Below are 50,767 nucleotides of genomic sequence, written 5' to 3'. Positions count from 1 at the left end.
TTCGGATCAGCCATGTGCCCATCGTGCGCCTCCGGCTCCGCGAGGGCCCCCCCTTCCCGCGGTCCTTGAACCTCGCACCTGATCAGCCGCACAGGACTCTCTGCGCGGTGTGCCGCGCACGGCTCACCGCGCGGGCCCACCCCGCTGCGCGAGTCCGTCCTTGATCCCCTGCGCCCGGCGGGCTCGTCCTGGTCCTCGGATGGCAACTCCACGTGGTCGACGGTCGCACGCATGGTGGAGGCGTCAATGCCGGACCCGCCGCCGGCGAACAGCGCACCGATCCTCCCGCCGGCACCTCCACCCTGCCGGTCGCCTCCTGGGCGCCCAGGCGCGCCATAGCCTCCCTCGGTGAGTGCAGAGCCCCGTGAGAAGATAGACCCGACGCCCACGACATGTGAGGGGGAGCGATGCTCGCCATCGACCGGACCGCAGTCGCGGAGCTCGCGCGCCGTCATCATGTACATCGACTCACCCTGTTCGGTTCGGGCACCACCGACGATTTCGATCCGCAGCGCAGCGACGCCGACTTCCTCGTCGAATTCATTCCGGGAGCTTCGTCGACCCTCGACGACTACTTCGCGCTGAAAGCGTCCTTGGAGTCTCTGCTCGGTCGCTCCGTCGACCTGGTCGCTCCGCAGAGCCTCGAGAACCCCTACTTCGCCGACGAGGTCGCCCGCACTTCGGTGGAAATCTATGCGGCGTGAGGCGGCAGGGCTGCTGTGGGACGCCCAGCGTGCGGCGAGGCGCGTGCTCGCGTTCATCGACGACGCCAGCTTCGAGGACTACGAGAGGGATGCCCTCCTCAGGTCGGCGGTCGAGCGCCAGTTCGAGATTCTCGGGGAGGCCCTCGATCGGCTCAGCCGATCGGATCCGGCGGCTGCGGAGACGATCCCCGACCTCCCTCAGATCGTCGCCTTCCGGAACATCCTGATCCACGGATACGCGACGGTCGACAGCGCCATCGTCTGGGAAACCGCGACGACCCGGCTCGACGCGCTGCTCAGCGTGCTCGATCGACTCCTCAGCGATGACGAGTCGGAGATCGGGCATTCATGACGACGCGAGCCCGTTCTGCGTCTGACACGTTGCGTCGGGCGTGCCCAGCGCCCGACGTTGAATAGTGACCTGGTCGTAGATACTGCTGCCCGCACCCGCTCACCGCGCGGGCCCACCCCGCTGCGCGAGCTTGTCCTTGATCCCCTGGAAGGCGCCCTTGATCCCGGTGGGCTCGTCCTCGTCCTCGGCGGGCAGCTCCACGTGGTCGACGATCGCGCGCATGGTCGCGACGTCGATGCTGGGCGCGCCGCCGGCGAGCAGCACACCGATCCTGCGGCCGACCAGCACCTCGAGCCCGTCGGCCGCCTCCTGGCCGCGCTCTTCGCGGGCCGCGTCGAGGCGCTGGCGCAGCATCCGCTCGGCGGCGGCGGATGCGGGGACCGGCTCGGGATGGCCGGCGACGGAGATCTGTTCCACGGGTGCGTCCTCTCGGGAGTCGGGCAGGCCGATCAGTCGGCGCCCGTCCCATTCTGCTCCGGACGCGTCGGCGTCGAAGCCTCGTCCGCGCCCGTCGGCCGCGACGCGTCGGCCCCGCCGGAATCGGCACCGCCCGCACGATGCGAGCCCGTCGCACGCTCCGCGCCGGACCCGCGCAGCGCCTCGCCGAGCGCCTCGCCCTGTGCCCGCCCCTGGGCCTCGCCGGCCACGCGGCCCTGGATGAGGTCGGGGATGCTCAGCCCGAGCGTCGCCTCGACGGTGTCGAAGACGCCGCGCAGCGCCCCGGCGGATTCGCCGGAGAACTGCTTGCCCGCGACGTCGCCCTCGGCGCCGCCGGAGCTGACCACGGTGATCTCGCCGATCTGCGCGTAGCCCCGGGCGAAGGTCTCCATGAGGGTGGGCAGCTGGTCGACGACGCGCTGGGCGAGCAGCGCCTCCTGGTTCTCGCGCAGGGCCTCGGCCTCGGCGCGCATGGCGGCGGCCCGGGCCTCGCCGGCCAGCCGCTCGGACTCGGCGTCGGCCTCGGCGCGCAGCTTCACGGCGCGGGCGTCGGCCTCGGCGACCTCGGCGCGGGCCTCGGCCTGTCGGCGCTGCTCGAACGCGGCGGCCTCGGCGTCCTTCTGCCTGCGGTACAGCTCGGCGTCGGCGACGCGCTTGACGTCCGCGTCCAGCTGCGCCTGCTTGTTCTCGGCCTGCTGCTGGAGGACCTCCTGGCGGGACTTCTCGCCCGCCAGGGCCTGCGCCTGCTCGGCCTGCGCCTGCGCACGGCCGACCTCGGCCTGGGCGTTGGCCTTGTTCGTGTCCAGCGCCTGCTGCTCGACGAGGTTCTGCTCCTCGTTGCGGATGCGCTCCTTGGCGACGGCGCGCTGGGCGTTGGTCTCGCTGATCTCGGCCGCCTGGCGCTTGGCCTCGATCTCCGGGGCGCCGAGGGACTGGATGTAGCCGACGCCGTCGGTGATGCCGCGGATCTGGAAGGAGTCGAGGATCAGGCCCTGCTCGCGCAGCTCGGGGATCACGGTCTCGGCGATCTGCTCGGAGAAGACCTTGCGGTCGCGCATCAGCGAGATCACGGACTGCTGGGCGATGACGCCGCGCAGCACGCCCTCGAGCTGGTCCTGGGTGAAGGACTCGATGGCCTCGTCCTGGGAGGCGAAGCGCTCGGCCGCCCGACGCACCAGGGTCTTGTCCGAGCCGATCTTCACCAGGGCGACCGCTTCGACCGCGACGGTCACGTTGTCCGCCGACTGCGCCTCTGCGCGCATGTTCACCTGCCGCTGGCGCAGCGAGATGACCTCGTGGCGCTGGGTGATCGGATTGACGATCGCCTTGCCGTTGACCACGACCGTGGTCGCCGAGGTCGTGCCGTCGTCGTTCTTCTGGCTCTTGCCGGAGACCACGAGGGCCTCGTCGGCCCGGGCGACCTTGATCCAGCTGCGGATCACCAGGAAGACGATCACCGCGATGACGAGGAGGGCGACGAGGACCACGGCGATGAAGCCGATGATCCCGATGCCGAGGAATGTGCTGCCCATGGTGCTTCCTTCGAGGGACAGAGGGAGAGTGGTGTGGCCAGGATCCCATGGATCAGCGCGCGGAGGCGGCGCGCGGAGAGGGCGGGGATGGGCAGAAGTCCCCATGGACCGACGGCGCCGGCGACCTTAGGTTGACATCTGCACAGGCAGATCACGGAACGGCACTGCGAGGAACGATGTCTGGATTCCTGGGAGCGGACACCCATCAGCTCCGCACATTCAGCTCGACGCTGGCCACGCAGTCCAGGCGGGTCGACGAGCTCCTGAGAGGGCTCGATGCCACGATCCTGCGCGAGGACACCTGGATCGGCCCCGATGCCGAGGCTTTCCGCCTCGCCTATAGATCGGACGTGCGCTCCAGTGCCCAGGGTGCCGCCGCGCGCCTCACTGCGCTGTCGAAGCAGCTGATCGATCAAGCGGATCAGCAGGACGCGGCCTCGTCCGTCGACACGACAGTCGTCGCCGCCCCCACCGTCACGCCGGAAGCGGACGGCGCACCCGCACCTGCCACCCTCTTGGGGCTCACCGGCACGCCGAGCGCCTTCATCGGTGGTGCTGCGGCATCGGCGGCTCTGGGGCTCCTGGATCACCGTGGCGACAATCGCAGTGCGCGCAGAGGAACCGGTGCCGCGAACTCCCCGCGCCGCTCGGGCGACGACTCCTTCGACCCCGACGCGAAGAACCCCAATGCTCAGTACTCCACACCCGGGCCCGCCCCGACAACCAGCGGCCAGACGGGCCTCGGCGCCGGCGTCCCTGGCACGACAGCCGATGCGCCGGCACCGCCGTCCTGGACTCCTCCGGCCGATGGCGCAGGAGAGTACGACTCCGAGTTCGGTGGCCCGAAGGACCATGCAGTGCATTCACTCGCCCGGGAAGGAGCCGACCTCAAGCGGAACGATTGGCCCCACGCCGCCGACCATCTGGACCACTTCCTCGACAACACGGGAGAGGACTACTCCACGGACGTCGACGGGCTTCTGAAGGACCAGCCCCACGTCGCGCAGAAGGCCGACGAGGCACGTGATCAAGCTGGACACGATGCTGTCGCCCAGGCGCAGAAGGACGGCGCCACCGGTCCGATCACCTATCCCCTCAGCACTCCGTGGGCGAGCCACACGGGCAGCCCGGACGAGGGCGATTGGTTCTATGCGTCCGGCAGCTACAACTACAACCAGACCGGCACTGTGACCGCGTACCCTCCTGACCAGAACCACTCCGCGTGGCGCTACGAGGTCGACGCCCAGGTCAACTTCCGCGACCGGTACAACTGGGACGGCGGGAAGGCGACCCAGATCGGCCCGTTCACGGTGAGCGACGAGTCGTTGGCGGCGCTCCACCGCGGTGGCCTCGCCCGGGAGTACAACCTGGTCGGGGCATCCTCCACCCAGCATTCGGAAGGGTCCGTAACGTGAGACGACGAGCTCTTCTCCCCCTCTTCCCCCTCGCCGCCGCCACGATGCTGCTGGCCGCCTGCGGGAAGCCCGACACCGAGGAGACCGAGATGGATGCTCAGACCGTCCTCGAGGCCGCGGGCCTCGGCGCCCCGAACGTGGAGGCGTCCGTCGCGGACGCACCCCTGCAGGGCGACGAGAAGTGGAGCAGGGTCGTCACCTTCTCCGGGCCCGCCGACGAGATCGACGCGTGGGTGGAGGACAACTTCCCCGACGGCATCGAGTCCCGCGCCTTCAAGGACGACATGGCCGCGGCGACGGAGCGCCTGGGAGACGGCGTGCAGAAGAAGGGCGATCGCATCGCCGAGGGCGTCGAGGGATCGGCGGCATTCGTCGTCGTGATCGGGCAGGAGGACGAGCCCGTGGTGCACGTGGCGGTGCGGCAGACGGGGCGCTGACCGCGAGGAGGCGGTGACCATCGATCAGCGCGGCCCGCGCGGCTGACAGCGGCACGACGCGGACGCCGCGTGACCCGTCACTGCGCAGGCCTATACGATCGATCGGTCCACACCGCTCCCAGCGTCGGCAGCGATGATCCGCCCCGTTCCGCTGGAGATGCCGTGACCCCGCCCTCCCCGTCGAGCCAGACCTCGTCCAGCCAGACCCCGTCGGCCGCGCCGCTCGAGCCCGCGCGCCTTCGCCTGGTCATCCTCGCGATGGCCCTCGGCGCCTTCGCGATCGGCACCACCGAGTTCGCCTCCATGGGCCTGCTGCCGCAGATCGCCCGCTCGCTCACCGTGAGCGTCCCGCAGGCCGGCATGCTCATCACCCTCTACGCGCTGGGCGTCGTGATCGGCGCGCCCGTGGTGACGATCGCCGCCGCGAGGATGCCGCGCGCCCGACTGCTCGTCCTGCTCATCGCCCTGATCGGCGCGGGGAACCTGATCTCCGCGATCGCGCCCACGTTCTCGATCCTCGCGATCGCGCGGTTCGTCGCCGGACTCCCCCACGGCGCCTTCTTCGGCGTGGCCGCGCTCGTCGCCTCCCGCCTCTCCCCTCCCGGCCGGCGCGCCCGCTCGGTCTCCAAGGTGATGCTGGGCCTGACGATTGCGACGATGCTCGGGGTGCCCGCCTCGACGGCGCTCGGCCAGAGCGTCGGCTGGCGCGCCGCCTACTGGATCGTGATGGTCCTGGCGCTCGCGAGCACTCTCGCCATCTGGCGTCTCGTGCCGGAGCCCGAGGGTTCCGGCACGACCGGTTCGATGCTCGGCGAGCTGCGGGCGCTGCGCCGCGCGCAGGTGTGGCTGGGCCTGGGCATCGGCGCGATCGGCTTCGGCGGCATGTTCGCGGTCTACAGCTACATCGGCGAGATCGTGCCCGGCGTGCTGGGCCTCTCCGAGCGCACCGTGCCACTCGCGCTGTTCGTCTTCGGCGTCGGCATGACCGTGGGGAACATCGTCGCCGGGCGCCTCACCGACCGCTCGATCTACGGCACGATCCTCCTGGGCCTGGTGGGCATGGCAGCGAGCTTCGCGGTGTTCGCGCTGGTCGCCCACTGGGCGGTCGCGGGCATGATCATGCTCTTCGTGATCGCGGTGACGTCCCAGCTCATGGGCCCGTCCCTGCAGCTGTTCCTGCTCGACGCCTCGCCCGACGCCCCCTCGCTCGCGGCCTCCCTGCACCACTCGGCGCTGAACATCGGCAACTCGCTCGGCGCGGCGCTCGGCGCCGCGGTGCTCGCCGCCGGCTGGGGGCTGCTCGCCCCCGCGTGGACGGGCATGCTGCTCGCGGTGCTGGGGCTCGGGATCGTGGGGATCTCGTTCGGGGTGCATCGGCGCGCGTCGGGGACGACGGCCGACGCCCTCTAGCGTCCGCCCGGGCGTCCACGTGAGCATCCGCCCGAACGTCCACGTGAGCGTCCACGTGCCGTGCCTGGCGTTTGACAACGGGTCAAACGTAGGCAAAGAGTGGGTCAACGACAGTGCATGATGCACGGGGTCGGTCATTCGGACTCTTCCCTCCCCGGGCATCTCGTCACCTCGAAGGAAGGTCTGATCCAGTATGACCCGCACTCGGAAGCTCGCCATCGTCGCCACCGTCGGCCTCGCCGGAGCGCTCAGCGCCCCCGCCGCCCTCGCCGCGCCGACCACCGCCGACTCCGCGCAGGGATCGGAGACCGCCCAGAGCTCGCAGAGCACCACCAGCCCCGTCGACTACGCGGACCGCACGGTCCGGGAGTTCGGCGTGGGCGACGACATCGACCTGCAGCGCGACACGACCAGCAGCGCGCGCGCCGACCTCGTCGACCACGCCACCGCCGCCAAGCACTGGAAGCGCCTGGATGCCGAGGGCGCCGCGGGGCACGTCTACGTCACCTACGTGAACACCGAGACCGACGCGCAGATGACCATCGGCGTGAAGACCTCGACGAACATGCACGGCGACCACCTGGTGGACCAGGTGCGCTGACGCGGACGGCCCCGGCGCTCACGATCCTCACCGCCAGGATCGTGAGCTAGGGCGTCATCACTGCAGTTCGAGGGCGCGGGACCACTGAGCGGTCCCGCGCTCTTCCTCATTCGCAGCCGACGCCGTCGCCGTCACGGTCGAGGTGGCGCGCATACCCCGGGTCCCCCGCATGGATCGGGTCCTTGCCCGCCGCCCGCACGGCGTCGCAGTTCTTGTAATACGCGCTCCCCGAGCCGCTGCTGGAGCCGGAGGATGACGAGTCCGAGGACCCGGAGCCCGACGACTTGGAGCTCGAGGACCCGGACGAGGACTTCGTGGAGGACGACGACGTCTTCGAGGACGAAGAATCCTTCGACGACGACCCCTTCGACGAGGATCCCGACGCCTTCGAGCTCTCCTTCGGCTTCTTCGTCGGCGCCGGGGCCTCGGTGGCGTTGTCGCCCTCCCACCGGTCGGGGGTGGCGACGGCCCCGGCGAACGCCGGCGTGTCCTCGCAGTCCTCGAGCACCGCGCGCATCGCGTCCTTCTCGGCGGGCTTGACCCACAGGTCATACTCGGACTTCACGGCGATCTGGCGGGCGACGTACTCGCAGCGGTACGCCTTCCGGGGCGGCAGCCAGGTCGCGGCGTCGCCGTCGCTCTTCTGCCGGTTCAGGCCGCTCTCGACCGCGAGGAGGTTCAGCGGGTCGTTGGCGAACGCGTGGCGGGCCTCCTCGTCCCAGCCGGAGGCGCCCGTCTGCCAGGCGTCGGAGAGCGCGACCACGTGGTCGATGTCCAGGGAGTTGTTGTTCTGCTGGTCGAAGGAGACGTCCTCGCCGCTGTAGGGCGAGGGGCTGAGCGTGCCCGTCAGCACGACGCAGCCGTCGGTGCCGTGCTTGAGCACGATGTTCGAGAGGTCCCGGCGCAGCACGTCGTTGCGGGTGTCGCAGCCGTTGTGGTCGACGTCGTCGCGCCACCCGAACAGGTCGCGGTCGTAGCCCGTCTTCGGGGCGCGGCCCTTCACCTCGAGCGTCTCGAGCATGCCGAGGGCGGTGGAGGCATCGGGGGTCGGCGACGCGCTGGCAGATGCCGACGGCGCGGTCGAGGTGGTCGCCGCCGTCGACGCATCGGGCGTCGCGCTCGCGCTCGGCGTCTCGGTCGGCGTCGCAGCCTCGGAGGCCGACGGCGCGGGCTCCTGCGATGCCTGGGCCTCGCGGTCGGCGGACTGGGCGACCACCGTGGGGTCATCGCTCGGGGTGGTCGTCGTCGGCGCGACGAACACGCCGATCACGCCGAGCGTCATGAGCAGGAGGAATGCGAGACCGCCGCAGCCGCAGCAGGAGAGCGCGGAGATGACACCCACCTTCTTCTTGCCGGTGAGCTTGCCGGTGAGCTTGTCGGTGAGCGCGCCGAGACGAGGAGCCATCAGTGTCCTTCGAGGAGAAGAGCCGAGGAGAGGAAGAGGTCGCCGCAGCACCGGCATCGGTGCTCCCGCAGCGTCATCGATGCGGTCTGGACCCCTCCGGGTCAGTGTCGGCGAATTTCCTGGTCAGCGCGTAGTGCGTGGGTCACGTGGACGGTCTCGAATGGGTCACGATCCGGCGCGCGTCGTCGAACGCACGAGGCCCCCGCTGCCTCGATGCCGGCACCGCCCGACGGGTCCGCGGAGTCGACCGACCATACGGATGGTAGGTATCCTGTGCCCATGCCGACGAGACCCGAGGTCCTGGACGCCGCGATCGCCGTGCTCGCGCAGCACGAGCCGCTCACCCTCGACGCCGTGGCCCGGGAGACCGGACTGACCAAACCCGGCGTGGTCCATCACGTGGGCACCAAGCAGAAGCTGCTCGTCGCCGTCGTCGATCGCATCGTGGATCTCTGGGAGTCGGACCTCCAGGGGTGCCTGGAGCAGGAGCATGCCGACCTCGACGATCCTGCCGATCGCCTGCGCGCCTACGTGTCCCACGCGCTGCGCGGGGAGTTCGCGCACAGCGACCTCGCGCTGATCGCCGATGCGCGGCTGCGGGACATGCTGTGCGAGCAGTGGTCGCGCAGGCTCGACCCGTGGTTCGGCTTCGAGCTCGAGGGGAGTCCGCGTCGTCGCGCGGCGCTGCGGGCCGCCCGACTCCTGGCCGACGGCGCCTGGTTCAACGCCTCGCTCGACATCCCCGCAGTGAGGGAGGACGAGCGCGGGGAGCTGCTCTCCCTGGCCATGGAGCTCGTGGACGAGGGCGCGGGAGCCGCCGAGTGACGGCCGAGGCGGTCGCGAGGTCGAACGCGACCTCGCGCGGGTGGACGTTCCTGCTCCTCGCGATCGGCGCGGAGGTCACGGCCTCACTGTCGCTCAAGGGCGCCCTCGAGCAGCCCGCCCTCTACGCCGTCGTCCTGGTCGGATACGTGGGGGCGTTCGTCGCTCTCGCCCTCGTGCTGCGCGAGGGCATGCCCCTCGGCGTCGCCTACGGGGTCTGGGGAGCATCCGGCGTCGCGCTGACCGCGATCATGTCCCTGGTCCTCTTCGGCGAAGCGCTCACGGCACCGATGATCATCGGCATCGTCCTGGTCATCGCGGGGGTGCTGTGCGTGGAGCTCGGCTCGCCGGCGCCGCCCGCGTCCGGCGCGGGGCCCGAGTCCGACGTCGGGCCCGAGTTCGCCGTGTGGCCCGAGTCCGCCGCAGGGCCGGGGTCTGCCGCCCCCCTCGATCCGCTCGATCGCACGACCCGCTCGGCGGCGTCGGAGGAGGAGCGCTGATGGCCTGGACACTGCTCGTCGGCGCGATCGTCTCCGAGGTCTTCGGGACGATGTCCCTGCGCCTGGCCATCGGACGACGCCCCTGGTACGCGGGCGTGGCGCTCGGCTACCTGAGCGCCTTCACCCTGCTCTCGCTCGCCCTCGCCCACGGCGTCCCGCTCGGCGCCGCCTACGGCATCTGGGCGGCCGCCGGCGTCGCCCTCACCGCACTGCTCGGACGAGCGGTCTTCAAGGAGCCGTTCACCTGGCTGATGGGGCTGGGCGTCGCGCTCATCATCGGCGGAGTGCTGCTGATCGAGACCGGGGCCGCGTAGACCGGGCGCGGAGGATTCGATGACGCCGAGGGTCGACGGCCTCGCGGCTCGACGGCCTCGCGGCTCGACCGCTTCACGGCGGCGCGACCCCTCGTCGTCGACCGGCATGTGCGCGACCTCCCTGCCACCCCGGCAGAGAGGCCGACCCACGTCCCATCGGCGATTGACGGGGCCGCGCGATCACCCGACGGACCCGGCCCGCCCCCACGCCCTCCCGAGCACCCCGCGCAGCATCTCGACGACGCCCTCGCCGACCTCCTGCGCGAGCTCGCGATCGAGCTCGTCGAGGATGCCGCGCGCGAGATCGCGGCGGCGCTCACCCGCCTCCGTCAGCCCGATCAGCTTGCTGCGGGGGAAGCCCGTTCCCGGCGCGCTGGTCAGGATCCCCTCGTCGACGAGCTGCATGACCGCGCGGTGCATGGTCTGGCGGGTGACGTCGGCCCGCCGCGCGAGCGCGGCGACGGTCAGCGGGGACTCCTGCCCCAAGTGCATGAGCACGATCGCGTGCGCCGGGGTGATGGGGTCGATGCCTGCGACCTCCATGCGCTGCACGAATTCGTCGGTCAGCACGCGCAGACCGCGCTGCAGGAGCGCTAGCAGCGGGAGCGCATCGCCGCCGATTGCGGATGTCTTCTGCGTCTCGTCCTGCATTGCCCTCTCGCCCTCCTGGTGGAACACTTCCCTGCGTCAGCTTAGCTAACACTGCAGGAAGCAGGAACCGATGACTGATCACGATGTCGATGTCCTCGTGGCGGGCGCCGGGCCCGTCGGCCTCATGGCGGCGGTGAACCTCGCGCGCTCGGGAGTGTCCGTGCGGCTCGTGGATGCCGCGCGCGGACCGGCGACGACCAGCCGGGCCCTCGGGGCGCACGCACGCAGCCTGGAGGTCTACGACCAGATCGGGATCCTCGGCGAGATCGCTCCCCACGGCACGCGCGTCAACGCCTTCGTCCGCCACGAGACGGAGGGCACCGACCGTCTGGACTTCGACTTCGGGGATCTCGCCACGCGCTTCCCCTTCATGCTCAACGTCGACCAGGTGATCATCGAGCGCGCGCTGCGTGCTGCGGCCGCGATGCTCGGCGTCGAGATCGAGTGGGGCACCACCCTCGAGTCCTTCGAGCAGGACGCCGACGGCGTCACCGCCGCGCTGCGCCACCGGGCCGATCCGGGCCCCGGGGCCGACGCGGGGAGCACCGTGCAGAGCGACACGTCGGCCACGTCCGAGACCGTGCGCGCGCGGTACCTGTGGGGATGCGACGGCGGCCACTCGACCGTCCGCAAGGCACTCGGACTGCCCCTGACCGGCGAGTCCGCCCACACCTGGCTGATCGCCGACGCGGTCGTGCACACCGACGTGGACCGCGACGGCGTGCACTGGATGTTCCCCGAGGGCGGCGCGCTCATGCTCTTCCCGTTCCCGGAGGCGGGCACGTGGCGCCTGCTGGACACGACCGGTGAGGGCGACCCGTCGGACCCCGAGCAGATCGCCCGGCAGTTCAGCACCAAGCTCACCCAGGCGCTGGGCCGCGAGACGGTCGTCGAGCAGCCCAGCTGGGTCTCGCGCTTCACGATCCAGCAGCGCGCGGTGCCCGCGATGCACGTGGGCCGCTGCTTCGTCTCGGGCGATGCCGCCCACGTGCACTCCCCCGCCTCCGGGCAGGGGCTGAACACCGGCGTCCAGGAGGCCTACAACCTCGCCTGGAAGCTCGCCATGGTGCTGCGCGGCCAGGCCGACGCATCGCTGCTGGACACCTACGATGCGGAGCGCGTGCCGGTGGGCCAGGCGCTGCTCGCCTCCACGAGCCGCGTGATGGCGACGGTCATGGTCGACGACCCTACGAGTGCGACGACGCAGGAGGCGCCGGCCGGTGCCGGCGCGGAGGTCGAGGCGGATGCGGACGCGGACGCGGAGCGCAGGCACGAGGAGTTCGAGCGCGGCCTGATCCGCGGCATGTCCGGCCTCGCGATCGGCTACCCCGACAGCGCGCTGACCATCGCGTCGGGCGACCCGGACCCGACCCGCGCGGCCGACGGCCCGACGGGCCCGCGCCCCGGGGAGCGCATCGGGCAGGTCTGGGCCCACGAGGCGCAGTCGCCCGGCTGGACGATGCTGCGCGCGGCGCTGCGCACCCCTGCCTGGCACCTCATCGTCCGCGAGGGCGCGCGGGGCGCGGTCGACGCTGCGGGACTGCCGGACTGGCTCGAGACGGTGGCTCTCGTCGGCCGCGGCGGATCCGGAGCGGACCGGCCGTCGGACCCCGGTGCATTCCGCGGCACCACGATTTCCTCCGCACGCGGCGCCGCGCACCGCATTCCGGACGCCGACGCGCTGGTCAGCGACACCCTGGCCCTCGCCGACGAGGAGTGGATCCTCGTGCGACCCGACGGCTACCTCAGCGCCCGCGGCGTCGGTGACGAGGCCCTGCAGTCGGCGATCGACCACGTGACCGCGGGAGGACGGCGATGACCCGGAACGACCTCCCCGCGCGCGAGGACCTCCCCTCCAACTGGGGCCGATGGGGCGAGGACGACCAGCTCGGCACCCTGAATCTCATCGACGACGCGGCTCGCGCCCGCGCCGCCGCGGAGGTGCGCGACGGCACCTCGGTCAGCCTCGCGCGCCCCACCTCGCCCACGCCGCTGACCACGGGGCTCTCCCCCGTCGGCACCCCGGAGACGATCCCTGCGCCCGTCATGCAGATGGTGAACTTCAACGGCTTCACGCCCGTCGCGACCACCGACTCCCTGCTGGTCAACACGCACAATGCGGGCCTGACGCATCTCGACGCCCTCGCCCACATCCCCGTGGACGGCCGCGTCTACCCGGGCGTGCCGCTCGCGGACGCCGTCACCCCCGTGGGCGTGCGTCACGGCTCGGCCGACCCGTTCACCCGCGGGATCATCGCGCGCGGCGTCCTGCTGGACATGGCGCCGGAGGGCTCGCCGCTGACCGCCGAGGACCGGATCGGCGGCGGTGATCTCGACGCCGCGCTGAAACGGCAGGGCAGCGAGGTCCATGCGGGCGACGCGATCGTGGTGCGCGGGGGCTGGGACCTGAACGAGTCGATGACAGCGCCCGCGCCGGGCCTGGACCTGAGCGCTGTCGAGTGGCTGGACGCGCACGGCGCCGCGCTCTACGTCGGAGACATCGGGGACGCCCGTCCGCCGAGCTTCCCGATGCCGATGCACCAGGTCGCGCTCGGGCGACTGGGCCTCCCGCTCGTGGACGTCGCCCGGCTCGAGGAGCTCTCCCGGACCTGCGCCGACCTGCAGCGCTGGAGCTTCATGCTGGTCCTCGCGCCACCGCGGATCCTCGGCACGACGGGGCTCGCCGTGAATCCGCTCGCGGTGTTCTGAGCGGCCGACGCCCGGGCGGGCGACGACTGCCCGCTCGGGCATCGGGCACCGGGCACCGGGCACCGGGCCGGACTACCGTGGAACGCACAGACGGCTCCCGCGGTTCCGCGCGACAGCCGCACCCCGCTCGATCCCCAGGAGGCCCCATGCCCTGCACCACGCTCCTCGTCGGCCGGAAGGCCAGCGCCGACGGCTCTCCGCTCGTCGCCCGCACCGAGGACTCCTCGAACGGATCCTTCGATCCCAAGCGCGTGGTCGTGGTGCGCCCGGAGGACCAGCCGCGCACCTACACCAGCGTGCTGAGTCGTCGGACCATCGACCTGCCCGATGACCCGATGCGGTACACGTCGATCCCCAACGCCCTGCCCGACGAGGGCATCTGGGGCTGCGCCGGGATCAACGCGGCGAACGTCGCGATGAGCGCGACCGAGACCCTCACCTCCAACCCCCGGGTGCTGGGCGCCGACCCGCTGGTCGAGCTCGTCCCCGCCGTGGGCGCCGAGGGCGAGCCCGGGCACCGCCCGGAGCGGCCGGGCGGCTTCGGCGAGGAGGACTTCGTGACGCTGGTGCTGCCCTATATCCGCTCGGCCCGCGAGGGCGTCGAACACCTGGGCGCTCTGCTCGCCGAGCACGGCACCTACGAGATGAACGGGATCGCGTTCTCCGACGCCCAGGACATCTGGTGGCTCGAGACCGTGGGCGGTCACCACTGGATCGCACGCCGCGTGCCCGAGGACCACTACGTGACCATGCCCAATCAGCTGGGCATCGACTCCTTCGACCTCGAAGACGCCGAGGGCGCGGGCCGCGACCACCTCGCGAGCCCCGACCTGCGCGCCTTCCTCGAGACCCATCACCTGGATCTCACCCTGCGCCGCTCGGGCGGGGCCGGCTTCTCCGGCACGGGCCCGACGGGGACCGACGGGACCGGCAGCACCTTCAACCCGCGCGAGGCGTTCGGCTCCCACACCGAGCACGACCACATCTACAACACCCCCCGCGCCTGGTACATGCAGCGCACGCTGAACCCCACGAGCGAGGACTGGGACGGGCCGGATGCCCCGCACCGCCCCGACTCGGACGACCTGCCGTGGAGCCGCCGGCCCGAGCGGAAGCTGACGGTCGAGGACGTCAAGGACGTGCTCAGCTCCCACTACCAGGGCACCGTCTACGACCCGTACTCGCCGCGCGGCACCGACGCCGAGCGCCGCGCCTTCCGCCCCATCGGCATCAACCGGCACAACGCGCTGGCGATCCTCCAGATCCGCCCCGACCTGCCCGAGGCATCGCGCGCCCTGCAGTGGATCTCCTTCGCCTCGAACCCCTTCAACACCCTGATCCCCATGTTCACGAACGTCGACGAGGCGCCCGCCTACCTGAGCGAGACCACCGGCACCGTGAGCACGGACAGCTTCTACTGGTCCTCGCGCCTGATCGCGGCACTGGCCGACGCGCACTTCGCGCAGATCATCCCCACGATCGAGCGCTACCAGCAGAAGACCCTCGCCCTCGGCCATGCGGCCGTGCATGCGGCCGACGAACAGGTCGCGGCGGGCGCGACGGGCACGCCGGGCGCGCCGGGAGCGACGGGCACGCCGGGAGCGCCGGAGGGCTCGGTGCCCTCTCTGCTCGCGGAGGCCAACGCGCAGATCGCCGAGCAGATCCGGAGCGAGACCGATCAGCTGCTGGGGTCGGTGCTGTTCACGGCGTCCAACCTGATGACGAACCGGTTCTCCCGCTCGGACGGGTGATCCTCCTCGGGCAGGGGCATGCCCGAGCGGCCACTGCCCGGGCGGCCTCTGCCCGGGCACGGGCCTTCTCTTCACGCATAGGATTTGCGTGAGACCTTGACGCGAGTGCGCGATTGCGCAAATGTTGTGCATGCGCCACCTGCCACCCCACGCACCGTCGCGTCGGAAGGTCACTCATGCACGCACGTCCATCCCCACGGCTCAGCCGCAGGCAGTTCGGCGGCCTCGGGGCCGCTGCCGCCACCACCGCCCTGGCGGGCTGCGGCGCGAGCTCCTCGAAGGACCCGCACACCCTGCAGGTCTGGGGCGGCGTCCCCGCCGAGAGCGGCCCGCAGCAGGTCGTGGACCGCTTCCAGAAGAAGCACCCGGACATCCCCGTCGTCTACACCCGCTACGTCAACGACGATCGCGGCAACCTCAAGGTGAACACCGCCCTGCAGGGCGACGTCGACATCGACGTGTTCTTCACCTACGGCATCCAGAACCTCGCCATGCGCTCCGGCCCGGAGCTCGCCGCCGACCTGGGGGCGCGGGTCCGCGAGACCCCGGAGCTCTCCGGCTTCCTGGACACCGAGGAGCCGATGGCGCTGATCGACGGCGACAGGATCTCCGCCCTCGCCACGACGCGGATCCCCAACATGATCCTGTTCAACGACGACCTGCGCACGAAGGCCGGCGTGGACCTCCCCTCGTCCTGGGATCTCGAGGAGTACCTCGACGTGCTCGATCGGCTCGCGAGCACGGGTCACCACGGGTCCTACACGCTCCCGGACCTCGCGCGCATCGAGCTCGGCCCGAACTACCGCTTCACCGACGCCGGCGACTCGAACTTCGAGAACCCGGCGTTCCTGCGCCACCTCGAGCTCTCCTCGGACCTGATCCGCAGCGGCACCCTCTACCCGTGGTCGCAGGCCCTGGCCCGCCACGTCGAGGCCTACCAGCAGAACAACTTCATCGCCGAGGACTTCATCTCCTGGATGACCGCGCCCTACTCCCTGCGCTTCCTCAGCGATCAGGAGGCCTACCCCCACGACTTCACGGTCTCGGCCGCGCCGATGCCGACCGTCGACGGGAACGACTGGAACACGGGCGAGTACGGGGCATTCATCCAGGTCAACGCCAAGAGCGAGAAGCAGGAGATGGCCTGGGAGTTCTGCAGGTTCTGGCAGCTCGAGGGCGCCCCGGACCTGCTCAAGGCCGGCTACATGTCGATCATCAGCGACGTGGACGAGGACGACATCCTCTCCGGGATCATGGGCGAGGGAGCCGAGGAGTACTTCGACCTCGAGTCCTTCAAGCACGCGCTGTTCGACGTCCGACCCCGTCTGCACATGGACACCGACCTCACCGCCTACAGCGAGATCACGCAGAAGTACGAGCAGCAGCGGGACGTGTGCTGGCTGCTCGAGCGCAGCCCGCAGAAGGCGATCGACACCATCGACGAGAACGCCCAGGCCCTCATCGACCGCTACGAGGAGGCCTGACATGCAGACGCAGAGCACCGCCCTCGCGCCGTCGGCCCCGCCCGTCGACGATTCCGCCCCGACCCGCCGCTCCCGGCGCAGACCCGGCCGTGCGCCCTCCGACCCGAAGCCCCTCGTGGGGTGGCTGTTCATCGCCCCGAACCTGCTGGGGGTGCTCGCCTTCACCTTCATCCCGCTGGTCTCGGTGATCCTCCTGTCCTTCACCGAGTGGGACCTGGTCTCGGGCTTCGGCGGCATCCGTTTCGTGGGCCTCGGGAACTTCCTCGCGGTGCTCAAGGACCCGTCCTTCTGGCACGCGATGGTCCTCACGATCATCTACGCGGGAGCCGCCGTGCCGCTCACGCTCGCCGTCGGGCTCGGCCTCGCCCTCGCCCTGAACCGGGACGTCCCCGCGCGTGGCCTGCTGCGCGCCGCGTTCTTCGTGCCCTACATCGTGAACATCGTGGCGATCGGGATGACCTGGCAGATGCTGCTGGACCCGTCGGCCGGCGTGATGAACCAGTTCCTGGGGATGTTCGGCCTCGAGCATCTCCCCCAGTGGTTCGCCTCCTCGCACTGGGCGCTGCCGGCGCTGATACTGGTCACCGTGTGGGCGCAGGCCGGCTACGCCAACCTCATCTACCTCTCGGCCCTCCAGGACGCCCCCGCCCAGCTCTACGAGGCCGCGCAGATCGACGGCGCGGGCAGGTGGCGCGCCTTCCGCACCATCACCTGGCCCTCCCTGCTGCCGACGACGATCTTCCTGCTGGTCACGCTGTTCGTCGGCATCTCGCAGACCTTCGGGATGATCGCCCTGATCACCAACGGCGGCCCGGGCGACTCGACCACCACGCTGTCGTTCTACATGTACCAGACCAGCTTCCAGTTCTACCGCTTCGGCTACGCCTCCGCGGTCGGGCTGGTGACCTTCATCGGCATCTTCGCCATCATGCTGATCATGTGGCGTGCCCAGCGCGGGAGGGCCCTGAATGACTGAGAGCGCACGCACCCCTCGGGCCGCATCCGGCGACCGGGCGGTGTCCCCGGAGGCGACGTTCACGGCGCGCAGGGCGCAGCATCGGCGGCGCCGGCGCATCCGCCGGCTCGCCTGGGGCATCCCGCTGTGGATCCTCGCCCTGCTCTTCCTGCTCCCCTTCGCGTGGATGATCTCCACCTCGCTGAAGCCCGACTCCGAGGCCTTCCTGATCCCGATGCAGTGGATCCCGGACCAGGCCCGCTGGGAGAACTACCGCGAGGTGCTCTTCGGCGAGGCGTCGATCCTGCCCGCGTTCCTGAACTCGGTCCTGGTCGCGGTCGTGCGCGTGCTCGGCGAGCTGGCCACGGCGACCCTGGCCGGGTACGCCTTCGCCAAGCTCCGCTTCCCCGGCCGCACCAAGATCTTCATCGCCTACCTCGCGACCTCCCTGATCCCCGCGCAGCTGCTGCTGGTGCCGCGCTTCGTCTACTTCCAGCAGCTCGGGCTCTACGACACCCTGTGGGCCCTGATCCTGCCGGGCATGTTCACCGTGCTGGGCACCTTCCTCATGCGCCAGTACTTCATCGCCCAGCCCGACGAGTTCGCCGAGGCAGCGCGCCTGGACGGCGCGCGCGAGTTCCAGATCTTCTTCCGCATCTACCTCCCCAACGCGATCCCCATGATCAGCGCGCTGGCGATCCTCACCTTCGTGTGGTCGTGGAACGACTACGAGACGCCGCTGGTGTTCATCTCCGACCCCGAGCACTTCACCCTGCCCCTGGGGCTGACGAACTTCGTCGACGAGACGGGCGCGATGGCCCCGGCGCTCTCGATGGCGGCCGCCGTCATCTCGATCATCCCGATCCTCCTCGTCTTCCTGATCTTCCAGCGCCGGTTCATCCGCGCGATGACCGAGAGCGCCCTGAAATGACACGAGAGCCCTCCGCCCTCCAGCGGCTCCGCGACCTCGCGCCGCGGCTGAACCCGACAGCACAGCGCGTCGCCGAGGTGATCCTCGCCGATCCGCTGCGTGCCCAGAGCGCCTCGATCACGGACCTCGCCGCGGCGTCCGAGGCATCCGCCGCGACCGTCTCCCGGCTCGCCTCGAAGCTCGGCTACCCCGGTTTCCCCGCCTTCCGCTCCGCGATCGCCCTGGAGAACGGACGCGCCACCCAGTCCGGCTGGGAGCGCGACATCGGCTCCGCGATCACCCCGTCCGACTCCCCCGAGACCGTCCTGGACACCCTCGCGGGCACCGCCGCGCGCTCCCTGCGGGAGGCTGCGGACACCATCGACGTCCGCGCCTTCGAGAGAGCGGCTCGGACCATCGCCCGCGCCGACCACGTCCATCTCCACGGCGAGTGGGGCGATGCGATCGCCCTGCGCGAGCTGCAGATGCGGCTGCTGCGCATCGGCATCGCCGCCTGGTTCCACGAGGCGGGCGGCCACACCCTGCGGGCCGTCGCCAACACGCTCACCGAGCGCGACGCCGTGATCGTGCTGGGCCGCTCCGGCACCGACGCGGCGACTCTGGACTTCCTGCGTCGGGCCCGGACCGCCGGAGCCGACACGATCGCGCTGCACGGTGATCCCGACTCGCCCCTCGCCGAGGCCGCGGACCTCCCGCTGTACTCCGGGATCCGCAACGGCACCGTCTGGACCCAGTACTACGCCGGCCGCGCGAGCGACATCCTCGCCACCAGCCTGCTGTGGCTGCTCGTCGCCCAGCATCGATCCGTCGACCCGACCAAGCGCTACGTCGACGACGGCACCTTCGCCGGCCCCGTCGCTCCCGCAGACCCCAAGGAGCCCGACGCTCCCGACGACCCCGACGCTCCCGAGAGGACCCACGCGCGATGAGCACGGACCCGACCACGACCCACCCGACGACGGGCGCCGCCGACACGGTGCCGCCCGAGGACGCAGGACTCCGCAGGGAGCCCAGGATCCCGACCGAGACCGTCACGGCGGACATCGTCGTGGTGGGCGGCGGCCTCGCGGGGATCTGCGCCGCCGTCGGCGCCGCCCGGCAGGGCAGCCGCGTCGCCCTCGTGCAGAACCGGCCCGTGCTGGGCGGGAACTCCTCGAGCGAGGTCCGCGTCTGGGTGTGCGGCGCGACCGCCCACGGCGTGCACATGTTCGCCCGCGAGACCGGCATCATGGGCGAGCTGTTCGTCGAGAACCAGTACCGCAACCCCGACGGCAACCCCTACTACTGGGATCTCCTGCTGCTCGAGACGGTGCGCGCGGAGCAGAACATCTCCCTCTTCCTGAACACCGACGTCACCGAGGTGGAGGCCGACGGCCCGGCCGACCGCCGCACGGTCCGATCGGTCACCGGGTGGATGAGCGGATCCGAGCGGCGGATCCGCTTCACCGCGCCCGCGTTCATCGACTGCAGCGGCGACGGGCTCGTCGGACACCTCGCCGGCGCCGACTCCATGCGCGGCAGCGAGGACCGCGAGACCTACGGGGAGTCCTGGGCGCCGGAGAACCCCGAGGACGACATGCTCGGCTCGACGATCCTCTTCTACACGAAGGACGTCGGCCACCCGCAGAGGTTCGTCGCCCCCTCCTTCGCGATCGACATCGAGAAGACCTCGATCCCCGAGAACCGCGTGATCCGCCAGTCCATGAACGGCTGCGACTACTGGTGGATCGAATGGGGCGGCGACCTGGACATCGTGCAGGACAACGAGCGCATCCGCGACGAGCTGCAGGCCGTCTGCTACGGCATCTGGGACCACATCAAGAACTCCGGCCGCTTCGACGCCGAGAACCTCTCGCTCGAGTGGATCGGCGCGGTGCCGGGCAAGCGCGAGTACCGACGCTTCGTGGGCGACCACGTGCTCACCCAGCACGACGTGCTGGGACAGACCGAGTTCGAGGATCGGGTGGCCTTCGGCGGCTGGTCGATCGATCTGCATCCCGTGGGCGGCGTCTACGCCTCGGAGCGCGGCTCCCGGCACTGGCACCCCGACGGGAACTACCACATCCCCCTGCGCTCCCTGTTCTCCCGCAACGTGACGAACCTGTGGATGGCCGGGCGCGACATCAGCGCGAGCCATGTGGCCTTCGGCTCCACGCGCGTGATGGCGACCTGCGCCGTGCTCGGGGAGGCGGCGGGCATCGCCTCCGCCCTCGCCGGCAGGCTCAGGGTCGCGCCGCGCGAGCTCGCCGCCGGTCACCTCACAGCGCTGCGGCGCGCGCTGGTGCGGGCGGACGCATCGGTCCTTGGCGCACCCCATGAGGACCCGGCGGACCTCGCACTCCAGGCCGAGTTCACGGCCTCTTCGACCAAGACATCCCTCGCCTCGACGGCGAGCGCGGGGCAGTTCCCCCTCGAGACCGACCTGGGGATCGTGCTGCCCGTCGGAGCGTCGTTGGAAGGGCTGGACCTGCTGCTGGACGCCGATCGGGACACCACCCTGGTCCTCGAGCTCTTCACCACCGGCAAGCCGCAGAACTACCTGCCCCACGAGCGGGTCCGCACGCTCGAGATGACCGTCCCCGCCGGCCGCAGCTGGGCGCACGCGCAGCTCGACTACGTGCCCGATGCGCCCAGCAACGTCTTCGCCGTTCTGCGGGCGAACTCTGCGCTGCGCGTCCACCGGGGACGTGGCGTCGAGCCCGGCACCGTGACCATGCGCCGACGAGACATGCCCGCTGATGAGAAGCACACCGAGCAGTGGCGTGAGTGGAAGGAGACGCTCCACGGCGAGGGCATCTGCTTTCGCGCCGCACCGGGGACCGCCGTCTATGCGCCGGACCGCGCCCGCGGTGGCCATGCCCGCCCATACGGCGGGCCGCAGATGTGGGTCTCGGCCCCTACGAGCGAGGACCCGCAGCCCTGGCTCGCCGCGACTTGGGGGCGCCGGCAGCGCATCGCTCAGATCGACCTGGTCCTGGACGACGACGTCAACGAGGACCTCATCAACCTCCATCACCACCGCACGGAGGACGAGGCCATGCCCACCCTGGTGCGCGACGCGCGCCTGGAAGCATGGACCGACGGCGCCTGGCACCAGGTCGCTCACCTCGAGGACAATCGTCAGCGTCTGCGCCGCATCCGCCTCCCGGCACCGCTGCGGACCGCTGCCCTGCGGCTCGTCGTCGAGGAGACCAACGGCTCGCCCGCCGCGCATGTGGTGGGCATGCGGGCGTGGGAGGACGTGGGCTGACGACCTCGACCTGCTGCGGCGATCGCACCGGGCACAATGGCCGACATCGACCGACGCCCGAAAGGACCCCCATTGGCCGACTCCCTTTCCCTCGCCCGCGACCTGATCCGCATCTCGAGCCCCTCGGGCGATGCAGATGGCATGCGCGCAGTCCAGCAGCACGTGGTGGATGCGATCCGGTCCGGAGCGCCCGACGCGCGCGTCTCCGCCGGCGGCGAGGAACAACCCTGGACACTGATCTCCCTCGGACCGACGGGCACCCCCGTGCCCCTGATCGCCTGTCACACCGACACCGTGCCCGTCGGGGACCCTGACCGGTGGACCCATGACCCGCTGAGCGGCGCTTCCGACGGCAACGCCCTTCACGGTCGCGGATCCGTGGACATGAAGGGCGGCCTCGCCGCGGCCGCCTGTGCACTCGTCGCAGCAGCTCGCCGGGGAGCTGGTGGTCATCTCCTGCTCACCGCCGACGAGGAGATCGGTTCGCTCGGGGCCCAGCGCGCCGATGATGCGATCTCCGATCTCGACCTCAGCGGAATCATCATCCCCGAGGCGACCTCGCTCAGCGTCCGCTGCAGCCACCGCGGCGCATGCTGGTTGCGCCTGATCTCCCACGGAACCTCCGCACACGGTTCGGCTCCCGAGCGTGGAGTGAACGCCGTGACGCGACTCGCCGCCGCGATCGGCCCGGCGCTCGAGACGGCCCCACTGCGCAACGACCAGCTGCTCGGAGCGGAGACGGCATCCGTGGGCACTTTCCACGGCGGCGAGGCCACGAACATCGTGCCCGCACAGGCGGTCGCGACGCTGGACCAGCGGACCATCGGGGACTCCGCCGCCCTGCGCCGGCACTGGCAGGGCGTCGAGGGGATCGACGAGGTCCGGACGATCCTGGACCTCTCCGCCCTGCGCACAGACCCGGACGCGACGTTCGTTCGAGAACTGCCCGCCGACCTGGACCCCGCCCCAGTCTCGTATTTCACCGACGGCTCCGTTCTGCAGGCACTCGCGCCAGGCGTCCCGGTCGTCGTCTGGGGGCCCGGCGATCCCACGCAAATGCACTCGGCCGATGAGCACCTGGAGATCGCGCAGCTCCACGACGCGACCCGCGCGTTCGAGCAGGCGCTGGTCCCCGACGCGGAGTGAGCCGGCCGTGGGGTGCGGGCTCAGCACCGCCGTCTTGAGGTCCGCCCGTCAGCGGTGCCGCGCCTCGTCCGATTCTGCGGCTCTCGGCCCAGCGACGGACTCCGCGATCCGAAGCTCCATCGGCAGCACGCGCGCCCTCGGCTCTGCGCCCCCGCTGAGCGCCTCGATCTCGTCCAACGCGGACCGCGCGAGCTCCCCGAAGGGCTGGACGACAGTGCTCAGGCGCGGAGTCACCCAGGACGCCTGCTCAATGCCGTCGAAACCGATCACCGAGAGATCGTCGGGGATGCGCACCCCGTGCATCGGTGCGGCCGCGGCCATCCCCACGGCGACGACGTCGCTGGCGGCGAACACCGCGGTCGGCGAGTCCTCGAGACGGAGGATCTGGGAGAGCGCGCTCGCGCCGAACGACTCGGAGTAGGGCCCTTCGAGCACCAGGCGCGGGTCCGGCTCGACCCCGGCATCCCGCAGCGCGCGCAGGTACCCGCGCAGGCGCTCGCGTGCAGACCCCAGCCTGCCGGGCCCGGCCACGTGCACGATCCGCCGGTGACCGCGACTGAGCAGGAAGGTCGTCGCCTGATAGCCGCCCTCGAAGCTCTCCGCACCCACGAACGACATCCCGCGCGCGACCTCCCCGTCGAGCCTCTCGTCGAGCACCACGAACGGAAGCGAGCGCGGCACCTCCTCGAGCACGGCACTGCTGCCGGTCATGGACACCAACACCAGCGCGTCGAGTCCTGCGTCGCCATCCTGTGCGCAATGCGCGACGATCCTGCGTTCGCGATCCTCGCGCCCGTCCGAGACGAAGACCGAGACCTCGAGGTCGCGATGATGGGCGGCGTCGGTGAGCGCCTGCGTCAGCTGCGCGAAGTACGGGTTGGACAGCTCCGGGATCACGAGGCCCAGGTGGAGGATCTCTCGACGCGGCGCCGAGTACCCCGTGGCCTGCATGGCAGCGCGTATCCGATCCTCGGTCGCCCCGCTCAGTCGCAGCTGGCCGCGCAGAAAGCGCGAGACCGTCGACGGCGAGACGCCCGCTTCCCGGGCGACACCTGAGATCGACATGGTTCCCCTTCCGCCGGTGCAGCCGCCGGTCCGCGCGGCCGCCTCTTGCTCTTCGCGCACCGAGAGCCTACAGTCGTCAACACAACGTTGCGCAATCGTTGCGCAACGCTTTCGCGAGTTCGAGGAGGAGCACGGATGGCCAAGGTCCTGCTGGCAGGCGAGTCGTGGGTCAGCGCCACGATCGACCACAAGGGGTATGACGCCTTCCCCCACACACAGGTGCACATCGGCTGCGCGCACCTGCTCGACGTGCTGCGTGAGAGCGGGCACGAGGTCACCCATCTGCGCTCCCACGACGTGGCCGAGCAGTTCCCCCTCACCCGAGAGGAGCTCGACCCCTACGACGTGGTCCTGCTCTCGGACGTCGGCGCCAACACGCTGCTGCTGCCCCCGAAGGTGTTCGAGCAGGGCCGCCCCGCCCCCAACCGTCTGCACCTGCTGCGCGACTGGGTCCGCGACGGCGGTGGCCTGATGATGGCCGGGGGCTACCTCTCCTTCCAGGGATTCCAGGGCATGGCCAATTACGCGGGCACGGCTATCGAGGAGATCCTCCCCGTCGACATCCACCGCTGGGACGACCGCGTGGAGTCGCCGCAGGGCGTCGAGGGCGCTCTGACCGACATCGAGCATCCCGTCGTCGCAGGCCTCGACCAGACCTGGCCGATCCTGCTGGGCTACCAGCAGCTGGTCGCGAAGGACGACGCCGCCGTCCTCGCGAAGGTCGAGGGCGAGCCGCTGCTGGCGGTGCGCACCGTGGGCGAGGGTCGCACCCTCGCCTTCGCATCGGACGTCTCCCCGCACTGGGCGCCCACCGAGTTCATGGACTGGGACGGCTACGGGAAGCTGTTCTCGCAGGCCATGACCTGGCTGGCAGGCGAGAAGGGATCGGAGGACTGACCATGGCCAACACCACGGACAGCGTCGTCCATGACCGCCCGCCCGTCGCCAGGACGGCCTCGGTCGGGATCTTCGCCCTCTTCACCGTGCTCGCCGGAATGCTCAGCCCCATGCAGTCCGCAGTCAACGGCAGGCTGGGGGCGGATCTCGGCGACGGGCACCTCGCCTCGATCGTCAGCTTCGGAGCAGGCCTGGTGCTGATGCTCCTGATCATCCTGCCGCGGCCCTCGACCCGCCGCGCGTTCCTGTCGCTGCCGAGGCAACTGCGCCGCGGCACGATTCCGTGGCCGAACTTCTTCGCCGGCCTGTGCGGCGCGATGATCGTGCTGTCGGAAGGGATCTCCGTGGGCGCGCTCGGCGTCGCCACCTTCCAGACCGCCCTGATCTCCGGCATGGTCATCTCCGGCGTGGTCTGCGACCGCCTCGGCATCGGGGTCCCCTTCAAGCAGGCGCTCAGCGTCTTCCGCATCATCGGTGCGGCGCTCGCCGTGGTCGCCACGGTGCTCGTGGTCTCCCCGAACTTCGAGACCCCGCATGCGCTCGCACTCGTCATCCTGCCGTTCGTCGGCGGCCTGCTCGCGGGATGGCAGCCGGCCGGCAACTCGAACATCGGGAAGCTCGCTGGATCGATGCTGGTCTCGATCACCTGGAACTTCCTGGTCGGCTTCGTGATCCTCGGTCTGGCCTTCGTGGGTCGTGCCACAGCCGGCCATGCCACGTTCTCCCTCCCCGACACCTGGTGGATGTACCTGGGCGGCCCGCTGGGCCTCGCCTCGATCGCCCTGATGGCCCTGCTGGTGCGTCGGCTCGGACTGCTGCTGCTAGCCCTCGCGTCGACCGCAGGGCAGCTGGTGGGCTCGATACTCATCGACTCGCTCATCCCCGGCATGGGCGTGGTGCACGTCGTGACCGTGCTCGGCGCCCTGGTGGCCCTGTGCGCCTCCGGAGTCGCGATGATCCCTTCCCGACAAGTCCGTGGCCAGACGACACCGCGCCAGATCGGCCAGCACGACGGCATCGACCCGGATCCCGAGGCTGAGGAGGTGCGATCGTGACGGAGACGGATGCGCTCGTGCAGACGGTGGCGGGCCCGGTTCCCGCCCGCGATCTGGGTGTGACGCTCCCCCACGAGCACCTCTTCAACGACCTCAGCCAGTGCCTGGTCGCGCCCACCTACGAGTTCAGCGGGATCCTCCCAGAACGTGCGGTGGAGCCCGGGCTGCAGTGGGCGCTGCGGCAGGATCCCTACTGCAGTCGCGACAACGTCGCGTCGAAGGATCCCACCGGTGTGCGCGCCGAGGTCTCCTCCTTCCAAGCTTCCGGGGGCGGCACTATCGTGGACGCCACCGGCTCTGCCGCGATCGGCCGCAGCCCCCGCGACCTGGTCCATCTGTCCCAGGACACCGGATTGCACGTCGTCATGTCGACCGGGCCCTACCTCGAGAAGTTCGAGGGCACCCGGATCACCGAGCGAGACGTCGACGTACTCGCGGGGGAGATTCTCGACGAGCTGCGCACCGGCGTCCTCGTCGGCGAACAGCGAATCCGCGCCGGGATGATCGGAGAGGTCGGCGTCTCGCCGGACTTCACCTCGGGCGAGCGCGCGAGCCTCCGCGCCGCATCGCTCGCCCAGCAGGAGAGCCCGGCCACGGCGATGAACATCCACATGCCCGGCTGGCAGCATCGCGGCGATGAGGTGCTGGACATCGCCGTCGGGGAGATGGGCGCGGATCCCGCGCGCATCTCCCTCGCCCACACCGATCCCTCCGGGGAGGACCTGGACTACCAGCGACGCCTCCTCGATCGCGGCGTGTGGCTCGAGTTCGACATGATCGGGTTGGACATCACCTTCCCCGGCGAGGGAGCCTCTCCTTCGATCTCCGAGACCGCCGACGCAGTGGCTCGGCTGATCGACCTCGGCTACGCGAACCGGGTCCTGCTCAGCCACGACCTGTTCCTCAAGCAGATGTGGAGCAGCCTGGGCGGCAACGGATTCGTCCTCGTGCCCACGGTATTCCTGGATCTGCTGGTGGACCGGGGCGTCGAGCGATCGACGGCTCGTCGCCTGATCACGGACAATCCGCAGCGGTACCTGGCAGGAGGGAGGGCGTGAGCGCGGAGTCCGCACCGACGGCGCCTGACTCGCTCAGCAGCCCAGTCCAAGGGCGAATCCTCGTGGTCGGATCGGTGAACGTGGACCTCGTCCTCGAGGTCGCACGACATCCGGCACCGGGCGAGACCCTGACGAGCACACGGTCGCGCCGGTCACCCGGCGGAAAGGGTGCCAACCAGGCATGCGCCGCGGCGCGCCTGGGCGGAGACGTCCGCTTCGTCGGCCGCACCGGGACCGGGGCCGACGCCGCGCAGGCCCTCCTGCTGCTGCGCGAGGCCGGTGCCGATCTCACCGGAGTCGCCGCGGTGGACGATGTCGAGACCGGGCTCGCCGTGGTGACGCTCGACAGCGCCGGCGAGAACAGCATCGTGCTCGCCCCGGGTGCCAACGGCAGCTGGGATGCCGAAGGCGCCGCACTCCTGGCCGACGACATCGCCTCGAGCGACCTCGTCATCGCCCAGGGCGAGACACCTGCCGTCGCGGTCGACGAGCTCGCGCGGCTCTGCGTCCAGACCGGCACCCGGTTCCTGCTGAACCTCGCGCCGGTCATCGACGTCGCCCCTGAGACCCTGCGCGCGGCCGACCCCCTGGTCGTAAATGAGCACGAGGGCCGGCTGGCGCTCGAGGCAATGACTGGTGCTCCTGTGCCGTCGGACGATGCGCTCGCCGTGACGGAGCTGCGGCGCGCAGGCGTTCGCTCGGTGATCATGACGCGAGGACCTAAGGGCGCGATCGTGAGCGTCGAGAGAACGGCTCTCGACGCCGGGCAAGCCACGCCTCCCGACGTCGCACCGAATGAGGAGGTCCCACTGCGCGAGGTCGGATCGCCGTTTGTTCCAGCCGTGGACACGACCGGTGCGGGGGATGCGTTCGTTGGGGCACTCGGCGTCGGCATCGCGCGCGGCGAGGACCTTGTCACGGCGAGCGGGTTCGCCGTGAGGGTGGGTGCCTTCGCCGTCACCTCGGCCGGGGCGCAGCCTTCCTATCCCTGGCCCGAGGACGCGCTGCCTGTCTGATCAGCGGTGAGCACGGCAGGGCTGCGGACGTCTGTCTGGCCCGGATGCGAATGCGACGAATCGTCGCCAGGACATCTATCGATGTCTCCGACATGATGATCCGGGCCGATGTCGCTGGGTGAGGTCTCACGCCCCTATACGCGTTGAGACCTCACCCAGCGACGTCGAAGCCCGGGCTCCGCGACGGACACGGCCGCGGCGCGACCGCCGCCGGTCGCCTCACACCCCGCGCGACTCCTCGTCGCCGACCACGCCCTTGCGGATCATGATGCAGCCGTACTTGCGGACCTCGGCGGTGCGGATCACGGCGAACATCGAGGCCGCGCGCTCGTAGAACGCGAAGCGGTCGATCCACTCGAAGCGGTCCTCGCCGGGGGCGGCGATCGCCTCCTTGAGCTGCTGCTGGACCTCCTCGCCGGTGCCGGGCTCGGGGTTCATCAGCGTGGCCGACGGTCCCGCGTACAGGTCCAGCGGCAGCACGGTGCGGATCGCACGCACGGCCTCGGGCGAGGTCACGGGCAGGTCGATCACCGGGGCGCCCGAGCGGTACGGGGGGTAGTGCGCGTCGGCGACCAGCAGGGTGTCGTCATGTCCCATGTGGTCGAGCAGGCGCAGCAGGTCGCCGCTGAGCAGGGGGTCGATTCCGGTGAGCATCGTCGCGTCCTTCCGTGGGTGGAGCCTCGAGCGTAGCGACCTCTCAGCCGTCGATCACGTCGGTGATCGTCTTCGCGTCCGACGTGATGTCGTCGCTGCTGACCAGGTCGCTCGCGTCGCTCTTCAGCAGGGCCGACAGCGTCTTCACCCGCTCGGTCGCCTTCCCGGAGGTAAAGACCGCCTTGCGCACCGAGGCGAGCGCCGAGTCGTAGAGGGCCGAGAGCGTGTCGTCGTCCATGAAGCGCTCGGCGAGGATGTTCCCGCCCATGCCTCCGCCGCCTGCGCCGCCGTCGCCGCCACCCTGGCCGCCTCCGTCGGGCATCTCGCCCCCGTCGGGCATCTGGCCACCGCCGGGCATCTGGCCGCCGGTCGGGGCGTCGCCCCCGCCGTCGCTCGCCGCACTATCGCTCGCCGCGTCGTCCCCGCCGCCGTCGCTCGCCTGCGCGCCGCCGCCGGGGGCGCCGCCTCCGCCGCCCATCCCCATGCCGCCGAAGGAGAGGTTCTGGTCCCAGGCGACCACGGACCACTTCTTCGCCGAGGGGTCGTAGTGGAGGTAGGAATTGTTGCCCGGGCCGGCGATGTCGTCGGTGTTCTGGACGAGCTCCTGCACGGCGAGGTAGGTCGCGAAGCCATCCACGTCGAACCTGTCGTCCAGGCCGGAGGCGAAGTCATCGTCCTCGGAGTCGTTGACGAACTTCAGGAAGCTGCCGAGAGCCGCGAAGACGTCGTCCTCCTCGAGGCCGTCGGCCACGAACTTCGCGTCGAAGGCGTCCGCGTAGTCGTCGGCCGTGTCCCCGCGGTAGGAGTAGTCGCCCTCGGAGTCGGCCTTGAGGGTCGCGCCGGTGCCGTCGAAGGCGTCGTCGTTCCACTGGTCGTCGTCCGGGACGTCGAGCACGAGGCGCAGCTGCGCGTCGGCCCCGTTCACGCTGAACCGGGTATAGGCGTACTGCTCGGCGGGGACCTCGGCGAGCGCGAGCACGTCGAGCGCGACCGCCTCGTTCATCGAGGTCTCCGTGTTGTTCCCGCGCACCACGAAGCGGCTGCGGCCGCTGAAGCTCTGATCGTCGGTGTACTTGTCCAGGCGGATCATCCAGGGCAGGCCCGTGGGGTCGTCCTCGGAGACGGCGCCGTCGCCCTCGTCATTCACGCCGCCGGGGAACCCTCCGCCCGCGCCGCCGCCCGCATCCGAGGCACCGCCCGCATCCGATGCCCCGCCGCCGTCCGAGGCAGCAGCGGAGGTGCCGGAGGCGGCAGCGTCCCCGCCGCCGTCCGAGGCGGTGCCTCCGTCCGACGCAGTGTCGCCCCCGCCGTCGGACGCCGCGGCGTCGCCGCCCCTGTCGGATGCGGCGGCGTCGCCGCCCCCGTCGGATGCGGCGGCACCGCCGGGCCCTCCGCCCTGTCCGCCGGCGAGACTGCGCAGGCTGGAGTTGCCCTTGAGCTTCATGCCGGCCTTCTTGAAGACCTTGCCGTCGATCTCGACGTCGGCCTCGATCCAGTTCTTGTCCTGGCTGGAGACGTAGGCGTCGATCATCTCGTCGTAGTCGTCCTCGTCGAAGACGACGGACAGGGTGTGGATGCTCTTCTGGTCCCAGAAGTCGCCGTCGACCACGCCGCTGACGGTCTCGCCGTCGAGCGTCGCCGCGTCCGACGAGGAGGTCGACCCCTTGCAGCCCGCGGCCAGGAGCGCGATGCCGCCGACCCCTCCGGCGGCGAGCAGGCCCCGCCGGGTGGGCGAGCCGAGGGACGTCTTGAGGGACGAGGCGGGGGTCGTGGTCGAGGTGCTGGTGCGGTGTGAAGACATGCCCGGGACGCTACGGACGCCCCTTAGCCCTCCCGCATGGCCGGGCTGTGCATCGCCTGTGCCTCCAGGGCTGGACCCCGCGGCCGACCCTCGCGCGAGCGTGCGCTCCGAGATCCGGCCGACGGGCGGGCGCTCACCACCTCACCCCAGGGCGCGGACGGCGTCGACGACGAGCCGCCAGAACCCCGGTGCATCCAGCGCGGTCGCGACCTGTGTGCGGCAGCCCTCGCGGTCGGTGCCGGGCCGCAGGTCCGCGACCGTCATGCCGCGGGTGAGGTCCCCGCGGGTCTCGACGCGCAGCGGCGCCCGGCGCGTGCGCACCACGGAGGGGTCGATGAGGTAGGCGATCGTGCAGGGGTCGTGCACGGGCGGGTCGTCGAAGCCCTGGTTCTCCTGGTAGGCGCGGCGGAAGAACGCCATCAGCCCCAGGAAGAACTCGGCGAGCTCCGTGCCGAGGTCTCTGATCTGCTGCTCGACCTGGGCGGTGGCGAGGGCCTGGTGGGTCAGGTCCAGGCCCACCATGGTGAGCTCCCAGCCGGCGTCGACGACGATCGCGGCCGCCTCCGGATCGGCCCAGATGTTGAACTCGGCCACGGGCGTCACGTTGCCCTCGTGGTACCCGCCGCCCATGATCACGACCTCGCGCACGCGCTCGATGATCGCGGGCTCGAGCCGCGCGGCGAGCGCGAGATTGGTGAGCGGTCCGGTGCCGACGAGGGTGATCTCCCCGGGCTCTGCCGCCATCACGGTCTCGACGATGAACTCGACGGCACGCTGGCCCGCCACGGGCACCGTGGGCGCGGGCAGCTCGACCCCGTCCAGGCCGCTCTCGCCGTGGATGTCGCCTGCGACCTGCACGTCGCGCAGCAGCGGACGGGCGCTCCCCCGGTGCACGGGCACGTCCTGCCGGCGGCACATCTCGAGCACGCTCTGGGCGTTGCGGGTGATCTTCTCGACCGTCTGGTTCCCGCCGACGGTCGTGATGCCCCGCAGCTCGATCGCCGGGGAGCCGAGCGCGAGCATGATCGCGACGGCGTCGTCGTGCCCGGGGTCGCAGTCCAGGATGATCCTGCGGGGGTGGTCGGTCCGGTGGTCGGTCCGGTGGGTCATGCTTCGCTCCGCTCCGTCGACGATGCCCTCGGCCGACGTCATCCCGTCGGCCGCATCGGGCCCGCCCCATTCTCCGGCCTCCGGCGCACGCCGGTCATCTCAGGCGGGGATCGCCCCGCGTGAGCCGCCCCCTCGACGCCAAATGTCAACACTGCTTACACTGGGCGCCATCGACCTCGCGCCGTGCCCGCCGACCGCGGCGGACGGCCCTGCGAGGACGGACCACGACCGGAAGGAGCCGCCCGGTGCAGACGATCCTCGGGGCGAGCGGACAGATCGGCACGGAGCTCGCCCGCGCCCTCCATGACGAGTTCACGACGGACCTGCGCCTGGTCAGCAGACATCCGACCCCGCTCCACGAGACCGACACGACCCTCGCCGCGGACCTCCTGGACGCGGAGCAGACGAGCCGCGCGGTCGCCGGCAGCGAGATCGCCTATTTCACGGCCGGTCTGCCGCCGGACGGGAAGCTGTGGGCCGAGCAGCTGCCGGTGATGATGCGCAACGTCATCGACGCCTGCGCCGCCCACGGCACGAAGCTCGTGTTCTTCGACAACACGTACATGTATCCCAAGACCTCGACCCCGCAGAGCGAGCAGACCCCGTTCCGGCCCGTCGGCCGCAAGGCAGTGGTCCGCGCGAGGATCGCCGAGATGCTGCTCGAGGCCATCGACCAGGAGAGGATCGAGGGCGTCATCTGCCGCGCCCCCGAGTTCTACGGCCCCGGCAGGACCCAGTCGTTCACGACCTCCCTGGTCTTCGACCGCATCACCGGCGGCGAGAAGCCGCGCGCACCCCTGACCGATGACACCCTGCGCACCCTGATCTGGACGCCCGACGCGAGCCGCGGCATGGCCCTGATCGGGAACACGCCCTCGGCCTTCGGACGGACCTGGCACCTGCCCGTCGACCCCTCGCCGATGACCTACCGCACCCTCATCGCCGACCTCAGCGCGAGGGCCTGGGGCCGCGACATCGACTACTCCGTGATGCCGGCGTGGCAGTTCCGCCTCGCGGGCCTCGTCTCGAAGCCGGTGCGGGAGATCTGGGAGCTGCTCCCCCGCTACGCCGTGAACAACATCTTCCTGTCCGACGAGTTCCGCCGGGCCTTCCCCGCGTTCCGCGTCACCACCTACGCCGAAGGGGTGCAGGCCCTCGCGGACGCCGCCTCCCGCAGCTCCTCCACCAGCGAAGGGACCTCCCGATGACCTCCGTCCTCATGGTGCTCTCCGGCGCCGACCACTGGACCCTGCGCGACGGCACCGAGCACCCCTCCGGCGTATGGGCCGAGGAGTTCGCCGTCCCCTACGAGGCCTTCCGGGACCGGGGCTTCGACGTCACCGTCGCCACCCCCGACGCGAAGGTCCCGACGATCGACCGGCTCAGCCTGGGCATCTCCGGCGGGATGCCCTGGACCACGCGGAGGATCGCCCGGAAGATCCAGGATCTCCGCCCCGTGCTGCAGTCGCCCGAGGACCTCTACGAGGTCGACCCCGACGCCTTCGACCTGCTGTTCTACTCCGGCGGCCACGGGCCGATGGAGGATCTCGCCCACGATGCGGCCGACGGCCGGATCCTCACCCGCCGTCTCGCGCAGAACCGCCCGCTCGCGCTGCTCTGCCATGCCCCCGCCGCGATGCTCACCGCGGAGGGCGAAGACGGCTCGTGGCCGTTCGCGGGACGTCGCCTCACCGCGCTCTCCAACGCGGAGGAGCGGCTGAACCCCTTCGCATGGAAGGCGACGTGGTGGCTGGAGACCCGCCTGAAGGAGAAGGGGGCCGACTTCTCGTCCGGCCTGCCGCTCCGTCCCCACGTGGTGGAGGACCGCAGCCTGCTGACCGGCCAGAACCCGCAGAGCTCGCAGCGCCTGGCCGAGCGCTGCATCGAGATGCTCGACCGCTGAGACAGCGCGTCGAGCGGCCACCGACGACCGACAACGCACACCTCGTACAACCCAGAGGAGACATGATGTCGAACCTTCCCGAGCCGATCACTCCCGTCCTCGAGCCCGAGGCGGCGCAGCTGAGCGCCGACACCGATCCCCACCCGCGCATCTACGAGGTCCCGCCGGAGCAGGGGCGCGCGATCCTCGCCGACCTGCAGAGCGGTGAGGGCGTCGAGCGACCCGACGTCGAGGAGGAATGGGTCGAGGTCGACGCCGGCCAGTGGGGCACGGTCCGCACCCGGATCGTCCGTCCCGCGGGAGTCACGGGCGATCTGCCCGTGCTGGTCTACATCCACGGCGCGGGCTGGGTGTTCGGCGATGAGCACACCCACGACCGCCTGTTCCGCGAGCTCGTCGTGGGTGCGCACGCCGTGGGCGTCTTCCCCGTCTACGACCGGGCACCGGAGGCGAGGTACCCCACGCAGGTCGAGCAGAACTACGCGGTGGGTCGGTGGGTCCTCGCGCACGGCGCGGAGCACGGCATGGACACCTCACGGATCGCCGTGACCGGTGAGTCCGTGGGCGGATGCATGTCCACCGTCTTCGCGCTGATGAACGCCGAGCGCGGCGGCATCGGCCTGAAGGCCCAGTGCCTGCTCTACCCGGTGACGGACGCCGATTTCGATACCCCGTCGTACCTGCAGTTCGCCGAGGGCTACTACCTGACCCGCGAGGGCATGCAGTGGTTCTGGGACCAGTACACGACCGACCCCGCCCAGCGCGCGGAGAAGTTCGCCTCGCCCCTGCAGGCACCGAGCGAAGACCTCGCGAAGCTCCCCCGCAGCCTCGTCATCACCGATGAGGCCGACGTGCTGCGCGACGAGGGCGAGATGTACGCGAACCGTCTGCGCGAGGCCGGGGTCGACGTCACCTCGGTGCGCGTGGCCGGCATGGTCCACGACTTCCTGCTCCTGGACAGCCTGCGCGACACCCGAGCCGCGAGTGTGGCCCGCGGCCTCGCGATCGACTTCCTGCGGGACGCGCTCGCACAGGACTGAGGACGCCGCCCCGTGAGCGGGGCGGGGCTGTGCAGCCGACGGGGCCTGTCGGCAGACCGCGCCGGCACGCCCCGTCGGCCGTTCAGCGGGTCCGGACGCCGACGGTCGCGGCGACCGTCGTGCGCACCCGCTCGTCGATCTCGTCGCCGGTCGCGGGGACCAGGTTTCCGTACAGGTACAGGCAGGCCATGCCGTGGACCAGGGCCCACAGCCCGGTGGTCACCGGGGTCGGTTCCTCGACGGCGAAGACCCGCTGGACCACCGCATCGAGATGCGCGTGGATCTGCTCGGTGATCCGACGCCGCGCGGGCTCGGTGCGGCCGCCCTCCCCCAGGAACATGACGCGGAACAGGCCCGGGCGGCCGAGCGCGAAGCGCACGTAGGCGACGCCGACGTCGGCCAGCTGCGAGGCGTCGGCGGGCTCGGGATGCTCGGCGCCGAGCGCCGCCATCAGATCCTCGAAGCCGACGGCGGAGACCGCATCGAGCAGGGCGCGCCGGTCGGGGAAATGACGGTACGGGGCGGCGCTGGAGACGCCCGCCTCGCGCGCGACGGCGCGCAGCGAGAGGTGCGTGTCGCCGTCGGCGTCGAGCATCGCGATCGCGGTGCGCACGAGAGTCGCCGGCAGATCCCCATGGTGGTACCTGGGCCGATGCTGCGCGGCCGATCCTTCATTCACGGCTGGAGGGTACCAAGGTGCGCATGCCCCTCACCGGGCCGGGGCGGGGGTCCGATCGGCTCACCAGGTCCCGCGCGAGGCCGCCGCGTGGAAGCCTGCGCGCACGTGCTCGAAGCCCCGGGGGTCGCGCGTCGGATGCACGCGATTGGTGAGCAGGCAGAACCAGCGGTCCCGATCCGGGTCGATGACGAGGCTGGTGCCCGTGAAGCCGGTGTGCCCGTAGGCGCTCCCGCCGAAGGTGCCGTCGAGGAAGCCGCAGCGCTCGCGCGGCCACCAGCCGAGTGGACGGCCGCCGCTCCGGCCGGTCATCGCGTCCTGCAGGTCGGGCTCGAGCAGGCTCCCCCGCAGCAGCGCGGCGCCGAGCTGGCCGAGGTCCTCGGCCGTGCCGAACAGGCCCGCATGACCGGCGACCCCGCCCAGCACCTCCGCGTTCTCGTCGTGCACGGTGCCGCGCACGAGCCGGTCGCGCCAGGGGCAGCGCTCCGTGGCGACGGCGCCGCCGGGATCGACGGGGCCGTAGCGGGTGTCGTCCATCTCCAGCGGACCCGTGATCTCGCGATGCACCAGGGCCTCGAGCCCCGCGCCGCCCGCCTCCTCGGCCACCAGGCCCAGGGCGATGAAGCCCATCGAGGAGTAGCACCACCGGCCGGGAGTCGTGAACTCCAATCGCGCGAGGGCATGCAGCAGGGAGTCCCGGTCCTCGTGCTCGCGGAACAGCGGGGTGGGCCCCGGGGCTCCTGAGGTGTGCGTGAGCAGCGAGCGGAGGTCGGCGCGCGCCATGGGCCCGTCCGGCCAGTCCGCGAGCACGTCGCCCACCCTCGCGTCCAGTGCGACGAGTCCGCGGTCCGCCAGCCGCAGCAGGGTGAGCCCCACGATCGGTTTGGTCACCGAGGCGAGGTCGAACCGGGTGCGCGGGCCGATCGGGGTCGCGTCGTCCTCGCTCGGCGTGCCGAGCACGCCGCTGCCGAGCGTCCCGGACGAGGATCCAACCGCCCACGAGGCGGCGCTGAACTGCCCCGCAGCGCGAGCGGTCTCGAGAAGGACCGTCAGCTCGGCGGCGGTGTCAGCCGGCATCGCGAGCCCGGGTCCCGATGTCCCGCAGCGTCCTCGCGTGCGAGGCCAGGAGGTCGGCGGCGCTCGCGCTCTGCGGGCGCATGAAGGCGAGGCCCACGAGCGCGAGCCGTTCCCGGCCGTCGTCGTCGATGGGAGCGCTGAGCGTCCACAGGGACCGGGACGGGTACTCGTCGACCGGCTCGCCCGGATCGCGGCGATCGCCGTCATCGCCCCAGACCGGATGTGCCGGGAGCTCCTCACCCACCTGGACGTCGAGCGGGATGCTCTGGGTGTTCTCGAGGTCCAGGACCACCGCCCGCTCGTCGAGCACGCCGACGCGCAGAGCCACGTGACCGGTGGCGCGGGCGAGGGCGCCGAGCGATTCCCGGATCACGCCGCCCATCCGGTCCCCGCGCACGACGGAGGCCGCGAGGCCCTGCAGCCGCGGCCCCGTCGTGTACATGCCGCGCTGTGGCGAGCGCACGTACCCCTGGACGCTCAGGTCCAGGAGCAGCCGCCGGCACGTCGACTTGCTCGTGCCGCTCGCGGCGGTCAGCGCAGCGAGGCTCAGCGGCTCGCCGCTGCTCCCCACCGCACGCAGGAGCGCCGTCACCTTGTCCGCGACGGACCGCGCCGCCTCGTTGACCTCTTCACCCATGGCAACTATGGTAATCGACATTCGTGCCACTGAGTGGCACACCCGTTCCATTGAATGGCATTCCTCATCGAGGAGGGATCTGCGAGCCATGAGCCCGACCGCACCACCCATGCCCACCCGGCGCACGGCGCTGCGCCTCGGGGCGGCCGGTTCGCTGCTGGGCGCCGTCGGCCTCACGGCCGGCTGCGGCTCCGCCGCGGATCCGGACGGGGCCCGGGCCCTGAGGATCGCCCAGCCCAGCGAGCCCACGGGGCTGGACCCGCACCTGGAGAGCGGCCTGGACGGGATGAACGTGCTGATCAACATCTTCGACACGCTCACCATGCGCGATACGCAGAACGAGCTCGTCCCCCGCCTGGCCACCCACTGGGAGGCCACGGACGAGCTCCACTGGCGCTTCCGCCTGCGCACGGACGTCACCTTCCACAACGGCGAGCCCTTCGATGCCCGCAGCGTGAAGTTCTCGATCGAGCGGCTGATCGACCCGGACACCGGATCCACGATCGTCGAGCTGCGCTCCGTGGACCACGTCGAGATCATCGACGACCACACCGTCGACATCGTGATGGCCGAGCCCGACCCGGTCATCCCCGAGAAGGTCTCGCTCTTCGGCGGCGTCATGCTGCCCGCCGCCCACTTCGCCGACGTCGGCGCGGAGGGCTTCGCCGCGCACCCGATCGGCACGGGCCCGTTCCGCTTCGTCTCCTGGCGCAAGGCCCAGCTGCTGCGCCTGGCCGCGTACGACGACCATTGGAACGGCAGGCCCGCCTTCGACGAAGTGCACTTCACCGCGATGCCGAACCCGGCGTCGGCCCTCGCGGGCATCCAGAGCGACGCCGTCGACCTGGTCTCCGCCCTCGACCCCGAGGCGGCACTGCAGCTCGAGGGCTACAAGGACGTCTCCCTCATCACGCACCCGGGCATCCGCATGTACTTCGTGGTGCTCGACACCGAGCACGAGGTCCTGAAGGACGCCCGCGTGCGGCGCGCCCTGAACCATGCCGTGGACGTGCCGCTGCTGATCAGCGCCGTGCTCAACGACTCCGGGCGCGAGGCCGCCACGATCGTGCCCCGCGAGGCGTTCGGCTACGACCCCGATGTGAAGCCCCCGGAGCGGGACCCCGACGAGGCGCGCAGACTGCTCGCGGAGGCCGGCCACGCCGACGGACTGACGCTGTCCTTCACCGCCTCGAACAAGGACCAGCTCATCTCCCAGGCCCTCGCCGGGATGCTCGAGGACGTCGGCGTGACCCTCGAGCTCGAGATCCTCGAGCCCGGCACCTTCGCCGAGCGGCTCGCCTCGGACGACCCCTCGTCGCTCGGATCCATGTATCTCACCGGAAGCACCGGCTGGACGCTCGACGGAGAGGCCACCATGCAGTCCTACATCCGCTCGGATCGCAAGCGCAGCAGGATCCGATCGTCGGAGGCCGACGAGATGATCGACGCGCTCGAGCAGACCATCGATCCGGACACGCGCCTGAAGACGTTCCACCGCATGCAGGAGTGGCTGCACGACGAAGCGCCCTTCCTGTTCCTGTACCAGGCGGACCAGAACTTCGCCTCGAACACGCGCGTCGAGTGGACGCCGAACGTGAACGGGACGCTCGCGATGGAGACCGCCCGATGACCCCGGGACGCAGCCGACTGCTGCGCGCCGCCGCGACGCGCCTGATCTCCTCACTGCTGGTGCTCTGGGCGGCCGTGACCGTGGTCTTCGTGCTCTCCCGCGCCTCGGGGGATCCCGTGGCGCTGCTCCTGCCCGACGACGCGAGCGCCGATCAGGTCGCCCAGATGAAGCAGACCCTCGGGCTCGACCGTCCGCTCCCCCTGCAGTACCTGGACTTCCTGGGCGGGATCCTCCACCTCGACCTCGGCACCTCGCTCGTCTACAAGGAGCCCGTCACCTCGCTGATCCTCGAGCGGATCCCCGCGACCGCGCTGCTCGCCGCCGCCGCTCTGCTGATCACCGTCGTGGTCTCCTTCCTCGCGGGCAGCATCAGCGCCATGCGCCGCGGCACCGCGCTGGATCGCGTCGTCATGGGCGGGGTGCTGGTGGGACAGTCCACCCCCGCGTTCTGGGTCGGCATCCTGCTGGTCCTGCTCTTCGGCGTCACGCTGCGGGTGCTGCCCGCCGCCGGCTACGGGACGCCCGCGCATCTCATCCTCCCCGCCACCACGCTCGCGATCTTCTCGGTCGCCGTGGTCTCGCGGCTCCTGCGCTCCTCGCTGATCGAAGTGCTGGGCCAGGACCATGTGCGGACCGCGCGCGCCAAGGGCGCGGGCGAGTCCCGAGTGCTCATGGGCCACGCCCTGCGCAACGCCTCCATGCCGGTCATCACCGTGCTCGGCCTCGAGCTCGGCTCCCTGCTGGGCGGGGCGATCCTCACCGAGCAGATCTTCAACTGGCCCGGCATCGGCCGGCTCACGATCGACGCCATCAGCGCCCGGGACTTCCCCCTCGTCCAGGGCACCGTCGTGCTGTTCGCCGCGACCTTCATCCTCGTGAACCTGCTGGTCGACCTGTCCTACGCCATCATCGACCCCCGAGTCCGGAGTGACGCATGAGCTCCACGCAGATCCCCCTGACCGCTCCGGACCCCGCGGACCCCGAAGGGCCCGCCGGGCCCGCGTCCGGCGCGGGAGGCGCCGCCCGGCGCAGGCGCGCGGACATCACCCTGGTGCTGTCCACCGGGTTCCTCGCCCTCGTCGTCCTCCTCGCGCTCATCGGCCCGCTCCTGGTGGGCGACCCCGATGAGCAGAACCTGCTGCAGCGCCTGGCCCCGCCCGGAACGGCGGGCCACCTGCTGGGCACCGACCAGCTCGGGCGGGATGTCCTCGCCCGGCTCGTCGTCGGCAGCCGCGTGTCCGTCCTCGTCGGCATCACCGCGGCGCTCCTGTCCGGTGTGATCGGATCCGTGATCGGCATCGTCGCCGGCTACACGGGCGGATGGACGGACCGGGTGCTCATGCGCCTCACGGACGTCCAGCTCGCCTTCCCCACGCTGCTGCTCGCGCTCGCGGTGATCGGCTTCGTGGGCCCCGGCCTGTGGAACGTGATCATGGTGCTCGGCATCACCGGCTGGGTCTCCTACGCCCGGGTGCTGCGCTCCGAGGTGATCTCGCTGCGCACCCGCGAGTTCGTCGAGGCCGCGAAGGTGATGGGCGTGCCGGGGCACAGGATCATGGCGCGCCACATGCTGCCCAATGTCACCGGACCCCTGATGACGATCCTGACGCTGCAGGTGGGAACGGTCATCCTCGCCGAGGCCGCCCTGAGCTTCCTGGGCCTCGGCGTCCCCTCCAGCATCGCGACATGGGGCTCGATGCTCTCGGACGGCCAGCTCTACATGGGCACCGCCTGGTGGCTCGCCGTCCTGCCCGGCTCCGCCCTGCTGCTGACCGTGCTGTCGATCAACGTCGCCGGGGACGCCGTGCGCGACCGGTGGGATCCGAGGACGTACACCTCATGAACGCACTGCTCACGATCGAGGACCTCCACATCTCCTTCGCCTCCCGCCGCGAGCACGTCGCCGCGGTCCGGGGCATCGACCTCACCGTCCACGAGGGCCGCACACTCGCGCTCGTCGGAGAATCGGGCTCGGGGAAGTCCAGCACCGCGCTGTCGGTGCTGCGGCTGAACCCGGAGCCGCCCGCCGTCTACCCGCGCGGGCGCATCCTGCTCGACGACCGCGACCTGCTGCGTCTGACGCCCCAGCAGCTGCGCGCGGTGCGCGGGCGCGACATCTCGATGGTCTTCCAGGACCCGATGACCACGCTGAACCCGATGCGCACGATCGGCAGCCAGCTCATGGAGGTCATGGCGATCCACCGCACGGGATCCCGCTCGCAGCGTCGGCATCGCGCGCTCGAGGCCCTCGAGCAGGCACGGGTGCCGGACCCGGAGCTGCGCGCACGGCAGTTCCCCCATCAGCTCTCCGGGGGCCTGCGGCAGCGCGCGATGCTCGCGATGGCGCTGATGAGCCGGCCGCGACTGCTCATCGCCGATGAGCCCACGACCGCGCTGGACGTCACCACCCAGGCGGAGATCCTGTCGCTGTTCCGCACCGTCCAGGAGGAGACCGGGATGGGGATCCTGCTGATCACGCACGACCTGGGCGTCGTCGCCTCCCTCGCCGACCAGGTCGCGGTGATGCACGAGGGACGGCTGGTCGAGCAGGGCGACGCCCTGCAGGTCTTCGAGCAGCCCCGCGACGACTACACGCGCTCACTGCTCGAGGCCACTCCCCGCCTGCAGACAGGAGCGTCCGCATGAACCGGCAGAGCACCGCCCGCGCGCCCGAGGACGCCCCCGTCGTGAGCATGCGCGGCATCTCGAAGACCTACCGGCAGCGGCGCCGGAAGAACACCGTGCTGCAGGACCTGGACCTCGACATCCTCCCGGGCGAGACGCTCGCCCTGGTCGGGGAGTCCGGCTCGGGCAAGACCACGCTGTCCCGCATCGTCGTGGGCCTCACCGATCCCGACGCCGGACGCATCCTCACCGACGGCAGGGACCTGACCCGCCATCGCCGGCAGGCATCCGCCGAGCGCGCGCTGCTGGTGCAGATGGTGTTCCAGGACCCGTACGCGAGCATGAACCCGCGCATGCGCATCCGTGACGTGATCGCCGAGCCGCTGCACACGCATCGGCGCACCTCGCTGGGGACGGCGGGGATCCGACGCCGGGTCGGCGAGCTCCTGGAGAGCGTGGACCTCGAACCGGCGATCGGCGAGAGGTACCCGCACGAGTGCTCCGGCGGCCAGCGGCAGCGGATCGCGATCGCCCGCGCCCTCGCTCTCGAGCCGCGCCTGCTGGTGCTGGACGAGCCGACGAGCGCCCTCGACGTCTCCGTGCAGGCGAAGATCCTGGACCTGCTGGCCGAGCTGCAGGAGCGCACCGGCGTGGCCCTGCTCTTCGTCACCCATGATCTGGCGGTGGTCTCGGGGATCGCCGATCGGATCGCCGTGATGGCGGCAGGACGCCTGGAGGAGGTCGGCCCCTGTCGTGAGGTGCTCGCCGCGCCCTCGTCCGAGGTCACCCGGCGGCTCCTGGACTCGGTCGCACACCCGGACCCGCGTCGGGCGAACCCGAAGCTGCTCACCCGCTCGGGCGCGGCGTCGGGTCCGACGGACGATGCCCGCCGCGCAGCAGCGCCCGTGCCCGGGCCCGCGGACGGGGACGGGGACGGGGACGGAGACGGGGGCTCAGCATGACGTGCGCGCGCACCGATCTGCCCCGGTCAGGGCGCGGGCACGATCCCGCGGTGCAGCAGGTACGCGACGCCGCCCAGCAGGGTCGCATCGTCCTCCGGGGTCACGTTCGTCCGCAGGCGGGGCTGCGTCTCCCCGCCTGTGCGGGAGAGATCGCGCAGCGTCGCGAGGATGCGGGCGCGGAATCCCTCGGACGCCTGCGCCGCCTCGCCGTGGAGCACGAACAGGCCCGGCGTGCACAGCTGCTGGATGTTGGCGAGGCCCACCGCGATGTTGTCCGCGTACTCGCCGACGACCGCAGCCGCGCGCGGGTCCTCCGCCGCGCACTGCTCCCAGTCGGCGAGACCGGTCGCCGGGATGCCCAGCTCCTCGCCGCACGCCTCGAGCCAGGCCGTCGTGGCGATGGTGCGCCAGCAGCCCTGCTTCCCGCAGCTGCAGGTCAGCTGCCCGCGGGCGACGGTCATGTGCGCCCCGCTGCGTCCGCCGTCGGGCGCGAGGATCGTTCCTCGGTAGAGGATGCCGACGCCCAGGGTGGAGCCGGTGGCGACGGAGGCGAAGGTCTCCTCCCCCTGACCGGCGCCGAAGTAGTGATCGCCGTGCACCTGGAGGCGCGCGCGGTGCTCGAGCAGGGTGGGCGCTCCGACGAGCTCCCGCAGCCGCGAGCCGATCTCGCATCCTTCGAGGGACGGCATGTCCACGACCTGCAGCATCCGCCCGCCCGCGGTGTCGAGGACTCCCCCGGCCGAGATGACGCAGCCGCTCAGCGCGCTGCCGCGGGCGAGCCCCAGCGCCACCCGGTCCACGTGCGCGAGGATCTGCTCCCGCCCGGCCGATGGGTCGAAGGCGAGCTCCCGGCGAGTGCGGAACCTGCCCGTCGCATCGATGAGAGCGCCCTGCACGCGCCCGGGAAGCAGCTCGAGAGCCAGGAACGCACCCTCGCGCGATGCAGGGGGTTCGAAGGGCAGCACGCGAGCGGTCATCCCGCCACAGTAGCGAGGCCGGCAGCACCCGATGCATGCCCGCGAGCCCGCGGACGCACGCCCCGAGCCCACAGACGCACGTCCGCGAGCGCGGCCACCACCCCACAGAAGGAGATCCCATGCCGCATCTGGCCGAGATGACGAGGAAGCAGGTCGCAGATCTCGCTGCGCACGGCGTCGCGGTGCTCCCCATCGGCTCCCTCGAGCAGCACGGGGACCACCTCCCCCTGGGCACCGACTCCCTCCTGGTCGAGGAGGTCGTCGAGAGGGCGCTGGCCGATCGGGCGGACACGGCGCTGTGCCCGCCCCTCCCCTACGGCTTCAGCGGCCACCACCAGTTCGCGGTGGCGCTGAGCCTCCCTCCGAGGACCCTCCTGGACGTCCTCGGGGCTCTCCTCGACTCCCTGGTGGCCGCCGGGTTCCGGCGGATCCTCGTGGTCAACGGGCACGGCGGGAACACCGAGATGATGAGCCAGGCGGTCAAGATCGCAGCTCTGGAGCACGAGATCCTCGCGGCCTGCTGCAGCTACTGGGAGCTGCTCGAGCCCCGCCCCGGGGCACCGGGCCACGCGGGCTCCTTCGAGACCTCCCTCATGGAGACCGCGCATCCCTCGCTCGTCCGCCCGCCCACGGACGGTCCCCGGGAGCTTCCGCTCTTCGATCGCCGCATGGTCCGCGGCCTCCACGTCGAGAGGCACGGCGAGTGGCCGCGCTCGGGAGGCATCACGGACGACCCCGGCCTCGCGGACGCCGCCGAGGGTGCGGCTGCCCTCGCGGAGGCCGCAGCACGGCTCACCGAGTGCGTGGACGCCCTCCTGGACCTGGACCTCCCCTCCGATGCCCCGACCCCCTCCACCCCCGAAGGAGCAGCCCGATGAAGATCGTCGACCTCGAGGTCCACGTCGTGAACCTCCCGATGAAGCAGGGATTCACCTCGTCGTTCGAGACCAAGCGCGGCGAGACCCGCACCATCGTGCGCCTGCGCACCGACGACGGGGTCGTCGGATGGGGCGAGACCATGTGGGGCGCGCCCGTCGCGCGCCTCGTCCGCCAGCTGGCCGACGACGTGATCGGCACCGACCCGCGCGAGCTCGAGGCCTTCCACGCGCGCCACCGCATGCTGCCGTTCTTCCACGGGTACCTCGGCTACGCGGCCCTGGCCGCGATCGACGTCGCCTGCTGGGACGCCATCGGCAAGGCCGCCGGGATGGGTGTGGTGGACCTGCTCGGCGGCCGGGTCCGCGAGCAGGTCCCGCTCACGGCCCTGATCACCCGGTCCGACGGCGACGCCCGCGACTATCCCGGCTCGCTGGCGGACGCGACCGAGAAGATCGTCGCGGAGAACAGCTTCACGGCCGTCAAGCTCAAGGGCAGCACCGACGCCCGGGCCGACGTCGCGATCATGGAAGCCCTGCGCGAGCGGCTCCCCGACGTGGAGCTGCGCGTGGATCCGAACGCCGCCTGGAGCGTCCCCGAGTCCGTCCGCGCCGGTCACGCGCTGGAGCCGCTCGGGCTCGAGTACCTCGAGGACCCGTGCCAGGGGCTCGAGCAGATGGCGCAGGTGGCGCGCGCCGTGCGGATCCCGCTGTGCACGAACATGTGCGTGGTGCGGTGGGAGGATCTCGCCCCCGCCGTGCGGCTGGATGCGGTGCAGGTGATCCACGGGGACGTCTTCAAGTGGGGCGGCATGGCGATCACCAAGCATCTCGCCGCCCACTGCGAGGCGTTCGGCCTGGGCATGAACCTGCACAGCGGCGGGGAGATGGGCATCGCGACAGCCGCCCACCTCGCGATTGCCGCGAGCACCCCGGTTCTCTCGGGCGCGATCGACTCGATGTACTACCTGCACGATGACGACATCATCGACCCACTGCCCTTCGAGGGCGGGTGCCTGCGCGTGCCCGACGGTCCCGGTCTGGGAGTGGACGTCGACGAGGACAAGCTCGCGCACTATGCGCGGCTCAACGAGCGCGAGGGAGACTTCACCGGATGACCCGCGATCCTTCCCTCCGCGCGCTCCTCGCCTCTCTGCTCGTCATCGGATGGGATTCCCCCGAACCCACTCCCGAGCTCGAGCGGCTGCTCGACCAGGGGCTGGGCGGCGTCATCCTCCACAGTCGCAACGTGCGCACGGCGGCGCAGCTCCGCCGCACCCTGGCCACGCTGCGCGAGCACCACGGCGATCTCGTGGTCGGCGTGGACCAGGAGGGAGGGCGCATCAGCCACCTCACCCGTGCCGACTGCCCGGAGTCCCCGGGAGCCGCGGCGCTCGCGGTCGTGGACGACGTGCACGTCACGCGGGCATGCGCCCAGGAGCTCGCCGCGCACCTGGCGGGACTCGGCATCGACGCCAGCTACTCGCCGGTGGTCGACGTCCAGAGCGATCCGGACAACCCGATCATCCGCACGCGGTCCTTCGGGGAGGACCCGGCGCTGGTCTCCCGCCACGCCGTCGCCTGGATCGAAGGGACCCAGTCCCTCGGCGTCGCGGCCTGCGCGAAGCACTTCCCGGGCCACGGCGCGACCGCGGTCGACTCCCACCTCGGCGACGCCGTCGACCGGCGGGACTGGGCGCAGATCGAGCGGGTGGATCTCGCGCCGTTCCGCGCCGCGGTCGACGCGGGCGTCGCCCAGATCATGACCAGCCACGTCCGGTTCCCCGCCCTCGATGACACGCCGACCACGCTCAGCCGGCGCCTGGTCACCGACATCGCCCGCACCGAGCTCGGCTTCACGGGAGTGATCATCAGCGACGCCCTGGAGATGGCGGCGATCGCGAAGCGGGTCGGGGTGGTCGACGGCGCGGCACTGGCCCTCGCCGCGGGCGTGGATCAGCTGTGCATCGCAGAACCCGATCCCGGTCTCCACGAGCAGGTGCTCGATCGGCTCGAGCTGGCCGTCGCGGACGGCGAACTGGATGTCCGCAGGCTCGAGGCGTCGTCGGCCCGCATCCGGGGGATGCACCGGGCGGCACGGCAGGTGCGGGAGCGCCGCGATGAGACCACTGGCCCGCCGGCCGATGCGAGATGGAAGGACGCAGGAGCGGATGCTGCGCGCCGAGCAGTGGACGCGACCGACGCGCTGCCGGCTCTCACCCGGCCCGTGGTCATCGACCTCTACCGTCGTCCGAAGCCGGCGCTCGAGTGGGACGGCTGGGACCTCGCGACCCTGGTGCGCGAGCGATGCGACGGCGCCGACGGCCTCAGCACCACGAGCGAGGATCTGGACATCGGGAGCGCTCTCGAGCTCGCCGCGGGCCGCAGCCTCGTTCTCGCCGTCCAAGACCCCCTCGTGAACCCCTGGCAGCAGCCCCTCGCCGAGGAGATCCGCCGTCGGAGGCCCGATCTGACGCTCGTCTCCACCGGTCTCCCCGACCCGGGGACACGGCTGTGCAGCTTCGGGCGCGGCTCCGCGAACCTGGTCGCAGCGGCCGAAGCCATCGCCAGCGCAACGGGTCCCACCGACGCGCACCCTGCGTGATCGCCACCGGCACCCGGTCGCCCGTCCGCAGCCGGCCGCGCGCGGTCGTCGCCGCTGGTGGAAGGGGCCTCGGGCCTTGCAGCAGTCGAGGGATCCGCTGCCGGGCGCCGGAGCGGGCGATGCAGATCGTGCGTGCTCACCTGCCGCCGTGCACCACTGCCACGGCCTCCCGCCTCTCGCTCACCCCGAGCTTCGCGAAGATCGCGTTGATGTGGGACTTCACGGTCGAGACGCCGAGGAACAGTCGTTCGGCGATCTCGGGGTTCGTGGCTCCGTCGGCCATCAGCTCGAGCACCTCGGCCTCGCGGACGGTGAGGTCGGGGAACCGCTCGCGCACGCTCGTCGGCTGCGCTTCGGGCAGCCCGGCGACCACACGGCCCGCGATCCGGGCGTCCAGCGGGGTGCCGCCTTCCGCGGCGGCACGGATCGCCGCGACCATCTCCTCGCGGCCGGCGTCCTTGGTGAGATAGCCGGCAGCGCCGGCGCGCAGCGCTGCGTCGATGCTCGCGTCGTCCGCGAAGGTGGTGAGGACCAGGACGCTCACGCCGGGGGCGCTGCGTGCGAGCGCGGCGGTCGCCTCCGCGCCGCCCATCCCGGGCATGCGCAGGTCCATGAGGACCACGTCGGGCGCGAGCTCCTCGGCGAGCGCGACCGCACGCTCGCCGTCCTCCGCCTCGGCGAGAACCTTGATGCCGTCCGCGAGCGAGAGGACGGTGACGATGCCGTCGCGCACGAGGGCCTGGTCGTCGGCCACCAGGATGCTGATGCTCATGGACTTTTCTCCTCGTCGTCGGGCACCACCGCGGCGAGCGGGACGCTCGCAACGGTCTCGAAGACGCCGCCGGCCCGCAGACGGGCGCTCGCCGCACCGCCCACGGCCTCGCAGCGCTCGCGCATGCCCACCAGCCCATAGCCGCCGCCCGGGCTGCCCGGCCGCGGCCCCCGGCCGATCAGGTCGGCCGAGCCCGCTCCGTCGCCGACGTCTCCGTCTGCTGCCTGCACCCTGCAGCGCAGCACCGCTTCGTCGCCCTCGGTCGAGAGATCGAGGGCGGCCGACCGACCGGGGGCGTGACGCCGCGCGTTGGTGAGCATCTCCTGCGCAGCCCGCACGAGCGCATCGGCGCGGGACGGTTCGAGGGAGCGCAGGGCATCGAGGCCCGCTCGACGCTCCGAGGCCACCGCGGTCCCGACGCCTCTCGCTGTCCCGGCCCCGACCGGCGTTCCCGTGCCGACCGGCGTTCCCGCGCCGACCGGAGTTCCCGCGCCGACGGCTGTTCCGGCACCGGCGGGCTCCGGCGAGAGCAGCCCGCCCAGGTGCACCTCGCCGCCGCTGTCGCGGTGCGCGGCCGCGGCGTCCTCGATCCCGGCGATCACCTCGCGCGGCGTCTCGCGGAGGGCCGAGACCGCGTCACGGGACTCGGCGAGGCCGTCGGCGGCGAGCCCGCGCGCCCTGCGCAGCCGCGCCTCGAGCTCGTCGAAGCGGCCGGCCTCGGCGAGCGCCACGGCGGCGTCGAGCTGGAGGGTGAGGGCGCCGAGGGAGTGCGCGAGGACGTCGTGCAGGTCGCGGGCGATGCGCGCCCGCTCCACGAGGGCCGCGTTCTCCGCGCGCTCGCGCTGGACGGCGAGCTGCTCCTGGAGGAGGGCGCGCTCGCTGTCCGCCGAGCGGACGCGCTGGGCGCGGAAGCGGCCGATCAGCGCCGCTCCCCCGCACACCAGCAGGAAGATGATCAGCAGCTCGACCTTGGCCCCGGTGGCGAGCGCCGAGCCGACGAGGGCGAGCGCATCGGCTGCGAGGACGACGGCCATCACGTCCGTGCGCCGCTCGGGCCTGCGCACCAGGCGCACGATGCCGGCGATCGCGACGGGCATCAGCGCGCTGCCGGTCGTGAAGGTGAGCGCGCACGCCGCGATCTGCGAGACGGAGAGGGCGACGGTGCCGACGCGGATCGCGCGCGGCCCTGCATGTCGGTACTGGTCGGTGAGGGAGCCCAGCACCATCTCCGCCGCCCACAGCACGACCACGCCGAAGGCCGCCGCACGCAGCGCCGGGGTCTGCACGTCCCACGCGGTCAGCATGAAGAAGACGGCGAGCGCGAGGGCGAGCACCAACGTCAGCCCATCGACACGGCGCTCCCGGCCCGGCGGAACAGGGCCGACGGACCGCGCAGGACCGGCCGACGGCGCAGCAGCGCTCGTCGGCCGGGGTCCTCGCGGTGTCGAGATCACCCGCGCGATCCTATGACCTGGTCGCCGCGTGCACGATGGTGAGGTTCTCGGCGCTGCGGGGGCGGTGCGTCGCCACGGCCGCGCTGATCAGCCGGGCGAGCCCGACCGACAGCAGGATCATGCCCGTGGTCCGGGAGTTCTGCGCCCCGGTGAGGGCGACCACGGCGAGGGACATCACCACGCGCACCGCGATGTAGGCGATCCAGAGGGCGAGGCCCCACCAGCCGCCGCGCATCTCGAGCGAGCCGTCGGCGCTGGGTCGCACGGTGCTGACCAGGCCCATGACGAGGCCTGCGCCGACGGCGAAGACGGCCGTGAGCACGAGGTATCCGAGGGTGACGGCGTCGATCGGGGCCTGCCGCAGCTGCTGGAGCACCAGCAGCGCGCCGACCACGCTGAGGATCGTGCCCAAGCGCTGCATCCTGGCGACCTCTCGCCACTGCAGCTGCCGGTACAGGATGAGGCCCAGCGCGGCGAGCACGATCAGGCCCTCGAGCAGGGCGTTCCAGGGGATGGCGGTGGCGTTCATGATCTCCTCCGAGGATCGGGTGGCCGGCCTCTGCGGGCCGATGACTCGATCCTTCGCCACGACGCGTCCCGGGCGAACCGCCCGCGGGTGGAGAACAGGGTGGAGATGCCGGTGGAGCGACCCGCGGAGCGCGCCCCGCGGAGCGACCGGCGAGGGGCCGGGAGAGTCCGGGGCCGGAGGGCCGGGGCAACCGGCGCGCGCTCACCCGTCCGCGGCCTCCAGGGCGAGCTCCGCGGCGCGCACGTCGGTGATCACGACATGGGCGAGCCCTGATCGGAGGGTCGCGAGCACCGCGCGGTGCTTGCCCTCTCCCCCGCCGATGGCGACGCGCAGCGGCACCTGTCGCAGTTGGTCCTCGGGGATGCCGGTGAACCGCTCCCCGAGGCCGTCCACGCTGGCTCCGTCGATGTCGAGCAGGCTGGTGCCGATCTCGGCGACGACCCCGCGCTCCTCGAACCGCGCCCGCTCCCCCTTCTCCTCGAGGATCCTCGCCAGCAGGGAGGAGTCGGGCCAGCCGCCGATGGTCAGGAACGCCTTCTGCACATGGGCGAAGCGCCGCTGCACCTGCTGGATCATCGGGTGCCGGAGGATCGCGACCTCCTCGGGCTCGATGAGGATCGGGACGTACAGCGGGGAGGTCGCCCCGCCGGTCGCACGGCCGATGTTGGAGATCACCTCGACGCCGTCCCCGAGCCGCGGCCAGCCGACGCCCGTCAGCTGGACCACGTCGGCGCTGGGGAGCTCCTCCACCTGCTGCGAGGCGTGCACGAGCGTGCGCCCGGGGGCGAACCCCAGCACGTCGTCCTCCTGGACCGTCTCGCGGATGAAGCGCGCCGCGACCGCGGCGATCGCCTCCCTCGCCTCGGGATCACGATCCGAGTGCGTGGCGACGACCAGCGCGGACCGGAGGCCGTAGCGCTGGGCGAGCCGCGCGGAGAGGGCGACGTCGATCGGGTCGGCGACCGCCGCGCGGACCTCGACCGGGCCCAGGTCCCGTGCGCGCCGGACCATGCGGGCGGTCACGAAGCGGGATTTTCCGATCTCCTCGGCGATCTCGTTGACCGTCCGTCCCTGCGCGAGGTTCTGCAGGGCGACGTACACGTGCAGGATCTGCTGGTCCAGCGGCATCGTGGAGGCCGACGCGGCCGGGCGCTCCGGCGGGGAGCCGCTCACGCGCCCGGTGCGCGTGTCGCCGGCTCCTGCCCGCCTGCCGTCTGATCCCGGTCCGCCGTCACCGGGCCGTCCGCCGACGCCTGCTCGTCCTGCACCTCGCGCAGCCACTGCATCGCCAGTGCGGGATCGTCCGAGGTGGTGCCGTCGGCCTGCAGCCGCACCGCGTCGCGCATGTTCTGCAGCGAGCGCATCGGCCACACGTGCAGCTCGAGCCCCTGGTGGCGGATCTGCGCGGCGGCCTCCTCGGTGAGTCCCTCGAGGCCGACGGCGAGCCGCTGGGCGCGCGTGTGCTCAACCAGGCCCTGCCAGCCGTCGGGGAAGGCGTCGGCCGTCGCGAGGTCCTTGCGGATCACCCCGCGCCGCACCTGC

Annotated in this window: 50 protein-coding genes (1 of these 50 cut by a window edge); 33 read left to right on the top strand and 17 right to left on the bottom strand. The window is 71.5% G+C overall.

Going from position 1 to position 50,767, the window contains the following annotated elements; all coding sequences use genetic code 11:
• Positions 1-407 precede the first annotated feature (407 nt).
• Both FHG10_RS15740 and FHG10_RS15735 read left to right on the top strand, forming a co-directional pair.
• Complete coding sequence (locus tag FHG10_RS15740; protein ID WP_152354286.1) at positions 408-704, top strand: nucleotidyltransferase family protein; 297 nt, start codon at positions 408-410, stop codon at positions 702-704.
• Complete coding sequence (locus FHG10_RS15735; RefSeq protein WP_152354285.1) at positions 694-1,056, top strand: HepT-like ribonuclease domain-containing protein; 363 nt, start codon at positions 694-696, stop codon at positions 1,054-1,056. The genes FHG10_RS15740 and FHG10_RS15735 overlap by 11 nt, the downstream gene beginning before the upstream one ends.
• A 99-nt stretch (positions 1,057-1,155) precedes the next feature.
• Here the strand turns inward: FHG10_RS15735 and FHG10_RS15730 are convergent, their stop codons facing one another.
• A complete protein-coding gene (locus FHG10_RS15730; RefSeq protein ID WP_152354284.1) occupies positions 1,156-1,473 on the bottom strand; it encodes a hypothetical protein in 318 nt (105 codons plus the stop codon).
• Between the two features lie 32 nt (positions 1,474-1,505).
• Positions 1,506-3,026, bottom strand: coding sequence for an SPFH domain-containing protein (locus tag FHG10_RS15725; protein ID WP_152354283.1), 1,521 nt, complete (start codon positions 3,024-3,026; stop codon positions 1,506-1,508).
• 176 nt (positions 3,027-3,202) lie between these two features.
• On the opposite strand from FHG10_RS15725, the gene FHG10_RS15720 reads away from it, so the two are divergent.
• From FHG10_RS15720 to FHG10_RS15705, 4 genes are all read left to right on the top strand, one after another.
• Positions 3,203-4,441, top strand: a complete 1,239-nt coding sequence (locus FHG10_RS15720) for a WXG100 family type VII secretion target (RefSeq protein WP_152354282.1) — start codon at positions 3,203-3,205, stop codon at positions 4,439-4,441.
• A complete protein-coding gene (locus tag FHG10_RS18060) occupies positions 4,438-4,878 on the top strand; it encodes a hypothetical protein (RefSeq protein ID WP_193636354.1) in 441 nt (146 codons plus the stop codon). Before FHG10_RS15720 ends, FHG10_RS18060 begins: the two co-directional genes overlap by 4 nt.
• Before the next feature lie 162 nt (positions 4,879-5,040).
• Positions 5,041-6,288 (top strand): MFS transporter, encoded by a 1,248-nt coding sequence (locus tag FHG10_RS15710; protein ID WP_227488312.1) that lies wholly within the window; start codon positions 5,041-5,043, stop codon positions 6,286-6,288.
• A gap of 193 nt (positions 6,289-6,481) precedes the next feature.
• Positions 6,482-6,889: a hypothetical protein gene (locus FHG10_RS15705; RefSeq protein ID WP_152354280.1), complete on the top strand. Its 408-nt coding sequence runs from the start codon at positions 6,482-6,484 to the stop codon at positions 6,887-6,889.
• 106 nt (positions 6,890-6,995) lie between these two features.
• Here the strand turns inward: FHG10_RS15705 and FHG10_RS18320 are convergent, their stop codons facing one another.
• On the bottom strand, positions 6,996-8,294 hold the full coding sequence (locus tag FHG10_RS18320) for a GmrSD restriction endonuclease domain-containing protein (RefSeq protein ID WP_227488311.1): 1,299 nt from the start codon (positions 8,292-8,294) through the stop codon (positions 6,996-6,998).
• Between the two features lie 279 nt (positions 8,295-8,573).
• On the opposite strand from FHG10_RS18320, the gene FHG10_RS15690 reads away from it, so the two are divergent.
• From FHG10_RS15690 to FHG10_RS15680, 3 genes are read left to right on the top strand one after another with little or no spacing between them, the layout of a single operon-like run.
• The gene (locus tag FHG10_RS15690; RefSeq protein ID WP_152354279.1) at positions 8,574-9,119 is read left to right on the top strand and encodes a TetR/AcrR family transcriptional regulator; all 546 of its coding nucleotides are present in this window, start codon (positions 8,574-8,576) and stop codon (positions 9,117-9,119) included.
• Positions 9,116-9,616 (top strand): DMT family transporter, encoded by a 501-nt coding sequence (locus FHG10_RS15685; RefSeq protein ID WP_193636353.1) that lies wholly within the window; start codon positions 9,116-9,118, stop codon positions 9,614-9,616. The genes FHG10_RS15690 and FHG10_RS15685 overlap by 4 nt, the downstream gene beginning before the upstream one ends.
• The gene (locus FHG10_RS15680) at positions 9,616-9,930 is read left to right on the top strand and encodes a DMT family transporter (protein WP_152354278.1); all 315 of its coding nucleotides are present in this window, start codon (positions 9,616-9,618) and stop codon (positions 9,928-9,930) included. Before FHG10_RS15685 ends, FHG10_RS15680 begins: the two co-directional genes overlap by 1 nt.
• A 180-nt stretch (positions 9,931-10,110) precedes the next feature.
• Here the strand turns inward: FHG10_RS15680 and FHG10_RS15675 are convergent, their stop codons facing one another.
• Positions 10,111-10,581, bottom strand: a complete 471-nt coding sequence (locus FHG10_RS15675; protein WP_152354277.1) for a MarR family winged helix-turn-helix transcriptional regulator — start codon at positions 10,579-10,581, stop codon at positions 10,111-10,113.
• A 70-nt stretch (positions 10,582-10,651) separates the two neighbouring features.
• On the opposite strand from FHG10_RS15675, the gene FHG10_RS15670 reads away from it, so the two are divergent.
• The 9 genes from FHG10_RS15670 (at position 10,652) to FHG10_RS15630 (ending at position 22,807) form a co-directional block, all read left to right on the top strand.
• Positions 10,652-12,400: an FAD-dependent monooxygenase gene (locus tag FHG10_RS15670; protein ID WP_152354276.1), complete on the top strand. Its 1,749-nt coding sequence runs from the start codon at positions 10,652-10,654 to the stop codon at positions 12,398-12,400.
• Positions 12,397-13,290, top strand: coding sequence for a cyclase family protein (locus FHG10_RS15665; RefSeq protein WP_152354275.1), 894 nt, complete (start codon positions 12,397-12,399; stop codon positions 13,288-13,290). Before FHG10_RS15670 ends, FHG10_RS15665 begins: the two co-directional genes overlap by 4 nt.
• 146 nt (positions 13,291-13,436) lie before the next feature.
• Positions 13,437-15,041: a C69 family dipeptidase gene (locus tag FHG10_RS15660; RefSeq protein WP_152354274.1), complete on the top strand. Its 1,605-nt coding sequence runs from the start codon at positions 13,437-13,439 to the stop codon at positions 15,039-15,041.
• Positions 15,042-15,217: 176 nt separating this feature from the next.
• Positions 15,218-16,525 carry an ABC transporter substrate-binding protein gene (locus FHG10_RS15655; protein WP_152354273.1) on the top strand — a complete coding sequence of 436 codons (1,308 nt, stop codon included), beginning with the start codon at positions 15,218-15,220 and terminating at the stop codon, positions 16,523-16,525.
• 1 nt (position 16,526) lies between these two features.
• Positions 16,527-17,501, top strand: coding sequence for a carbohydrate ABC transporter permease (locus FHG10_RS15650; protein ID WP_152354272.1), 975 nt, complete (start codon positions 16,527-16,529; stop codon positions 17,499-17,501).
• Entirely contained in the window at positions 17,494-18,411 is a 918-nt protein-coding gene (locus FHG10_RS15645) for a carbohydrate ABC transporter permease (protein WP_152354271.1), read from the top strand. Before FHG10_RS15650 ends, FHG10_RS15645 begins: the two co-directional genes overlap by 8 nt.
• Entirely contained in the window at positions 18,408-19,340 is a 933-nt protein-coding gene (locus FHG10_RS15640) for a MurR/RpiR family transcriptional regulator (RefSeq protein ID WP_152354270.1), read from the top strand. Before FHG10_RS15645 ends, FHG10_RS15640 begins: the two co-directional genes overlap by 4 nt.
• Entirely contained in the window at positions 19,337-21,661 is a 2,325-nt protein-coding gene (locus tag FHG10_RS15635; protein WP_193636352.1) for an FAD-dependent oxidoreductase, read from the top strand. The genes FHG10_RS15640 and FHG10_RS15635 overlap by 4 nt, the downstream gene beginning before the upstream one ends.
• Before the next feature lie 72 nt (positions 21,662-21,733).
• A complete protein-coding gene (locus tag FHG10_RS15630; protein ID WP_193636351.1) occupies positions 21,734-22,807 on the top strand; it encodes a M20 family metallopeptidase in 1,074 nt (357 codons plus the stop codon).
• 48 nt (positions 22,808-22,855) lie between these two features.
• Here FHG10_RS15630 and FHG10_RS15625 read toward each other — a convergent pair whose 3' ends face one another.
• Positions 22,856-23,872: a LacI family DNA-binding transcriptional regulator gene (locus FHG10_RS15625; RefSeq protein WP_152354268.1), complete on the bottom strand. Its 1,017-nt coding sequence runs from the start codon at positions 23,870-23,872 to the stop codon at positions 22,856-22,858.
• 135 nt (positions 23,873-24,007) lie between these two features.
• On the opposite strand from FHG10_RS15625, the gene FHG10_RS15620 reads away from it, so the two are divergent.
• The 4 genes from FHG10_RS15620 to FHG10_RS15605 all read left to right on the top strand — a co-directional run bounded on the left by FHG10_RS15620 (position 24,008) and on the right by FHG10_RS15605 (position 27,898).
• Entirely contained in the window at positions 24,008-24,769 is a 762-nt protein-coding gene (locus FHG10_RS15620) for a glutamine amidotransferase (protein ID WP_152354267.1), read from the top strand.
• 2 nt (positions 24,770-24,771) lie between these two features.
• Positions 24,772-25,824, top strand: coding sequence for a DMT family transporter (locus tag FHG10_RS15615; protein WP_152354266.1), 1,053 nt, complete (start codon positions 24,772-24,774; stop codon positions 25,822-25,824).
• On the top strand, positions 25,821-26,882 hold the full coding sequence (locus FHG10_RS15610; RefSeq protein ID WP_227488310.1) for a phosphotriesterase family protein: 1,062 nt from the start codon (positions 25,821-25,823) through the stop codon (positions 26,880-26,882). Before FHG10_RS15615 ends, FHG10_RS15610 begins: the two co-directional genes overlap by 4 nt.
• A 62-nt stretch (positions 26,883-26,944) precedes the next feature.
• A complete protein-coding gene (locus tag FHG10_RS15605; protein WP_264674032.1) occupies positions 26,945-27,898 on the top strand; it encodes a ribokinase in 954 nt (317 codons plus the stop codon).
• A gap of 219 nt (positions 27,899-28,117) precedes the next feature.
• On the opposite strand, the gene FHG10_RS15600 is transcribed toward FHG10_RS15605, so the two are convergent.
• From FHG10_RS15600 to uriH, 3 genes are all read right to left on the bottom strand, one after another.
• The gene (locus FHG10_RS15600) at positions 28,118-28,552 is read right to left on the bottom strand and encodes an RbsD/FucU family protein (protein WP_152354264.1); all 435 of its coding nucleotides are present in this window, start codon (positions 28,550-28,552) and stop codon (positions 28,118-28,120) included.
• 43 nt (positions 28,553-28,595) lie between these two features.
• Positions 28,596-30,353, bottom strand: coding sequence for a CotH kinase family protein (locus FHG10_RS15595; protein WP_152354263.1), 1,758 nt, complete (start codon positions 30,351-30,353; stop codon positions 28,596-28,598).
• Positions 30,354-30,494: 141 nt separating this feature from the next.
• The gene (gene uriH / locus FHG10_RS15590) at positions 30,495-31,463 is read right to left on the bottom strand and encodes a uridine-preferring nucleoside hydrolase UriH (protein WP_152354262.1); all 969 of its coding nucleotides are present in this window, start codon (positions 31,461-31,463) and stop codon (positions 30,495-30,497) included.
• A gap of 245 nt (positions 31,464-31,708) precedes the next feature.
• Between uriH and FHG10_RS15585 the strand changes: the two genes are divergently transcribed.
• From FHG10_RS15585 to FHG10_RS15575, 3 genes are all read left to right on the top strand, one after another.
• Positions 31,709-32,671: an NAD-dependent epimerase/dehydratase family protein gene (locus FHG10_RS15585; RefSeq protein ID WP_152354261.1), complete on the top strand. Its 963-nt coding sequence runs from the start codon at positions 31,709-31,711 to the stop codon at positions 32,669-32,671.
• Positions 32,668-33,366, top strand: coding sequence for a type 1 glutamine amidotransferase domain-containing protein (locus FHG10_RS15580; RefSeq protein ID WP_152354260.1), 699 nt, complete (start codon positions 32,668-32,670; stop codon positions 33,364-33,366). The genes FHG10_RS15585 and FHG10_RS15580 overlap by 4 nt, the downstream gene beginning before the upstream one ends.
• A gap of 62 nt (positions 33,367-33,428) precedes the next feature.
• Complete coding sequence (locus FHG10_RS15575) at positions 33,429-34,406, top strand: alpha/beta hydrolase (protein ID WP_227488309.1); 978 nt, start codon at positions 33,429-33,431, stop codon at positions 34,404-34,406.
• Positions 34,407-34,488: 82 nt separating this feature from the next.
• On the opposite strand, the gene FHG10_RS15570 is transcribed toward FHG10_RS15575, so the two are convergent.
• From FHG10_RS15570 to FHG10_RS15560, 3 genes are read right to left on the bottom strand one after another with little or no spacing between them, the layout of a single operon-like run.
• Positions 34,489-35,085 (bottom strand): TetR/AcrR family transcriptional regulator, encoded by a 597-nt coding sequence (locus tag FHG10_RS15570; protein WP_227488308.1) that lies wholly within the window; start codon positions 35,083-35,085, stop codon positions 34,489-34,491.
• A gap of 60 nt (positions 35,086-35,145) precedes the next feature.
• On the bottom strand, positions 35,146-36,159 hold the full coding sequence (locus FHG10_RS15565) for a serine hydrolase domain-containing protein (protein ID WP_152354258.1): 1,014 nt from the start codon (positions 36,157-36,159) through the stop codon (positions 35,146-35,148).
• Positions 36,149-36,796 carry a helix-turn-helix domain-containing protein gene (locus FHG10_RS15560; RefSeq protein ID WP_193636350.1) on the bottom strand — a complete coding sequence of 216 codons (648 nt, stop codon included), beginning with the start codon at positions 36,794-36,796 and terminating at the stop codon, positions 36,149-36,151. Before FHG10_RS15560 ends, FHG10_RS15565 begins: the two co-directional genes overlap by 11 nt.
• Positions 36,797-36,884: 88 nt before the next feature.
• On the opposite strand from FHG10_RS15560, the gene FHG10_RS15555 reads away from it, so the two are divergent.
• The 5 genes from FHG10_RS15555 to FHG10_RS15535 are packed head-to-tail and all read left to right on the top strand — an operon-like array spanning position 36,885 to position 42,013.
• On the top strand, positions 36,885-38,426 hold the full coding sequence (locus tag FHG10_RS15555; protein WP_152354256.1) for an ABC transporter substrate-binding protein: 1,542 nt from the start codon (positions 36,885-36,887) through the stop codon (positions 38,424-38,426).
• Positions 38,423-39,364, top strand: a complete 942-nt coding sequence (locus FHG10_RS15550; protein ID WP_152354255.1) for an ABC transporter permease — start codon at positions 38,423-38,425, stop codon at positions 39,362-39,364. Before FHG10_RS15555 ends, FHG10_RS15550 begins: the two co-directional genes overlap by 4 nt.
• Positions 39,361-40,269, top strand: coding sequence for an ABC transporter permease (locus FHG10_RS15545; RefSeq protein ID WP_152354254.1), 909 nt, complete (start codon positions 39,361-39,363; stop codon positions 40,267-40,269). Before FHG10_RS15550 ends, FHG10_RS15545 begins: the two co-directional genes overlap by 4 nt.
• A complete protein-coding gene (locus FHG10_RS15540; RefSeq protein WP_152354253.1) occupies positions 40,266-41,072 on the top strand; it encodes an ATP-binding cassette domain-containing protein in 807 nt (268 codons plus the stop codon). Before FHG10_RS15545 ends, FHG10_RS15540 begins: the two co-directional genes overlap by 4 nt.
• Positions 41,069-42,013: an ABC transporter ATP-binding protein gene (locus FHG10_RS15535; RefSeq protein ID WP_152354252.1), complete on the top strand. Its 945-nt coding sequence runs from the start codon at positions 41,069-41,071 to the stop codon at positions 42,011-42,013. The genes FHG10_RS15540 and FHG10_RS15535 overlap by 4 nt, the downstream gene beginning before the upstream one ends.
• A gap of 26 nt (positions 42,014-42,039) precedes the next feature.
• On the opposite strand, the gene FHG10_RS15530 is transcribed toward FHG10_RS15535, so the two are convergent.
• Positions 42,040-42,990 (bottom strand): ROK family protein, encoded by a 951-nt coding sequence (locus FHG10_RS15530; RefSeq protein ID WP_152354251.1) that lies wholly within the window; start codon positions 42,988-42,990, stop codon positions 42,040-42,042.
• Positions 42,991-43,109: 119 nt separating this feature from the next.
• Here FHG10_RS15530 and FHG10_RS15525 point away from each other — a divergent pair, with 119 nt between their 5' ends.
• The 3 genes from FHG10_RS15525 to nagZ are packed head-to-tail and all read left to right on the top strand — an operon-like array spanning position 43,110 to position 46,470.
• A complete protein-coding gene (locus FHG10_RS15525) occupies positions 43,110-43,868 on the top strand; it encodes a creatininase family protein (protein ID WP_152354250.1) in 759 nt (252 codons plus the stop codon).
• Entirely contained in the window at positions 43,865-44,983 is a 1,119-nt protein-coding gene (locus FHG10_RS15520) for a mandelate racemase/muconate lactonizing enzyme family protein (protein ID WP_152354249.1), read from the top strand. The genes FHG10_RS15525 and FHG10_RS15520 overlap by 4 nt, the downstream gene beginning before the upstream one ends.
• Positions 44,980-46,470 carry a beta-N-acetylhexosaminidase gene (gene nagZ / locus FHG10_RS15515; protein WP_152354248.1) on the top strand — a complete coding sequence of 497 codons (1,491 nt, stop codon included), beginning with the start codon at positions 44,980-44,982 and terminating at the stop codon, positions 46,468-46,470. The genes FHG10_RS15520 and nagZ overlap by 4 nt, the downstream gene beginning before the upstream one ends.
• A 136-nt stretch (positions 46,471-46,606) precedes the next feature.
• On the opposite strand, the gene FHG10_RS15510 is transcribed toward nagZ, so the two are convergent.
• The 5 genes from FHG10_RS15510 to FHG10_RS15490 all read right to left on the bottom strand — a co-directional run.
• Positions 46,607-47,242, bottom strand: coding sequence for a response regulator transcription factor (locus tag FHG10_RS15510; RefSeq protein ID WP_152354247.1), 636 nt, complete (start codon positions 47,240-47,242; stop codon positions 46,607-46,609).
• A complete protein-coding gene (locus tag FHG10_RS15505; protein ID WP_152354246.1) occupies positions 47,239-48,576 on the bottom strand; it encodes a sensor histidine kinase in 1,338 nt (445 codons plus the stop codon). Before FHG10_RS15505 ends, FHG10_RS15510 begins: the two co-directional genes overlap by 4 nt.
• A 130-nt stretch (positions 48,577-48,706) precedes the next feature.
• Complete coding sequence (locus FHG10_RS15500; protein ID WP_152354245.1) at positions 48,707-49,225, bottom strand: hypothetical protein; 519 nt, start codon at positions 49,223-49,225, stop codon at positions 48,707-48,709.
• Positions 49,226-49,426: 201 nt separating this feature from the next.
• Complete coding sequence (locus FHG10_RS15495; protein ID WP_152354244.1) at positions 49,427-50,398, bottom strand: sugar-binding transcriptional regulator; 972 nt, start codon at positions 50,396-50,398, stop codon at positions 49,427-49,429.
• Positions 50,395-50,767 carry the final stretch of a glycerophosphodiester phosphodiesterase gene (locus FHG10_RS15490; protein WP_152354243.1) on the bottom strand. 443 nt of this gene lie beyond the right edge of the window, so the window shows 373 of its 816 coding nt (coding positions 444-816); its start codon lies beyond the right edge, outside the window; it ends in the stop codon at positions 50,395-50,397. The genes FHG10_RS15495 and FHG10_RS15490 overlap by 4 nt, the downstream gene beginning before the upstream one ends.

Origin of the sequence: Brachybacterium subflavum (assembly GCF_009299795.1) — a bacterium.
Classification (GTDB): Bacteria; Actinomycetota; Actinomycetes; order Actinomycetales; family Dermabacteraceae; genus Brachybacterium; species Brachybacterium subflavum.
This window is presented reverse-complemented; position numbering and strand designations above follow the sequence as displayed.

Bases quoted from the DNA above. Each gene is read 5' to 3' on its own strand.
- FHG10_RS15600 (WP_152354264.1), bottom strand. From the start codon at position 28,552: ATGCTCACCGGAATCGACCCCCTGCTCAGCGGCGACCTGCTGCGCCTG.
- FHG10_RS15580 (WP_152354260.1), top strand. From the start codon at position 32,668: ATGACCTCCGTCCTCATGGTGCTCTCCGGCGCCGACCACTGGACCCTG.
- FHG10_RS15550 (WP_152354255.1), top strand. From the start codon at position 38,423: ATGACCCCGGGACGCAGCCGACTGCTGCGCGCCGCCGCGACGCGCCTG.
- FHG10_RS15690 (WP_152354279.1), top strand. From the start codon at position 8,574: ATGCCGACGAGACCCGAGGTCCTGGACGCCGCGATCGCCGTGCTCGCG.
- FHG10_RS15645 (WP_152354271.1), top strand. From the start codon at position 17,494: ATGACTGAGAGCGCACGCACCCCTCGGGCCGCATCCGGCGACCGGGCG.
- FHG10_RS15705 (WP_152354280.1), top strand. From the start codon at position 6,482: ATGACCCGCACTCGGAAGCTCGCCATCGTCGCCACCGTCGGCCTCGCC.
- FHG10_RS15720 (WP_152354282.1), top strand. From the start codon at position 3,203: ATGTCTGGATTCCTGGGAGCGGACACCCATCAGCTCCGCACATTCAGC.
- FHG10_RS15660 (WP_152354274.1), top strand. From the start codon at position 13,437: ATGCCCTGCACCACGCTCCTCGTCGGCCGGAAGGCCAGCGCCGACGGC.
- nagZ (WP_152354248.1), top strand. From the start codon at position 44,980: ATGACCCGCGATCCTTCCCTCCGCGCGCTCCTCGCCTCTCTGCTCGTC.
- FHG10_RS15725 (WP_152354283.1), bottom strand. From the start codon at position 3,026: ATGGGCAGCACATTCCTCGGCATCGGGATCATCGGCTTCATCGCCGTG.
- FHG10_RS15680 (WP_152354278.1), top strand. From the start codon at position 9,616: ATGGCCTGGACACTGCTCGTCGGCGCGATCGTCTCCGAGGTCTTCGGG.
- FHG10_RS18320 (WP_227488311.1), bottom strand. From the start codon at position 8,294: ATGGCTCCTCGTCTCGGCGCGCTCACCGACAAGCTCACCGGCAAGCTC.
- FHG10_RS15625 (WP_152354268.1), bottom strand. From the start codon at position 23,872: ATGTCGATCTCAGGTGTCGCCCGGGAAGCGGGCGTCTCGCCGTCGACG.
- FHG10_RS15665 (WP_152354275.1), top strand. From the start codon at position 12,397: ATGACCCGGAACGACCTCCCCGCGCGCGAGGACCTCCCCTCCAACTGG.
- FHG10_RS15565 (WP_152354258.1), bottom strand. From the start codon at position 36,159: ATGCCGGCTGACACCGCCGCCGAGCTGACGGTCCTTCTCGAGACCGCT.
- FHG10_RS15620 (WP_152354267.1), top strand. From the start codon at position 24,008: ATGGCCAAGGTCCTGCTGGCAGGCGAGTCGTGGGTCAGCGCCACGATC.
- FHG10_RS15575 (WP_227488309.1), top strand. From the start codon at position 33,429: ATGATGTCGAACCTTCCCGAGCCGATCACTCCCGTCCTCGAGCCCGAG.
- FHG10_RS15655 (WP_152354273.1), top strand. From the start codon at position 15,218: ATGCACGCACGTCCATCCCCACGGCTCAGCCGCAGGCAGTTCGGCGGC.
- FHG10_RS15595 (WP_152354263.1), bottom strand. From the start codon at position 30,353: ATGTCTTCACACCGCACCAGCACCTCGACCACGACCCCCGCCTCGTCC.
- FHG10_RS15540 (WP_152354253.1), top strand. From the start codon at position 40,266: ATGAACGCACTGCTCACGATCGAGGACCTCCACATCTCCTTCGCCTCC.
- FHG10_RS15670 (WP_152354276.1), top strand. From the start codon at position 10,652: ATGACTGATCACGATGTCGATGTCCTCGTGGCGGGCGCCGGGCCCGTC.
- FHG10_RS15560 (WP_193636350.1), bottom strand. From the start codon at position 36,796: ATGGGTGAAGAGGTCAACGAGGCGGCGCGGTCCGTCGCGGACAAGGTG.
- FHG10_RS15510 (WP_152354247.1), bottom strand. From the start codon at position 47,242: ATGAGCATCAGCATCCTGGTGGCCGACGACCAGGCCCTCGTGCGCGAC.
- FHG10_RS15640 (WP_152354270.1), top strand. From the start codon at position 18,408: ATGACACGAGAGCCCTCCGCCCTCCAGCGGCTCCGCGACCTCGCGCCG.
- FHG10_RS15520 (WP_152354249.1), top strand. From the start codon at position 43,865: ATGAAGATCGTCGACCTCGAGGTCCACGTCGTGAACCTCCCGATGAAG.
- FHG10_RS15525 (WP_152354250.1), top strand. From the start codon at position 43,110: ATGCCGCATCTGGCCGAGATGACGAGGAAGCAGGTCGCAGATCTCGCT.
- FHG10_RS15615 (WP_152354266.1), top strand. From the start codon at position 24,772: ATGGCCAACACCACGGACAGCGTCGTCCATGACCGCCCGCCCGTCGCC.
- FHG10_RS15500 (WP_152354245.1), bottom strand. From the start codon at position 49,225: ATGAACGCCACCGCCATCCCCTGGAACGCCCTGCTCGAGGGCCTGATC.
- FHG10_RS15635 (WP_193636352.1), top strand. From the start codon at position 19,337: ATGAGCACGGACCCGACCACGACCCACCCGACGACGGGCGCCGCCGAC.
- FHG10_RS15530 (WP_152354251.1), bottom strand. From the start codon at position 42,990: ATGACCGCTCGCGTGCTGCCCTTCGAACCCCCTGCATCGCGCGAGGGT.
- FHG10_RS15675 (WP_152354277.1), bottom strand. From the start codon at position 10,581: ATGCAGGACGAGACGCAGAAGACATCCGCAATCGGCGGCGATGCGCTC.
- uriH (WP_152354262.1), bottom strand. From the start codon at position 31,463: ATGACCCACCGGACCGACCACCGGACCGACCACCCCCGCAGGATCATC.
- FHG10_RS15735 (WP_152354285.1), top strand. From the start codon at position 694: ATGCGGCGTGAGGCGGCAGGGCTGCTGTGGGACGCCCAGCGTGCGGCG.
- FHG10_RS15555 (WP_152354256.1), top strand. From the start codon at position 36,885: ATGAGCCCGACCGCACCACCCATGCCCACCCGGCGCACGGCGCTGCGC.
- FHG10_RS15545 (WP_152354254.1), top strand. From the start codon at position 39,361: ATGAGCTCCACGCAGATCCCCCTGACCGCTCCGGACCCCGCGGACCCC.
- FHG10_RS15535 (WP_152354252.1), top strand. From the start codon at position 41,069: ATGAACCGGCAGAGCACCGCCCGCGCGCCCGAGGACGCCCCCGTCGTG.
- FHG10_RS15650 (WP_152354272.1), top strand. From the start codon at position 16,527: ATGCAGACGCAGAGCACCGCCCTCGCGCCGTCGGCCCCGCCCGTCGAC.
- FHG10_RS15740 (WP_152354286.1), top strand. From the start codon at position 408: ATGCTCGCCATCGACCGGACCGCAGTCGCGGAGCTCGCGCGCCGTCAT.